Annotated in this window: 45 protein-coding genes (1 of these 45 only partly in view); 25 read left to right on the top strand and 20 right to left on the bottom strand. The window is 65.9% G+C overall.

Annotated features, from left to right (window positions below):
• Both AC6CH3_RS13725 and nhaA read left to right on the top strand, forming a co-directional pair.
• Positions 1–214, top strand: a 214-nt coding sequence (locus AC6CH3_RS13725) for a hypothetical protein (RefSeq protein ID WP_498132963.1), incomplete at its 5' end; no start/stop codon positions are given.
• A gap of 204 nt (positions 215–418) precedes the next feature.
• On the top strand, positions 419–1,765 hold the full coding sequence (gene nhaA, locus AC6CH3_RS13720) for a Na+/H+ antiporter NhaA (protein WP_498132962.1): 1,347 nt from the start codon (positions 419–421) through the stop codon (positions 1,763–1,765).
• A 19-nt stretch (positions 1,766–1,784) separates the two neighbouring features.
• Here the strand turns inward: nhaA and ykgO are convergent, their stop codons facing one another.
• From ykgO to AC6CH3_RS13695, 5 genes are all read right to left on the bottom strand, one after another.
• Complete coding sequence (gene ykgO, locus AC6CH3_RS13715; protein WP_011693081.1) at positions 1,785–1,907, bottom strand: type B 50S ribosomal protein L36; 123 nt, start codon at positions 1,905–1,907, stop codon at positions 1,785–1,787.
• Positions 1,908–1,924: 17 nt separating this feature from the next.
• Positions 1,925–3,031, bottom strand: a complete 1,107-nt coding sequence (locus AC6CH3_RS13710; RefSeq protein WP_498132961.1) for a GTP-binding protein — start codon at positions 3,029–3,031, stop codon at positions 1,925–1,927.
• Between the two features lie 48 nt (positions 3,032–3,079).
• Positions 3,080–4,120: a hemolysin family protein gene (locus AC6CH3_RS13705; RefSeq protein ID WP_498132960.1), complete on the bottom strand. Its 1,041-nt coding sequence runs from the start codon at positions 4,118–4,120 to the stop codon at positions 3,080–3,082.
• On the bottom strand, positions 4,113–5,474 hold the full coding sequence (locus AC6CH3_RS13700) for a hemolysin family protein (RefSeq protein ID WP_498132959.1): 1,362 nt from the start codon (positions 5,472–5,474) through the stop codon (positions 4,113–4,115). Before AC6CH3_RS13700 ends, AC6CH3_RS13705 begins: the two co-directional genes overlap by 8 nt.
• Positions 5,475–5,616: 142 nt before the next feature.
• A complete protein-coding gene (locus AC6CH3_RS13695) occupies positions 5,617–6,096 on the bottom strand; it encodes a hypothetical protein (RefSeq protein ID WP_498132958.1) in 480 nt (159 codons plus the stop codon).
• A 218-nt stretch (positions 6,097–6,314) separates the two neighbouring features.
• Between AC6CH3_RS13695 and AC6CH3_RS13690 the strand changes: the two genes are divergently transcribed.
• Positions 6,315–7,151: a histidine phosphatase family protein gene (locus AC6CH3_RS13690; protein WP_498132957.1), complete on the top strand. Its 837-nt coding sequence runs from the start codon at positions 6,315–6,317 to the stop codon at positions 7,149–7,151.
• Positions 7,129–8,145 (top strand): NAD(P)H-hydrate dehydratase, encoded by a 1,017-nt coding sequence (locus AC6CH3_RS13685; protein ID WP_498132973.1) that lies wholly within the window; start codon positions 7,129–7,131, stop codon positions 8,143–8,145. Before AC6CH3_RS13690 ends, AC6CH3_RS13685 begins: the two co-directional genes overlap by 23 nt.
• Before the next feature lie 165 nt (positions 8,146–8,310).
• Here the strand turns inward: AC6CH3_RS13685 and AC6CH3_RS13680 are convergent, their stop codons facing one another.
• Positions 8,311–8,733, bottom strand: a complete 423-nt coding sequence (locus AC6CH3_RS13680) for an Hsp20/alpha crystallin family protein (protein WP_498132956.1) — start codon at positions 8,731–8,733, stop codon at positions 8,311–8,313.
• A gap of 269 nt (positions 8,734–9,002) precedes the next feature.
• On the opposite strand from AC6CH3_RS13680, the gene AC6CH3_RS13675 reads away from it, so the two are divergent.
• The 4 genes from AC6CH3_RS13675 to ctaD all read left to right on the top strand — a co-directional run bounded on the left by AC6CH3_RS13675 (position 9,003) and on the right by ctaD (position 12,414).
• Complete coding sequence (locus tag AC6CH3_RS13675) at positions 9,003–9,422, top strand: hypothetical protein (protein WP_498132955.1); 420 nt, start codon at positions 9,003–9,005, stop codon at positions 9,420–9,422.
• A gap of 167 nt (positions 9,423–9,589) precedes the next feature.
• The gene (locus tag AC6CH3_RS13670; RefSeq protein WP_498132954.1) at positions 9,590–9,925 is read left to right on the top strand and encodes a LuxR family transcriptional regulator; all 336 of its coding nucleotides are present in this window, start codon (positions 9,590–9,592) and stop codon (positions 9,923–9,925) included.
• Between the two features lie 47 nt (positions 9,926–9,972).
• On the top strand, positions 9,973–10,437 hold the full coding sequence (locus AC6CH3_RS13665) for a DUF4383 domain-containing protein (RefSeq protein ID WP_498132953.1): 465 nt from the start codon (positions 9,973–9,975) through the stop codon (positions 10,435–10,437).
• Between the two features lie 225 nt (positions 10,438–10,662).
• A complete protein-coding gene (gene ctaD, locus AC6CH3_RS13660; protein ID WP_498132952.1) occupies positions 10,663–12,414 on the top strand; it encodes an aa3-type cytochrome oxidase subunit I in 1,752 nt (583 codons plus the stop codon).
• Between the two features lie 65 nt (positions 12,415–12,479).
• Here ctaD and AC6CH3_RS13655 read toward each other — a convergent pair whose 3' ends face one another.
• The gene (locus AC6CH3_RS13655) at positions 12,480–12,818 is read right to left on the bottom strand and encodes a hypothetical protein (protein ID WP_498132951.1); all 339 of its coding nucleotides are present in this window, start codon (positions 12,816–12,818) and stop codon (positions 12,480–12,482) included.
• Positions 12,819–13,501: 683 nt separating this feature from the next.
• On the opposite strand from AC6CH3_RS13655, the gene AC6CH3_RS13650 reads away from it, so the two are divergent.
• Positions 13,502–15,742: a S9 family peptidase gene (locus AC6CH3_RS13650; protein WP_498132950.1), complete on the top strand. Its 2,241-nt coding sequence runs from the start codon at positions 13,502–13,504 to the stop codon at positions 15,740–15,742.
• A 9-nt stretch (positions 15,743–15,751) separates the two neighbouring features.
• On the opposite strand, the gene AC6CH3_RS13645 is transcribed toward AC6CH3_RS13650, so the two are convergent.
• Entirely contained in the window at positions 15,752–16,168 is a 417-nt protein-coding gene (locus AC6CH3_RS13645) for a YkvA family protein (protein ID WP_498132949.1), read from the bottom strand.
• 138 nt (positions 16,169–16,306) lie between these two features.
• On the opposite strand from AC6CH3_RS13645, the gene AC6CH3_RS13640 reads away from it, so the two are divergent.
• From AC6CH3_RS13640 to AC6CH3_RS13630, 3 genes are all read left to right on the top strand, one after another.
• Positions 16,307–17,002: a peptidoglycan-binding protein gene (locus AC6CH3_RS13640; protein WP_498132972.1), complete on the top strand. Its 696-nt coding sequence runs from the start codon at positions 16,307–16,309 to the stop codon at positions 17,000–17,002.
• A gap of 7 nt (positions 17,003–17,009) precedes the next feature.
• The gene (locus AC6CH3_RS13635) at positions 17,010–19,550 is read left to right on the top strand and encodes a zinc metalloprotease (RefSeq protein ID WP_498132948.1); all 2,541 of its coding nucleotides are present in this window, start codon (positions 17,010–17,012) and stop codon (positions 19,548–19,550) included.
• A gap of 168 nt (positions 19,551–19,718) precedes the next feature.
• Positions 19,719–20,522 (top strand): class I SAM-dependent methyltransferase, encoded by an 804-nt coding sequence (locus AC6CH3_RS13630; RefSeq protein ID WP_498132947.1) that lies wholly within the window; start codon positions 19,719–19,721, stop codon positions 20,520–20,522.
• A gap of 68 nt (positions 20,523–20,590) precedes the next feature.
• Here the strand turns inward: AC6CH3_RS13630 and AC6CH3_RS13625 are convergent, their stop codons facing one another.
• A complete protein-coding gene (locus tag AC6CH3_RS13625; RefSeq protein WP_498132946.1) occupies positions 20,591–20,965 on the bottom strand; it encodes a DUF7793 family protein in 375 nt (124 codons plus the stop codon).
• Positions 20,966–21,148: 183 nt separating this feature from the next.
• On the opposite strand from AC6CH3_RS13625, the gene AC6CH3_RS13620 reads away from it, so the two are divergent.
• Positions 21,149–22,756 carry an ATP-binding response regulator gene (locus AC6CH3_RS13620; RefSeq protein WP_498132945.1) on the top strand — a complete coding sequence of 536 codons (1,608 nt, stop codon included), beginning with the start codon at positions 21,149–21,151 and terminating at the stop codon, positions 22,754–22,756.
• A 113-nt stretch (positions 22,757–22,869) separates the two neighbouring features.
• On the opposite strand, the gene AC6CH3_RS13615 is transcribed toward AC6CH3_RS13620, so the two are convergent.
• Entirely contained in the window at positions 22,870–23,031 is a 162-nt protein-coding gene (locus AC6CH3_RS13615; RefSeq protein ID WP_498132944.1) for a hypothetical protein, read from the bottom strand.
• Between the two features lie 205 nt (positions 23,032–23,236).
• Between AC6CH3_RS13615 and AC6CH3_RS13610 the strand changes: the two genes are divergently transcribed.
• The 3 genes from AC6CH3_RS13610 to AC6CH3_RS13600 all read left to right on the top strand — a co-directional run bounded on the left by AC6CH3_RS13610 (position 23,237) and on the right by AC6CH3_RS13600 (position 26,256).
• Positions 23,237–24,286, top strand: a complete 1,050-nt coding sequence (locus AC6CH3_RS13610) for a hypothetical protein (protein WP_498132943.1) — start codon at positions 23,237–23,239, stop codon at positions 24,284–24,286.
• Positions 24,287–24,349: 63 nt separating this feature from the next.
• Positions 24,350–24,712, top strand: a complete 363-nt coding sequence (locus AC6CH3_RS13605) for a DUF7793 family protein (protein WP_498132942.1) — start codon at positions 24,350–24,352, stop codon at positions 24,710–24,712.
• A gap of 8 nt (positions 24,713–24,720) precedes the next feature.
• The gene (locus AC6CH3_RS13600) at positions 24,721–26,256 is read left to right on the top strand and encodes a putative bifunctional diguanylate cyclase/phosphodiesterase (protein WP_498132941.1); all 1,536 of its coding nucleotides are present in this window, start codon (positions 24,721–24,723) and stop codon (positions 26,254–26,256) included.
• A gap of 23 nt (positions 26,257–26,279) precedes the next feature.
• On the opposite strand, the gene AC6CH3_RS13595 is transcribed toward AC6CH3_RS13600, so the two are convergent.
• Positions 26,280–27,434 carry an acetate kinase gene (locus AC6CH3_RS13595; protein WP_498132940.1) on the bottom strand — a complete coding sequence of 385 codons (1,155 nt, stop codon included), beginning with the start codon at positions 27,432–27,434 and terminating at the stop codon, positions 26,280–26,282.
• 8 nt (positions 27,435–27,442) lie between these two features.
• Complete coding sequence (gene pta, locus AC6CH3_RS13590; RefSeq protein WP_498132939.1) at positions 27,443–29,566, bottom strand: phosphate acetyltransferase; 2,124 nt, start codon at positions 29,564–29,566, stop codon at positions 27,443–27,445.
• A 353-nt stretch (positions 29,567–29,919) separates the two neighbouring features.
• Between pta and AC6CH3_RS13585 the strand changes: the two genes are divergently transcribed.
• From AC6CH3_RS13585 to AC6CH3_RS13570, 4 genes are all read left to right on the top strand, one after another.
• Entirely contained in the window at positions 29,920–30,951 is a 1,032-nt protein-coding gene (locus AC6CH3_RS13585) for a CPBP family intramembrane glutamic endopeptidase (RefSeq protein ID WP_498132938.1), read from the top strand.
• Positions 30,952–30,987: 36 nt separating this feature from the next.
• Complete coding sequence (locus tag AC6CH3_RS13580; protein WP_498132937.1) at positions 30,988–31,545, top strand: hotdog fold thioesterase; 558 nt, start codon at positions 30,988–30,990, stop codon at positions 31,543–31,545.
• A complete protein-coding gene (paaK, locus tag AC6CH3_RS13575) occupies positions 31,542–32,912 on the top strand; it encodes a phenylacetate--CoA ligase PaaK (protein WP_498132936.1) in 1,371 nt (456 codons plus the stop codon). The genes AC6CH3_RS13580 and paaK overlap by 4 nt, the downstream gene beginning before the upstream one ends.
• Positions 32,913–33,014: 102 nt before the next feature.
• Positions 33,015–33,620, top strand: a complete 606-nt coding sequence (locus AC6CH3_RS13570) for a TetR/AcrR family transcriptional regulator (RefSeq protein ID WP_498132935.1) — start codon at positions 33,015–33,017, stop codon at positions 33,618–33,620.
• A gap of 54 nt (positions 33,621–33,674) precedes the next feature.
• Here the strand turns inward: AC6CH3_RS13570 and AC6CH3_RS13565 are convergent, their stop codons facing one another.
• The gene (locus tag AC6CH3_RS13565; protein ID WP_498132934.1) at positions 33,675–34,016 is read right to left on the bottom strand and encodes a DUF8129 domain-containing protein; all 342 of its coding nucleotides are present in this window, start codon (positions 34,014–34,016) and stop codon (positions 33,675–33,677) included.
• A 143-nt stretch (positions 34,017–34,159) separates the two neighbouring features.
• Between AC6CH3_RS13565 and AC6CH3_RS13560 the strand changes: the two genes are divergently transcribed.
• Entirely contained in the window at positions 34,160–34,996 is an 837-nt protein-coding gene (locus tag AC6CH3_RS13560; RefSeq protein WP_498132933.1) for a DUF427 domain-containing protein, read from the top strand.
• Positions 34,997–35,091: 95 nt separating this feature from the next.
• On the opposite strand, the gene AC6CH3_RS13555 is transcribed toward AC6CH3_RS13560, so the two are convergent.
• Together AC6CH3_RS13555 and paaZ are read right to left on the bottom strand one after the other, a co-directional pair.
• Complete coding sequence (locus AC6CH3_RS13555; RefSeq protein WP_498132932.1) at positions 35,092–35,499, bottom strand: VOC family protein; 408 nt, start codon at positions 35,497–35,499, stop codon at positions 35,092–35,094.
• 91 nt (positions 35,500–35,590) lie between these two features.
• Positions 35,591–37,702 (bottom strand): phenylacetic acid degradation bifunctional protein PaaZ, encoded by a 2,112-nt coding sequence (paaZ, locus tag AC6CH3_RS13550; protein WP_498132931.1) that lies wholly within the window; start codon positions 37,700–37,702, stop codon positions 35,591–35,593.
• Positions 37,703–37,886: 184 nt separating this feature from the next.
• On the opposite strand from paaZ, the gene AC6CH3_RS13545 reads away from it, so the two are divergent.
• Both AC6CH3_RS13545 and AC6CH3_RS13540 read left to right on the top strand, forming a co-directional pair.
• Positions 37,887–38,333 carry a PaaI family thioesterase gene (locus AC6CH3_RS13545; protein WP_498132930.1) on the top strand — a complete coding sequence of 149 codons (447 nt, stop codon included), beginning with the start codon at positions 37,887–37,889 and terminating at the stop codon, positions 38,331–38,333.
• Positions 38,334–38,417: 84 nt separating this feature from the next.
• Positions 38,418–39,167: an ABC transporter permease gene (locus tag AC6CH3_RS13540; RefSeq protein ID WP_498132929.1), complete on the top strand. Its 750-nt coding sequence runs from the start codon at positions 38,418–38,420 to the stop codon at positions 39,165–39,167.
• A 14-nt stretch (positions 39,168–39,181) separates the two neighbouring features.
• Here AC6CH3_RS13540 and AC6CH3_RS13535 read toward each other — a convergent pair whose 3' ends face one another.
• Positions 39,182–41,290 carry a S1 family peptidase gene (locus AC6CH3_RS13535; RefSeq protein ID WP_498132928.1) on the bottom strand — a complete coding sequence of 703 codons (2,109 nt, stop codon included), beginning with the start codon at positions 41,288–41,290 and terminating at the stop codon, positions 39,182–39,184.
• Positions 41,287–42,021: a tyrosine-protein phosphatase gene (locus AC6CH3_RS13530; protein ID WP_498132927.1), complete on the bottom strand. Its 735-nt coding sequence runs from the start codon at positions 42,019–42,021 to the stop codon at positions 41,287–41,289. Before AC6CH3_RS13530 ends, AC6CH3_RS13535 begins: the two co-directional genes overlap by 4 nt.
• A 233-nt stretch (positions 42,022–42,254) precedes the next feature.
• On the opposite strand from AC6CH3_RS13530, the gene AC6CH3_RS13525 reads away from it, so the two are divergent.
• Together AC6CH3_RS13525 and AC6CH3_RS13520 are read left to right on the top strand one after the other, a co-directional pair.
• Positions 42,255–43,127: an SGNH/GDSL hydrolase family protein gene (locus AC6CH3_RS13525; protein WP_498132926.1), complete on the top strand. Its 873-nt coding sequence runs from the start codon at positions 42,255–42,257 to the stop codon at positions 43,125–43,127.
• 162 nt (positions 43,128–43,289) lie between these two features.
• Complete coding sequence (locus tag AC6CH3_RS13520) at positions 43,290–43,721, top strand: SRPBCC family protein (RefSeq protein ID WP_498132925.1); 432 nt, start codon at positions 43,290–43,292, stop codon at positions 43,719–43,721.
• A gap of 11 nt (positions 43,722–43,732) precedes the next feature.
• On the opposite strand, the gene AC6CH3_RS13515 is transcribed toward AC6CH3_RS13520, so the two are convergent.
• The 3 genes in view from AC6CH3_RS13515 to AC6CH3_RS13505 are tightly spaced (each overlapping or abutting the next) and all read right to left on the bottom strand, a layout consistent with a single transcriptional unit that may run on beyond the window.
• Positions 43,733–44,620, bottom strand: coding sequence for a 3-hydroxyacyl-CoA dehydrogenase family protein (locus AC6CH3_RS13515; protein WP_498132924.1), 888 nt, complete (start codon positions 44,618–44,620; stop codon positions 43,733–43,735).
• Positions 44,617–45,435 carry an enoyl-CoA hydratase/isomerase family protein gene (locus tag AC6CH3_RS13510; RefSeq protein WP_498132923.1) on the bottom strand — a complete coding sequence of 273 codons (819 nt, stop codon included), beginning with the start codon at positions 45,433–45,435 and terminating at the stop codon, positions 44,617–44,619. Before AC6CH3_RS13510 ends, AC6CH3_RS13515 begins: the two co-directional genes overlap by 4 nt.
• A protein-coding gene (locus tag AC6CH3_RS13505; RefSeq protein WP_498132922.1) for a thiolase family protein crosses the window boundary here: on the bottom strand, positions 45,435–45,910 show its end. Its footprint extends 736 nt past the window's final position; 476 of the gene's 1,212 nt are visible here — the last part of the coding sequence; its start codon lies beyond the right edge, outside the window; the stop codon is at positions 45,435–45,437. The genes AC6CH3_RS13510 and AC6CH3_RS13505 overlap by 1 nt, the downstream gene beginning before the upstream one ends.

Raw genomic sequence — 45,910 nt, 5'->3', positions numbered from 1 at the left:
GATGCTGATCGGCGGGCTGGGCTTTGACAGCTCGAACCCGGCGGCCATGCCGCCGACCGGGTGGACCGAGGTGTGGGAAACTGCCGGCGGGCAGATCGCCGAGCAGGCCAGCAGTGTTCAGGCCACCGCCGGGGCCACCGGAACCGCCACCTGGAACTTCAGCTCCGCCAAGGCAGTCGCCGCCTGGCGCACCGCCCTCAAACCCGCGGGCTGAGCGTCGCCGACACTTCTCACTGCAAATAGAGACCATGAGGCGTTCGAGGTGGTCCTCTGGGTAGGCCCGGAGGACCACCTTGGGCGCCAACCCGCGGGGGGCTGGCCTGAAAATATCCCGCTTGCACCCCCTGTACACTGGTTGAAGGTGCGCCGGGAAGTCTGGTCGGCAGTGTATTTGCTGACCCGAATTTTAGGACGTTCCATGAGCCAGTCACCTCCCCCCGCTCCGCCGCGCCCCACCGTCTTCGCACGCGGCAGCTATGCCGAAGCCCTGCGCATCGGGGAGATTTTGCGCAAGGAGACCGTAGGCGGCGCGCTCCTGGTTGCCGCCGCCGTCATCGCCCTGGTGTGGGCAAACTCCCCCGCCTCCGCGAGCTATTTCGCGCTCAGGGACTTTAAGTTCGGGTACGAGCCCTGGCACCTGGAACTGAGCCTCGGCGCCTGGGCTGCGGACGGACTGCTGGCCATCTTCTTCTTCCTGGTGGGCCTGGAGCTTAAGCGTGAGTTCGTGGCCGGCGATCTGCGCCAATTCAGCAAATCGGTGGTCCCCGTGGCCGCGGCAGCCGGCGGCGTCCTGGTTCCGGCCCTCATCTACGCGCTAGTGAACATCAGCAGTCCGGAGACGATCAGGGGCTGGGCGATCCCGACCGCAACCGACATCGCCTTCGCCGTCGCCGTCCTGGCGATCATCGGCTCCCACCTGCCCAGTGCCCTGAGGATCTTCCTGCTCACCCTGGCCGTGGTGGATGACCTGCTGGCTATCAGCATCATCGCCATCTTCTATTCCTCGGACATCCAGGCCGTTCCGCTGCTGCTGGCCTTGCTTCCCCTCGGGCTGTACCTGCTGCTGGCCCAGAAATTCCGCCGGTTCTTCGGGACCCATAATGCTGCCGCCTGGCTGATCCTGCTGCCGCTCGGGATAGTCACCTGGGCACTCGTGCATGCCTCCGGCATCCACGCCACAGTGGCCGGCGTGCTCCTCGGCTTCGCCGTCCCGGTCATCCGATCGCGGGCGGGAGGCGGGCCGGCGGCCGGCCCCGGCCTGGCCGAGATCTTCGAACACCGGTTCCGCCCGATTTCAGCGGGCATTGCGGTCCCTGTTTTCGCCTTCTTCTCCGCCGGTGTGGCTGTTGGAGGCTGGGACGGCCTCGGCTCGGCATTCACCAGTCCGGTGGCCGTGGGCATCGTCCTGGCGCTGGTCCTCGGCAAACCGGTCGGCATCCTGGGCACCACTTGGCTGCTCACCAAAGCCACCAAGGCCCGGCTGGACGGCTCGTTCAAGTGGATCGATGTCTTCGGCGTCTCACTCCTCGCAGGCATAGGCTTCACTGTTTCGCTGCTCGTGGCGGAGCTGAGCTTCGGTCATGGCAGCCTCCATGATGACCACGCCAAGGTCGGCATCCTCGCTGCTTCCCTGCTGGCTGCTCTGCTGGCCACGGCAGTGCTGCTGACTCGGAACCGCCAATACCGCCGGGCCGAAGAAGAGGAAAAGATCGACTCCGACCACGACGGCATCCCGGATGTTTACCAGGCGGAGCGGAACAACTGACCGTTGCCGCCCCCGTGCATCACCCCTGGCGTGCTTTCATGCGCGGGTTCTTCTTGTTGATCACAAAGGTCCGGCCGCGGCGGCGCACTATCTGGGCGCCGGGAATCTTCTTCAGGGCACGGAGGGAGTTTCGTACTTTCATGGCATGTTCCTATCGGGTTAGAGGGATGTGCTGAGTTCAAAGGGGTCGTGGAGGGAGTCGGCGCCCTCCTGCATTTCCGAGCTGGTGAGTTCGCAGCCGGCCAGAAGTTCCGCGGCGTCGCTTTCGGTGATGCCGTCGCCGGTGATGGCCAGGACAGTGCCGCGGTCCCCCACGGCCGGATCCCAGTCCAGCATCGCGTCGGTGCTCTCCAGCTGATGGGTCGCAGGATGCAGCATTCGGTCGGCCGCCCAGGTTCCGGTGCTCTCCAGCCAGACCCGGGGACCTATGCCGCGGATGGAGATCCTGCACTGCGGCGCCGAGGCAACCCACAGCCTGCCCCGCATCCAACAGTTCGCTTCCGCCAGTCTCGGCAGTGCGTGCCGGAATCGCCCGGGATGCAGGGGCTTCCGGCTCGTGACGAGAACCGTGTTGAACGGCGCGGCCGAGGCGGCCGGGATCTGCACGGAACCCGGGGACGAGCGCGCGGCTGATTCAGTCCGGTCGTGGCGGCCCAGTGTGAAGTCGGCGGTGATTTCGGCGATCCGGGCATGTGGGGCAAGTTCGCGGGCGAGCCGGACTCCCCGGTCCCGGACCGCAGCATCCATGGCCACGAGCTCCGGGGTCACGAGCAGGACCGTGTCGCTGTAGAGCAGTTCCCCGATGAGGAACTCACCCGGCGTCCGCTCATCCCTGTGCGCCGGTGTGTACCCCGATTCGAACAGCGTGTGGCCGTCCCAGATCTGGTCTTCAAGTGCCCCGGGGTCGCAGGCGATCACCGTCGAATTGATGTGCGGCCCATCCGAATTCCTGCCCAGTTCCTCCAAGAGCGCGGCGGCAGACGCTCCGGACGGCAGGCCAAGGATCACGTGGGAATCGCCGCCCTCGAGCAGCCGCCGGAGTGTCGGCACGACGTCCAGCCGAACTGTGCAGCTCAGGCACCCGTGTTCCAGCACGGTTTCGTCGCTCTCGGCAAGGAGACCCTCGCGGAACACCCGCCGCACCACCCGGCCTCCCTCATGGAGGTCGTGAAGCACCACGGCCGCTCCGGGGTGGGCCGCTGCCACGGTTTCACACGCCTGCTGCCGGCAGAACACGTCGAGGGCACTGATGATTGTAAGAAGCATGCGGCCAGCCTACATGAGAATCATTCTCAAAAGAAATGCCAACCGGACTCAGGCGCTCGTCGCGTCCTGCACCTCGCCAACAAGTTCCTCAATGATGTCCTCAAGGAACAGCACCCCGGTGGTGTTGCCGTGGGCGTCGAACACTCGGGCAACATGAGCACCCGTGCGGCGCATGGTGGCCAGGGCGTCCTCGAGTTCGCTGCCGCCGAACGCGGATGCCAGACGGCGGATTCGCTTGGCGGGAACTGCCTGGTTGAACTTCGCCGGAGCGGTGAGGTCCATGACATCTTTCAGGTGCAGGTAGCCGGCGGGCTCGCCGTCGTCATTGGTGAGGATGTAGCGGGAGTAACCGTGTTTGGCCACTGCCTGCTGGATGTCCGCCGGGGTGGACGAGGCCGGCAGGAGCACCATCTCGCGGATGGGGACCTCGACATCGGCCACAGTCTTTTCCGTGAACTCGAAGGCAGCGGTGAGGGCGCCGCTGGCGTCCGTCAGGACTCCTTCCCTCGTAGACTGCTCCACGATGTTGGCAACCTCATCCAGCGTGTAGGCACTGGTGGCCTCGTTCTTGGGTTCCACCCTGAACAGCCGAAGGATCGAGTTCGCAATCCCATTGAGCGTCCAGATAACCGGCTTGAAGATCCGGGCAACCATCACCAGTGGCGGAGCGAGAAGGAGTGCCGCGCGGGTGGGGACAGAAAACGAGATGTTCTTTGGAACCATCTCGCCCAGGACCACGTGCAGGAACGTCACGAGCAGGAGTGCCGTGACGAAGGCGATGATGCCGATCGCCTCACCAGACAGCGAGGTCAGGCCGAGTGGGATTTCCAGCAGGTGGTGGATGGCCGGTTCGGAGACGTTCAGGATCACCAGCGAACAGACGGTGATGCCGAGTTGGCTGGTGGCCAGCATCAACGTGGCATGCTCCATTGCCCACAGCGTGGTCTTTGCGGCTTTGCTGCCGGCCTCTGCCTTCGGCTCGATCTGTGAGCGGCGGGCGGAGATGACGGCGAATTCGGCGCCGACAAAGAAGGCGTTGACCACCAGGAGGGCGGCGAGCCAGATGATGCCGGGAAGGTATTCACTCATGGGTCAGCTCCTGTGTGAAGCTGTCAACAATTTGGTCGTGGCGGCTCTTGGCCGGTCCCTGAGCGGCGTCTGGAGTGAACTTCAGTCGCTCGACGTGGGTGCCCACCACGCGCTCAACCCTGAGCGTCCCGCCGTCGATGGCGACTTCGTCTCCCAGTTCCGGAATGCGATCCAGCTGATCCGTGACGAATCCGGCCACGGTGTCATACTCTTCACCGTCCGGAACGGCGATGTCCGTCCGGTCCAGGAGCTCGTCCGGGCGGAGGGCTGCATCGAAGGTGACGGAGCGGCCGGTCCGGACGACGCCCACGCGCGCCCGGTCGTGCTCGTCCTCCAACTCACCGACAATCTCTTCAACGAGGTCTTCGAGTGTGACGATGCCGGCCGTGCCGCCGTGCTCGTCCGAGACGATGGCCACCTGCAGGCCCTGCTTCCGGAGCAGCACCAACAGGGAATCGACGCCCATGGATTCCGGTACCCTGAGCGGTTCGATCATGAGATCGGAGGCGGTGACGCGGCCACGATCTTCCAACGGCGCAGCGAAAGCCTGCTTGACGTGCAGCACGCCGAATACGTCGTCCCGGTCCCGGCCGATCACCGGAAACCGCGAGTAGCCGGTAGACGTGGCAAGGTTGACGATCTGCTCGGCCGTGTCATCGGCATTGACGGCAGTCATCCGCACGCGGGGTGTCATGACGTCCGCCGCGCTGTGGTTCGAGAACCGCAGGGTCCGGTGCAGCAGAGCCGCGTGGTCCAGGTCAAGGGCACCTTCCAGGGCCGAGCGGCGCACGAGTGAACTGAGTTCCTCCGCGCTGCGGGCTCCGGAAAGTTCCTCCTTGGGTTCAATACCGACGGATCTGATGATCGAATTTGCCGTGTTGTTGAAGAGCAGGATGACGGGCTTGAAGACCGCCGTGAACAGGGCTTGGAACGGCACGACCACCTTCGCCGTCGCCAACGGGAGGGCCAACGCGAAGTTCTTGGGTACAAGCTCGCCGATCACCATGGAAAAGACCGTGGCGATGAAGATGCCGGCCACCGCGCCAATCCCGGGCACCACGGCTTGAGGGAGGCCCGCGGCGAGCAACGGCCCGCTCAGCAGCCTGCTGATGGCCGGTTCAAACGTGTAGCCGGTGAGGAGGGTGGTCAGGGTGATGCCGAGCTGAGCGCCGGAGAGGTGCGTCGAGGTGATTTTCAGGGCCTTGATGGTGGGCGTGAGGCGCTTCTCGCCACGGGCCTGGCGGGCCTCGAGGTCGTTGCGGTCCAGGTTGACCAGCGCGAATTCCGAGGCAACGAACAACCCGGTGCCGACCGTGAGGATCAGGCCAATCCCGATCATGATCCATTCATACATTCGGGCGCCCCTCTCCGGTGATGACCGGTGATCCGGTCAGGACGTCGAGGGGCCAGGGCATATGTGAAGGAGGGTCGTCCATAGTGCATTCCAGTCTAGCTGACCCAAACCGCCCTTCGCTCTGGGTGAAAGACCGTGCTGCCTAGCGGTACCAGCCCACCGCCCGGTCGTAACGGCATTCAAGCGCACCCGAGCCTGGGGCAGAGCCTCCCCCAGTCGGAAAGTAGATGGCGCCGAAGTCCGCGCCCGCGGCTTCAATCCGCCCCTGCGCCCAGATCTGGGCAGCCTCGAGATCTGTCTCCGGGACGGGCTCCCGGGTGGTGTGGTCCCCGCCGAAATGGATATCCAGCTGATACTCTCCTGGCTGCGACACACCGGGGTGATGGGCCGGATCATTCTCATCGCGCCGGCTGATCGCCACCTCGGCGGAGGCATGGAGGATGGATGGCTTGCTGGCGGCGCCGCCGCGTTCCTGCTGCTTCATCCGCATGCCCGACACCACGCTCTCCACGGTGTCTTCCTCTGTCACTACGTAAGCGGAGCCGCTGACGTCGTCCTCTGAGCCGCCGACACTTTTCAGGTGTTGCCCGAACTGTTCGGAGCTGGATTGCTTGGAGTTCATGCGCCCTCCTTGAGGGTTTTCGCGGCGATTGCCGACGCTTCCCACCCTAGACCTACTACGGGCCGCCACCACCGTGTTGGAGGAATTGAAATTGTCGGAGTTCTGCACCGGCTGCGGCCGCCGCCTTGGCTTGGACGGGGTTATTTTGCTGACAGTGCGGGTACGGCGCTAGTAACGTGGAGCAATCGCAGGCCTAGGCCGGACCGGGAGTGGACATCATGGGCGTTGATGGACAAAGCAGCAGCGAACAACACAGCAATGGACAGCGCCATGACAGCCGGCGCACCGACGGAACCGTGCCGGCAGGCTGGACCGCGGGAGCGGTAGAGCTCATTTTGGTCCGGCACGGTGAGAGCGAGGGCAACGTGGCCGCCACGGCCGCCCAGGAGTCCGGAGCGGACGTGATCGACGTCCCCGCCCGTGACGCCGACGTCGAACTGTCGGCTACTGGGCGGGAGCAGGTGCAGGCGCTGGGCCGCGCGCTGGCGCCGGTCCCCGAAGAGCTGCGTCCCGACGTCGTCATCTCCTCCCCGTACATGCGCGCATATCAGACCGCTGCAATCGCCGCAGAAACGGCCGGCTGGTCGGTGGCCATCCGCACGGACGAGCGGCTTCGGGACCGCGAGCTCGGCATCCTGGACATGCTCACCAGCCTCGGCGTGGAGAACAGGCTCCCCGAAGAGGCAGAACGACGGCGGTGGCTGGGCAAGTTCTATTACCGCCCGCCGGGCGGGGAATCCTGGGCGGACGTGGCGCTGCGGCTGCGCTCCGTGCTCGGCGAGCTGAACGCACTGGGCAGCGGCCACCGGGTGATGCTGGTGTGCCACGACGCCGTGGTGCTGCTGTTCCGCTACGTCCTGGAGGGCATGTCCGAGAGGGAACTGCTGGACATCGCCGCGGGCACGACGGTCCTCAACGCATCGGTCACCCGGTACGTGCGGCCGGACGGGACCGGGCCGTGGACACTCGAGAGCTTCAACGTGGCGGAGCACCTCGAACAGCAGGGTGTGCAGGTGACCGAGCATGCAGGGGATGCCGGTGTCCACCCGCGGTGAGCCGGCGTCCGCTGGGGCCGACGCTTCAGAGGATGCGGCTCCGGCGCTGATCACGCCGTCGCTGCTGCGCGACTGGCCCCTCCCTGCTGCCGGCGCGGACAAGTACTCGCGCGGCGCCGTGCTGGTGATCGGCGGTGCACGGCGGACTCCCGGCGCCGCCCTGCTGGCAGGAACCGCTGCGCTTCGTGCCGGCGCAGGCAGGCTGACCCTCGCCGTGGCGGAATCCGTGGCTGTGCAGCTGGCCGTCACGCTTCCGGAGGCCGGGGTGATCGGCCTCCGCGAAACCGCCGGCGGCTCCCCCGGCTCCGACGGCCTCCAGGCTCTGTTCGAGGACTTCGATTCCGCGGACGCCGTGCTGATCGGCCCGGGCCTGGACGACATCGACGGCACGGAGGCGCTGCTGCGCGAACTGCTCCGGCACGATCTGCTCCGGCACGATGCCGGGCGGACCGCCGGGAACGCCGATGCCGGCGCCAAAACCGCAGGCGTCGACTCTGCAATCATTCTCGACGCCTACGCCCTGGGCTGCCTCCCCAAGCTGCTCGACGACCTGGGGCCATGGGCCGGCCGCCTGATCCTCACGCCGAACCCCACGGAGGCAGCAATCCTCCTGGACCGGGAGACGGACCTGAAGGCCGACGACGACGGGCTGGCCGCCGCCGTCGTCGAAATTGCCGAGAAGTACCGGGCAGTGGTGAGCTGCCAGGGCCTGATCGCCCGCCCGCGCGGCGGCGACGCCCCCGAAGCTGCCAACCGCTGGAAGATCACCACCGGATTCGGGGGCCTGGGCACCTCCGGCAGCGGGGACATCCTGGCCGGTGCCATCGCCGGGTTGCGGGCACGTGGCACCACCGAGGCGCAGGCCACGTGCTGGGGAACGCATCTTCACGCCGCGGCCGGGGACAAGCTCGCCAGCAGGCTGGGGAGCCTGGGTTTCCTGGCTCGGGAGCTGGCCGATGAACTGCCGCCGCTGATGATGGAGCTGAACACATAGCCGGTGAAATTGGTGTGGCCCCGGGCCGAGGCCCGGGGCCACACCCCACGGGAGAAATCCGGATACTTCTGCCTGTGCGCTATCTAGCGCGGTGGCGTGCTCCCGGGCTAACCGCCCCATTAGGCAGATAACACGTTCGCCGGACCCTCCCTGTCCTGTGCGGGGCTATGCGGCAATCTCGTGCTTTGACCCCTTGGTTTCAATCTGGATCTTACGCGGCTGGGCCTTCTCTGCGACAGGGATGCGCAGCGTCAGCACTCCGGCGTCGTAGCTTGCCTTGATGCTTTCGACATCCAGGGTGTCCCCCAGGATCAGCTGCCGGCTGAACACGCCGCGCGGACGCTCGGAGGCTATCATCTCGGTGTCTTTGCCTGCGGGGTCGGGGCGTTCGGCCTTCACCGTCAGGACGTTCCGTTCAATGTCCAGATCCACGGAGTCGGCGTCCACACCGGGCAGATCGAAGGCCACAACAAATTCCTTGTCCTCCTGCCACGCGTCCATCGGCATCGCCGCCGGGCGCGCCACCGTACCTAGGACCTGCTGGGCGAGCCTGTCCAGCTCGCGGAACGGATCGGTTCGCATCAACATGGCTTCCCTCCTCAGGGCGAGTCGGTCTGTTAACTTCCACCCATCCGATCTATATCGTCTGGTATAGATTTTTTATAACACCAGAGACAGGACTCCGCAAGGGGTTTTATAGCCTTTCCGCAGACGCCGGCCCCGGCAGGGCGCGGGCATCCGGCAATCCGGAATCCGGAGGCCAACTCTTGCTTACGCGACAGGCCAGGGTTATTTTAAGCGTAGCTTCAGCTCAAGCAGACAGGGCGCAGAGGCCCCCCGCAAAGAGGAGCGCGTCAATGTCGACCATCTCCAACGCCCACCGACCAGGAGGGATGCAGCGGCCGTCCGAGAACAGGCCCTGGTGCTCGGAATGCCGCACGGACGAACATCTCATCGTCGAGTCCATCGAACCCTTGCATCCTCCACAGGCGGACATGGTTGACGTGTCGTACACCTGCATCGAATGCGACTACTTTTATGCCCACCCGGCGAACGTGCATGACGTGGCCGCCGTCCTCAACCGCCACGGGCAGGTGATGGGGGTCCTCCAATTCGGCGGCGAGTATTTCCACTGCGGCACGCCCATGTCGGTCAGCCATGGCACCAGCAGCATCCCCGGCACGGAGCTCCCGCGGCGCCACACCATCCACGACGTCCACCTGCCGACGCGCCTGCTGCGGTGCGGGTGCGGCTTTCAAATGGAAGTTCCCGACTGAGGCGGCACCGTCCAAATCGGAGCGCCCCCTACCGGACCTGCTGTTTGCGGGGCGTTGAGGACCGCGTGACCAGAATCTTGGCTGCAGGCAGTTTACCAAGGATGCTTAGTAGTTAATGCTAACCATGCTTACTATATTGTTGCAGCATCGACCAAGGAGATGGATTAATGCGCAGATTGATCGTTCTGACCTTTGCCGTTCTTGCCGTGATTGCTGGCTCATTATCAGTGGCCGTGCCGTCGCATGCCGCACCCTCAGCTTCCTCTTCCACGGCCTATATGCCGCTCGAAGCCGCGGACGCCCAGGCGGCTGAAACGCCTTCCCCCCCTGAGCCCTCCGCGACGCCTTCCGGAAACCCTGTCAATCCGGGGACAGGCGAGCCCGCCGAATCCGAGTCAACCCGCCTTAACTATGCCCCGTACGTCATTGGAGGCGTCGTCCTGATCACCCTCGTCGTGGCCCTGGTTTGGTGGCGGCGCCGCGGCAACAAAACGATGGTCTGAAGTCTTGGCTGCCATTCGGCGGCCAATCAAATAAGGAGAAAGGGAAAATGGCTACTACAAATCCAGCAGCCGGAGCCAGAAGCCGACTGCAGCTTGCAGCCCAGGTCGTGGGGGCAGTCTTCCTGCTCATCGGCATCTTGGGCTTCATTCCCGGGATCACGACCAACTTCGGGGGGCTGGCTATGGCCGGACACACCTCGGAGGCGATGCTCCTCGGCGTTTTCCAGGTTTCCGTCCTGCACAACATCGTGCACCTGCTCTTCGGGGCTGCCGGCCTGCTCCTGGCCCGCACCCCAGGCCAGGCAAAGAGCTTCCTGCTCTACGGCGGAATTATTTACCTGGTCCTCTGGCTGTACGGCCTGGTCATCAACCTCAACACCCCGGCCAATTTCGTGCCGTTTAACACTGCGGACAACTGGCTGCACTTCCTGCTGGGCGTTGGCATGGTTGCCCTGGCACTGCTGCTGTCCCGGGAGGGCGTTCGCGCGCCGCGCACCCGGACGGGACACTGAGGCAGCAGATATGCGGTGGCTCCTGCAACCTAGCGGGGCCACCGCACTTCTGCGCCCAGGTCTGGGCGCAGTTGCGCGGGACACTTTTGCGGGACCCGGCACTTTTGCGCGACCCCGGCACGGGCTATTCTGATCGTGTCGGTTCCGTGAACCGAAACTGGTTCCGGCCGGCACCGCAGCTCTAGAAGCGGGCCCCTGCAACGCGATGCCCAGGAGTGGCTGACGATGTCCGGATATCAGCAACCAGCCGTTTTGACCGGCACGGGCGCCACCCCCGCCGTGCCTCAACGCATGGGCCAAATGGTCGTCAAATGGATCACCACCACGGATCACAAGACCATTGGCTACTTGTACCTGATCACGTCCTTCGTGTTCTTCTGCCTCGCAGGCGTGATGGCGCTGGTCATCCGTGCCGAACTCTTCGAACCCGGCATGCAGTTGCTCGTGACCAAAGAGCAGTACAACCAGATGTTCACGATGCACGGCACCCTCATGCTGCTGATGTTCGCCACCCCGCTCTTTGCCGGGTTCGCGAACGTCATCATGCCGCTGCAGATCGGCGCCCCGGACGTTGCCTTCCCGCGGCTGAACGCCCTGGCCTACTGGTTCTTCCTCTTCGGCTCAACCATTGCCGTGGCCGGCTTCATCACCCCGCAGGGTGCCGCCTCGTTCGGCTGGTTCGCCTACGCACCCCTGAACAACACGACGTTCAGCCCCGGTGTCGGCGGTGACCTGTGGGTCTTCGGCCTGGCGCTGTCCGGTTTCGGCACCATCATCGGCGCCGTCAACTTCATCACCACCATCATCTGCATGCGGGCCCCGGGCATGACCATGTGGCGCATTCCCATCTTCACCTGGAACACTCTGGTCACGGCGGTCCTGGTGATCATGGCGTTCCCGCCCCTGGCCGCCGCGCTTTTCGGCCTCGGCGCAGACCGGAAGTTCGGCGCGCACATTTATGACCCGGAAAACGGCGGCGCCATCCTGTGGCAGCACCTGTTCTGGTTCTTCGGCCACCCCGAGGTGTACATCATCGCGCTGCCGTTCTTCGGCATCGTGTCTGAGATCTTCCCGGTCTTCAGCCGCAAACCGATCTTCGGCTACAAGGGCCTGGTCTACGCAACGATCGCCATCGCCGCCCTGTCGGTGACCGTGTGGGCGCACCACATGTACGTGACCGGTTCGGTGCTGCTGCCGTTCTTCGCATTCATGACCATGCTCATCGCGGTGCCCACCGGCGTGAAATTCTTCAACTGGATCGGCACCATGTGGGGCGGTTCGCTGACGTTTGAGACGCCAATGCTGTGGAGTCTGGGCTTCCTCGTCACGTTCCTCTTCGGCGGCCTCACCGGCATCATCCTGGCCTCCCCGCCGCTGGACTTCCACGTCTCTGACTCGTACTTCGTGGTGGCGCACTTCCACTACGTGGTGTTCGGCACCGTGGTGTTCGCGATGTTCGCCGGCTTCTACTTCTGGTGGCCGAAGTGGACGGGCAAGATGCTCAACGAGCGCCTCGGCAAGATCCACTTCTGGATGCTGTTCCTGGGCTTCCACGGCACGTTCCTGATCCAGCACTGGCTGGGCGTGCTCGGCATGCCGCGCCGCTACGCGGACTACATGATCGAGGACAACTTCACCGGGATGAACCAGTTCTCCACAATCTCCTCGTACCTCCTCGGGGCGTCACTGATCCCCTTCCTGTGGAACGTCTACATCACCGCGCGCAGCCGCGAAAGGGTGATGGTGGACGATCCCTGGGGCTTCGGCGCATCGCTGGAGTGGGCAACTTCCTGCCCGCCGCCGCGCCACAACTTCACGTCCCTGCCGCGCATCCGTTCGGAACGGCCGTCCCTGGACCTGCACCACCCGGAACTCCGGGTACGCGAACACGAAACCACGCACTCCCCGGCCGCCGACATGCTCGGGGCTGCGGACATTGGATCCCGCGACGTACGGAGTCCCAGCCCCGACGAATAGGCCGGCGGGCAGGGAGCCCCGACGAATAACGGGCCCCGACGAGTAGCTGACGAGTAGCTGCCGGGTTATGCCGCGACTGCCAGTGATGCCTGCCGTGCGGAGGATTCCAAGCCGGCGCCGGCCGGTGCCAGGACGCGGACGTTGCATTCAGACTGCTGCGGGTCGATCGATACCGGCAGGTGGTGGGATTCGGAGCACTTGCGGAGCTGCTCCAGGGCGGACGCTTCGACGTGCGCGTGGCTGACATCCACAACCAACTTGAGGCCTTCCCTCAGATGATTGGCGCGCTTCATAACGACGTAGAGAGCCTGGATGCTTCGGGCGGTTACATTTCCCTGCGCGGCGACTTGGGCTTCGCCGCATTCGAGATCGAGTCGGACCAAGACCTTGAGCTTATCGTTCAACAGAACATCTCCCCTCATGCATGGCCGCGACGCTGCGACCGGAAACCACATTAGCCCGGATGTGACTCAGGTAACAGCAAAAAGACAGAATGTTGCAGAATTGACGCAACATTTCGTATTTCCTATTTCCTGCACGGCCTGTGCGAAGCGACGACATGAAAACGGCGGCCGGGTGAGCTTGCCGAGAACTTCAAGCAAGGTCACCCGGCCGCCGGAAAGATGGCCGCCACCGTCAAGGCGCCATACGGCGGGGGTCAAGCAGGAAGGACTGCTTAGTCCCTGGTGGGGTCCGGGCGCAGCGGGGTCGGACCGGGATCCGGCACGGGAAGCGGACCCGGCGGTTCGGGGGTCGGGAACGGGCTGGGCGGCGGTGTGGGGCCGGAAGGGTCGGGCCCGTTCGGATTGGGCCGCATGGGATCGGGACCCGGTTCCGGCGGGAATGGCTCGGGTTCGTGCACTGGCGGAATTGTCATGGCTGCCCCTCGGCTGCTCGATTGTTTCCGGTTTGCGGACGCGAGTTCAGGATACGCCCCCGCCCTGCGGCGGGGACAGGGTTCGGGCGGGACGCACTTTCGCGGCCCCCGGCCCCCGGCGCACTGCCCCGAGCCGACTGCCCGGCTGTTGCTCTCCCCCGGTAGCGAACGGCCGCCCCATTTGTCAGGGCGGATCTATATATTGAGGGAATGACCCAGACTCCACTGCAGCACTCCGCAGACAACTCCGCCGCGGCCTCCCCTGCGCCCCCCGTCGCCAGGAAAGTGCCTGCAAAGCGCACCCACCACGGCGACACATTCGTGGACAACTACGAATGGCTCCGGGAGAAGGATTCCGACGAGGTCGTGGCACACCTGAAGGCAGAGAACGCATACCAGGAAGCCGTCACCGCCCACCAGGAACCGCTGCGGGATGCCATCTTCAAGGAGATCAAGGGCCGGACCCAGGAGACTGACCTGTCTGTCCCCAACCGCAAGGACGGCTGGTGGTACTTCAGCCGGTCGGTGGAAGGCAAGGAGTACGGCATCCAGTGCCGCGTCCGCGCCCAGGACACCGGGGACAGGGTGGCCGACTGGACGCCCCCGGCCGTGGAGGCCGGCGTCGAAATTCCTGGCGAGCAAGTCCTGCTGGACTGCAATGTGGAGGCCGAAGGCAAGCCCTTCTTCTCGGTGGGCGGCTCGGCCGTGACAGTGGACGGGCACCTGTACGCCTACGCCGTGGACAACTCGGGCGACGAACGCTTCACGCTGCACATCAAGGACCTGCGCACCGGAGACCTGCTGCCGGACGTGATCGAGAACGTCTTCTACGGCGTCTCTTTCTCCCCGGACGGCACCCGGATCTTCTACACCGTGGTGGATGATTCCTGGCGGCCGTACCAGGTCAAAGCCCACGTGCTGGGCACGCCTGTCTCCGAGGACGAGGTGATCTACCAGGAGGACGACGTCGCCATGTGGCTGGGCTTCGAGCTCTCCTCCGACCGGCGTCACCTCGTGCTCGGGATTGGCTGCTCCGAGTACAGCGAAACGCGGCTTCTGCGATTTGACGACCCCTCTGCCACGCTCACCACCGTGATCTCCCGCGACGAGCGGGTCCTATACGAGGCCGAACCGTTCCTGCTCGAGGGCCCTGACGGGCAGAAAGCTGAACGCATCGTCATCACGCACAACCGGAATGCCGTGAACTCGATGGTTTCACTGGTGGACCCGGCCGAACTCGCAAAGCCGCTGGCCGAGCAGCAGTGGACCACCGCCGTCGAGCATTCCGACGACGTCCGCGTCAACGGCGCGGGGGTCACCTCCACGCATCTGGTGGTCTCGGTCCGGAAGGACACGATCGAGCGCGTGCAGGTGATTTCCTTGGCGGGGCTCGGTACGCCTTCCCAGGAGGCCCCCGTCGAACCCGCGTTTGACGAGGAGCTGTACACGGCCGGAGTTGGCGGCTCCGATTACGAGGCCCCGGTGATCCGGCTGGGCTACACCTCCTACTTCACGCCGTCGCGGGTCTATGATTTTGTGCTTCCCACTCCGGAGCAGCCAGCCGGCGAACTGCTGCTCCGCAAGGAAAGCCCGGTGCTCGGCGGCTACGACGGGAACGACTATTTGGCCACGCGGGAGTGGGCCGAGGCCGAGGACGGGACCAGGATTCCCCTCTCCGTGCTGCGGCACAAGTCTGTTGCCCGGAACTCCACCGCGGCCGGTCTGGTCTACGGCTACGGCTCCTACGAGTTGAGCATGGATCCGGGCTTTGGCATCGCCCGGCTGTCGCTGCTGGACCGCGGGATCGTCTTCGTCATCGCGCACATCCGCGGCGGCGGCGAACTCGGCCGGCACTGGTACGAGAACGGGAAGAAGCTCAGCAAGAAGAACACGTTCACGGACTTCATCGCCGCCACCGACTGGCTGGCGGCGTCGGGCTGGGTTGCGCCCAACCGGATCGCTGCCCTTGGCGGCTCGGCCGGCGGGCTGCTCATGGGTGCCGTGGCCAACCTCGCTCCGGAGAAGTACGCCGCCATCGTGGCCGAAGTGCCGTTCGTGGATGCGCTGAACACCATTCTTGACCCGGAACTGCCGCTGTCGGCGCTGGAATGGGAAGAATGGGGCAACCCCATCACCGACCCCGCGGTGTACCAGTACATGAAGTCGTACACCCCCTATGAGAATGTCCGCGAGGCCGCCTATCCGAAGATCGCCGCTGTGACGTCCTTCAACGACACCAGGGTGCTCTACGTGGAACCGGCCAAGTGGGTGCAGGAGCTGCGCAACAAAACCACCGGATTCGAGCCGATTGTCATGAAGATCGAAATGGACGGCGGCCACGGGGGTGCCTCCGGCCGGTACGTGCAGTGGCGCGAACGGGCCTGGGATTACGCGTTCATCGCCGACTCCCTCGGCGCCAGGGAGCTCCTTCCGGGCGCCGGGCTCAAGTAGGCCTCACGGCTACGCTGCGGCAACCCCGGCCAGGCGCTGGACCAGAGCCAGGCCGGCCGGGCTGCCTGGCCAGTGGCGTTCCAGCGGCTCCTTGCCGGCTCCGCGGATGACGGAGCGCAGCACCCACGCCACGATGATGACATCGTCGGCGTAGCCGATCACAGGCAGGAAGTCCGGGACCAGATCGATCGGCATCAAAAGGTACACCAGCAGCAGAACCAGCCGCACCCGGAGTCCCCGCCGCAGGGCCCGATCCGAGGTCAGTCGGCGCAGCAGGGTGAGCAGGTCCGGCAGCAGCCGTATGGCTTCCTTCATTCCCACCGTCTCCGGGTGGCGACGGGCGTAATAGGTCAGCAGGACCAGCAACACTGCGTAGACCAGGGCGATCCCGCCGATGACGGCAACCACCGGCTCCCACCAGTTCATTCTGCGCGCACCTCCTGCGTCTTCCCGGCGATAGTCATCATGCTTAGTATTGTGCAGTGGCATCTTCGGTGCACCTGTCCGCTGGGGGCAGGGAAACCGGTGCCGGAACTGGAGCATAGCGTGAGCAATGAACAGGACATGACGCCGCTTTCCGATGACGAGCTCAACGCCCAGGCAGGCACTGCCCTGCCCGATAAGGAAGTCGCGTCAGTACTCGACCTCAACGCCGACCTCGACCTCGGCATCAGCGCGGCTGCGCCGATCGACCTCGCTGTGGCGGCCAACGCAAACGTTGCCGCCCCGATTGATGCCGCAGCGTCAGCAAACATCCTCTCATTCGGCTCCGAGTCGCAGGCTCTCGCCGATCAGGGCGTCATCATCAACCAGGGAATTACGGCCGACGCCACCGCCGAATCGACCCAGGACAGCACCATCACCCAGGGCAGCGGGACGGCAGATGACGGCACGGCCATCGACGGCGGCGAGGTGCTCGAGGGAACACTGCCGGATGGCACGCTCCCCGATGGCACACTGCCTGACGGAACACTGCCTGACGTCGGTGCCGTACCCGTGGATCCGGCAGCGGCCCTGGACGGCGACCTCTTGAACGTGAATGTGGACCTCGCCGCCGACGCCGACATCGCCGCGCCGATCAACGGCGCCGTGGCAGCCAATGCCAACGTGGCCGCCCCGATCGATGCCGCTGTGGCAGCCAACATCGGATCCATCGACAGCGACGCCTTCGCAGTGGCACAGCAGGACGCCATCATCAACCAGAACATTGACGGTTCAGCAACTGCCACGGCCGACCAGCAGTCCGACCTAGAACAGTAAATCCTCGATGAGTATTGCGCCCGGCGGGCCGTCCAATCCGGACGGCCCGCCGGTTCCCTCCCTTGCCGCCGTCGGTACCCATCAGCGCGAGGTTCCCGTCCGCGCAGAGGGCGTCGAGCTGATCGGCGAGGCCAAAGGCTCCGGCTACCGGGAACCGCCGTTCCTGGTCCGCCGCTCCGATGGCCAGGCCATCCAGCTGACCAGTCTGTTGTTCCTCGTGCTGGAGGCCATCGACGGCAAGCGGGACACCACGGAAATCGCAGAACACACGAGTCTCCGCTTCGGGAAATTGGTCAGCGCCGACAATGTTCAAACGCTGATCGAGGGCCAGCTGCTGCCGCTGGGGCTGCTCCGGCTTGCCGACGGTTCCCAGCCTGTCGTCCGGAAGGCTGACCCGCTGTTGGGGATGCGCTTCCGCTACACGGTCACCGACCCGGAACGGACGCGGAAGCTGACGTCGCCGTTCGCTGTGCTCTTCCATCCGGTGATCGTGGCGGCAGTGACAGCAGCCTTCGTGGCCTCGTGCTGGTGGGTTCTCACGGTCAAGGGGCTGGCGTCCGCCACTCATGACGCCTTCGCCAACCCCGGCCTGCTGCTGCTCATTTTCGCCATTACTGTCCTTTCGGCCGGCTTTCACGAGTTCGGCCACGCAGCCGCCGCCCGCCGCGGAGGGGCCACGCCGGGAGCGATGGGAGCGGGCATTTACCTCATCTGGCCGGCCTTCTACACCGACGTCACGGACTCATACCGGCTGGGACGCGGGGCCCGGCTGCGGATCGACCTCGGCGGCCTGTACTTCAACGCGATCGTCGCCGTTGCCATCATGGGGCTTTGGTGGGCCACGGGCTACGACGCGCTGCTGCTGGTGGTGCTCACGCAGATCCTGCAGATGGTCCGCCAGCTCCTGCCCCTGCTCCGCTTCGATGGCTACCACATCCTCGCCGACGCGACCGGCGTACCGGACCTGTTCCAACGCATCAAGCCCACGCTCCTGGGCCTCCTGCCTTGGAACTGGCGCAAGCCAGAGCCGGAAGCACAGGCCCTGAGGCCGTGGGCCAGAGCTGTCATCACAGCCTGGGTCCTGGTCACCGTGCCGCTGCTCCTGGCCAGCCTGGTGCTGATGGTCCTTGCCCTGCCTCGGCTGCTGGGCACGGCATGGGTCAGCCTTCAGCATCAAGGCGCCATGCTCGCCGGCAGCTTCACAGGCGGCAACTTTGCCGATGCCGCAGTACGATTCCTGGCGATTATCGCCGTCGTTCTGCCTTTGCTGGGCATCGGCTACATGCTGGTGCGGCTGGTGCGCCAGCTGGGCGCTGGCCTCTGGACGAAGACCCGCGGCAGGCCGCTGCAGCGGGGCACGGCCCTTGCCGCCGTCGCCGCCGTCCTTGCCGGGCTCACCTGGGCGTGGTGGCCCGCACCTGACACGTACCGGCCGGTGCAGCCTTACGAACGCGGAACGCTGTTCGATGCGACGGCCGCCATCTACCCTGCATTGACAGGAGGTTGGTCCGGGGCACCCCTGCAGGAGGGGCGCGAGGGTAAAACAGTGGCGCTGTGGCCCGAAGGCGCCGAACTGCCCACCCGCGACAAACCTCAGCTCAGCATGGTGCTGGTGCCCCGGCAGGACGCGCCGGCTCCTTCCGACGCCGGTGACCAAACGGGCCCGCGTGGGGCAGGTGACCAGGCAACTCAACCCGCAGCCCGGGACGGGCAGGGCGCGGCGCCGTCGTGGGTTTTCCCCTTCGACAAGCCTCCGGCACCTGAGGAGGACGGCAACCAGGCCCTCGCGGTGAATACGGCCGACGGCTCGGTGACGTACGACGTCGCCTTTGCCCTTGTCTGGGCCGAGGACGGACCGGTGGATACGCGCAACGAGGCTTACGCCTTCGCCAGCTGCGCGGACTGCGCTGCGGTGGCCGTTGGCTTCCAGGTGGTGCTGATCATCGGCCAGGCTGACGTTGTGGTGCCGGAGAACCTCTCGGCCGCCGCGAACTACAACTGCGTCCGGTGCCTCACCTATGCCCTGGCCAGCCAGCTGGTCCTGACGCTGGACGGTCCCCTGAGTGCCGACGGCATGGCGCGGCTCGCCGAACTGTGGGAGGAGATCGCCGGGTTTGGCCGCTCACTCCAGGGCGTCCCCCTGTCCGAGATTCAGGGGCGGCTCGAGGCGTACAAGCAGCAGATCATGGACGTCATCCGGAGCGACCCGAGTGCATCGCCCGGCACGAACCCTGCACCGGCAACAGGCACAAGCCCGGATCCGACGACCGGAAGCGGGCAAACGCAGCCGCCGCCGTCCGGAGCGTCCACAGCAACTCCAGCGCCTGTTCCCGGGGCGTCTGGGCCCGGCGCTCCTCCTGCCCCGGCGCCATCCGGAATAGCCCCCGCTCCGATGTCCACGGCTCCCGCACAGCCTCCTGCACCGGCCCCGTCGTCGGGTCCTGCAGGGCCGCCGGATCCTACCGGGGCGGAGGCACCGGCTGACCCCGCGCCGGCCACGCCGACCCCGGACGGAACGGCCCCCGTCACCGAGGAGCCGGTCCCCTAGCCCGGATCGAAGCAGCCCAGATCGGTCCCCTAGCCCAAATCGATGCAGCCCAGATCGGTGCAGCGGCGGGTCCGTCCGCCGTCCGTTTGCCGGAAATGGCCGCCTGCAGGGGTCCCAGGCGGCCATTTCCGTCACATGGCTCCGGCAAAATAGCCCTATATTTGGACCGTGCTCTCATCCCTGAAGAAATACTTGCTGGTCCCCCGACTCGTGAAGCTGTCCGCCGAGGCGCCGAAGGATCCGCATGCGGCCTGGGACCAGTACTGGGCCAACGTCACCAGCACCGGCGCCCAAGGAGACGTCTTGTGGGACTCCGGCGACGACCACGAACTGCTCGGCCACCTGGAACACCTGAAACGGCAGATGCACCCGGAGCTTCCCATCGTGGACATCGGCTGCGGCGACGGGGCGTTCAGCCGTCGGCTGGCGGCCCACTTCCCCCACGTTCTGGGCGTGGACGTGGCCGACAGCGCCATTTCCCGTGCCCGCGCAGAATCCGAGGGAATGGAGGGCATCTCCTTCCTGACAGCGGACATGACAGCGCCGGGAGCCGCACGCTTCGCCGCCGCGGCTCTGGACGCCGCCGGCATACCGGGGGACGCCAACATCTTCATCCGCGGTGTCCTCCACGTGCTGAAACCCCGCGCCCGGGCTGCCCTCGCCGAGCAGCTGCACCAGCTGGTGGGCAAGCACGGCCGCGTCTTCCTTGCCGAAACAGACTTCCGGGGCAACGCCGTCGAGTACGTCAGCCATCTTGGTGCCACGCGCCACGGCATACCGGCGCCCCTCGCGGCTGCGATCCGCGGCCTGCCGATGCCCGGACGCTTCGGGCCGGCCCAGCGCGTACGGGCTTTCCCCGAGGCCCGCTGGGATGTGGTGGAGGACGGGCCAACCGTCATCGAAACCCGCCCGCTGACCTCCACCGAGCCGGAACGGATCCCGGGATACTTCTCCGTGCTCCAGGCCCGCTGACCGCGGCACCCTGAACAGCCGGCTGGAACAGCCGGCCGGAGCAGCCGATGGGGAATGGCCGCTGCCCGTTACGTGACTTTGAGCCAGGCCAGGGCGTCACGCTCCGAGGTGAAGAACTTCGTGGGGCACGGAACCTTGTTGATGCCCAGAAAAAAGTTGGCGAGCACCCGATCCACGGGCGAGGAGCCGAGCAGCGCGATCCTCGACGCCTGGCAGGGGCGCCCGAACACGGTACGCGCTCCGCGGCTCACCTCCGCGGTTGTGGCCATGTCCACGAGCATGGGGTGGCGGTTTACGCCGCAGAGGGCATTCACCTCCTCCATGGCGGATTCCGCATCCGCTTCGGTGATTCTGGAACCACGAGCCCAGGTCAGCCGAAGGAGGCCTTCGGCGTCCAGGATCAGATCAAACAGCGTGTTCCGGCCGCTGACATCGGCATTCATTATTGAGACCCCCACGGTGTTGACGAGACAGTTATCAAGCTACCGTCCGCCCCGGCCGCGGCCAATGGCGGTCCGAGGCTGATAATGTGAGTCGAAAATCACGGTAGCCGCACGACGACGCGCAACACGGGGGGCATAGTGGTAAAGGCACCGGGGGAGAGTGTTTCCGGACCGCGGGTAGCTGTGGTCGCAATTCCTGATGCGGACCTGCTGGCCGCCACGGGAAGCGTCCTCACTGCTGCCGGCTTTACTGTCCATTCAGCGGCCGACGGCGGGACGCTCGCCATGGAGCTGGCCCGGACGGATGCCGCCATCGTGGTGCTTGATCCCCGCCTGACGGATGAATTTTCCTGGGAGGGCACGCCGGTGCTGCTCCTCGTAGACCTCACGGACGACTTCGACCTGTCCCAGCTGGAGCCTTGGGGCGCTGCTGATTACATTGCCCGAAACGCCAGCGCGCAGGAACTGGTCCACCGCGTGGAAACCCTGATCGCGCGGGCACAGAAACGCCGCCGAATCAGGGGGGAGGCCGAGGCCCTGCGCGAAAGCCTGCGCAACGTCTCCGCGGCCATCCGCGGCACCAACAGCCCGCAGCAAATGGCCGGGCACCTGGTCCGGGGCTTTGGCGAGTCGCTCGGCGCGGACCACGTTTGGTTCACCAGTTTCCAGGATCCCCGAGTCCCCCGGATCACCTCGCAGTGGTGCAGGCAGGGCCTGCCACAGCTTCCGGACTCGCTCGGCTCCTACGAGGATGCTGCCCGGGACCTGGCCAAGTGCCTGTGGTCCGAGGCCGAGGTCCTCGCGGTGGCCGACCACCAGGCGGAACCCGCACCGCCCCGCACCGAAGGGCTGCAGGAATGGTTCGGGCCCGCCAATGCGCGCTCGTCCGTCCTGGTCCCTGTCGGCGACAACGACTCGGCGCTCGGCATCATTTGGATCGCGCAGCTGGACACACCACGCGAGTGGACTCGCGCCGAAATCGCCCTTGTCCAGCACGTTGCAGGAAATCTGGCGCACAGCCTGATCCAGGGCCATCTCATCAGCGCACAGGTGCAGGTCCTGCAGCAGCTCCGGGAACTGGATAAGGCCAAAACCGACTTCCTCGCCACCGTTAACCATGAGCTCCGCACCCCGCTGACCTCCATCACCGCCTACCTCGACATGATCCGCGACGGCGCCGGCGGTCCGGTACCGCCGGGCATTGAATCCATGATGGAGGTCATCTCAAGGAACTCGGACCGGCTGCGGCGGCTCATCGAGGATCTGCTCACCGTGTCGCAGCAGGATGGTTCCGGGCGCCTGCACCTCAAGCACGTGGAGCTGGGCCAGGTTCTGAGAATCGTGGTTGCCGCACTGCGCCCGCTGGCTGAAGCGCGCAACGTGGTGATCATGGGCGCCGATTCCCACGAGGACGTGAAGATCCGGGCGGACGAAACGCAACTCGAACAGGTCTTCACCAATATCGTGGCGAACGCCATCAAGTTCACGCCCGACGGCGGGAGGATCAGTATCAGTGTCATGCTGGCTCCCGCCGGGGACGGAAGCCCGTCGGCCGTCGTTCGGGTCGCGGACACCGGCGTCGGAATTCCCGAGCAGGAAATTGCCAAGGTCTTTACGCGCTTCTATAGGGCGTCAAACGCTTCCTCTGCGGCGGTGCCCGGCAGCGGCCTCGGTTTGGCAATAGCCTACGATATTGTGCGGCGCCACAATGGCTCCCTTGAGATGAAGTCATCACTTGGTTCGGGAACCACAGTGTCGGTTTATCTGCCGGTCGCCGGACCTGAACAGTAGCGACTCTTCGGGGAGCGGCGGACTCCAAACAGCCATACAGGATGCAAAATAAAACTGCCCCGGGAGCATAAAGCCCGGGGCAGTTTTAGTGCGTCTTTACGTAGAGACCGGAATTAGTTGGGCCACGAGCCGATGGTGGAGTAGCTGACGGTGGTGGTCTGGGATGAGGACGTGGTGGTGTCCTTGTCCTTCTTCGGCGCGGCATTGGCAGGAGCAGCGAAACCTGCTACCGCCAGGATGCCGGCCATCAAGAGTGTTGCGGCAAATTTCTTCATTCCGCTGATCCTTTCCTATAGTGAGGTGCATACGGTTACGGCGTCAGTATACGGTTCTTTCCTCAAGTTTCTGCAAGGTTTTTACAAGGATTATCTGCTAGTGAAAATCCAAGCTCTTTATAAAAAGAAAAGCCCGTAACAAGTCCGTGTAACCTGTGGCCGTAATGACGCAACGTCCAGTCCATGGATAATTGAAATCATGCCGATGTCTCAAGATTTGTCGCCGTTCGTGATTGCCGAGCTGGAGGCCCGTGAAAGCTGGAAACGGCGCGACTACGTTGCCGGTTACACGCAAGCAGGCCATGCCTCGGAACTCGCCATTGCAGCGGGTGACGAACACCGGTGGTGGAAGATGGTGCTGCTGCAGGCTGAATGCCTCCGGGACCAGGGCTCCTTTGAGGAATGTGAACTGCTGGCACACAAGCTGGCCGCTCATCCGGTTTCCGCTTCCGTCCCGGATCTGGGCGCCCGCGCCCACATCCTGCTCGCCCAATCGTTGCAGGCGTTGGGCAAACTTCCCGAAGCTGTCGAGTCGGCCTCGGTGGCCGCCGGCCTGGTGGCCGGCGACTTCGAGAATGTCTACCTTCACATCCAGGCGCAGCAGGCCCTCATTGCCGCCCTCGCCGAAAGCGGTCGGTTGGCGGAGGCGTGGCGGGAGTGCCTGGTGCTGGAGTCGCTGCTCACCGACATCGTTGACGAGGACACGGCTGGCAAGGCCTACTGGGTGGTCGGCAACGTCGCCTTCCTCACGCAGCGGGCCGCCGAAGGCAGCGAGTACCACGATATGGCCGCAGAAAGGCTCTCCCCGTCGCGGGATGTGGACCTGTGGGCGCGCTTCAACCGCGCCTCGGCTGACATGCGGCTGAAGGCCCAGCTCAGTGACGGTGCCACACTCCGCTGCATCGAACGCGCAGAACTGGCTACTGAGGTGGTGGGCGGCAGCGAGCGCGACCTCCTGGAGATGGCGCTGGTCCGCGGTCACTGGTACTACGTCACCGGGGACCTTGACGCTGCGGTACAAATCCTGGCACCCGTCCGCAGCAAGTTCCACATCCTCGCCAGCCACACAGCCGCAGAGGCTGCCTTCATCCTGGGCAAAGCCATGATGGAGCAGGGAAACGACACTGAATCACTGCAGATTCTTGAAGAGGCGGCTACGCTGTTCGATACGGCTGCCGCAACGGAGCGGAGCGCCACGGTGCGGGACTACCTCGTCTCCATCAAGCGTCAGCAGCGGTTCCTTCAGGGGGGATAAGTGTCAGAAGCAACGACGGATCCCGTCGCACGTTCGAGAACGCCGGACACATCAAAGCATCCAATGGCCCCCGGCATTGCCTGCACGGTACTGCCGAACCTGGCCGTCCTGGCGGTGCTGCCTAAGGGCGCGGAGCTCACTGCGGCCACCATCGCTCAACTGCGCCAGCAGATCAGTGAACGTGTCGGAGACCGGAGGTCCGCCGTCGTACTTCATCTCACCGGCATAGCATCAGTGACCCGCACGGCGCGGGCCACCTTCGCGGCTATTGACGGTGTGTCCGCCTGGGCTCTTGTCGGCGAAAGCCCCGTGGACCGGCTGCTTGGGCATTTTCTCCTCGGCGCAGAATTCCCCTCAGCCCGGGCGGAATACTTCACCTCGGACCGTGAAGCCCTCGACTGGTTGGCCGGTCCGGACGCGGCTTAGTGACGAAAATGTTTGATGACCGCGATCCCCGGCTCGGGCGGCTCCTCGACGGCATAGTGCGGCTCGCGGCGGGTGAGCTGCATTCCCGCATTGAGATTTCAGAGGCGAGGGACGAGCTCGACGCCGTGATCATGGGCACCAACCTGCTCGCTGAAGACCTTCAGATGATCTACGAGGAACTGGAGCAGCGCGTGGAAACACGCACCCGGATGCTCAGGGCCGCCCACCTGGAGCTGCAACGGATGGCGCTCACCGATCCCCTGACCGGCCTCTACAACCGCTCTGCGCTGGTCAGTGCTGTAAACGAGGCCCAGGCGCAAGCGGAGGACGACGGGCTGCCGCCGGCACTGCTGCTGCTGGACCTTGACGCCTTCAAGAGCATTAATGATTCGCTTGGCCATTCAATCGGCGACCACGTACTGACCGAAGTAGGGAATCGGATCCGAAGCTCGGTCCGTGAGGGCGACATGGTAGCCCGGCTGGGAGGCGACGAATTTGCCGTTCTGCTCCCTGCGAGCTCGCCCGCCCAGGCCAAGGTGGTGGGAACCCGGATCCTTGAGGCCCTCAGCGGAACCATCGACGTGGATGGCAAGACCATCCGGTGCGGCGCCAGCGTGGGCCTTCGCATCGCGGACCGCGGCGAGACGTCCGAGGACCTTCTCATGGAAGCCGACATCGCGATGTACGCTTCGAAGGCGGACGGCCGCAGCAAACTGCGGGTGTTCGAACCGGCCATGCTCCATGCACGGCAGCTTCGGAACCAGTTGGTGGGGGAACTCCGCCAGGCCATCACCGGGTCGCAGCTGGTGCTGTTCTACCAGCCCGTCATTGAACTTGCCAGCGGCAGGATCGAAGGCGTGGAAGCGCTGGTCCGCTGGCAACATCCCACCCGCGGCCTCATCATGCCGGACGAGTTCATCCCCATCGCCGAGGAAACGGGCCTCATCTCCGAGCTGGGCAAATGGGTCCTCAAGGCCTCCGTGGAGCAGCTGCGGCGCTGGCGGATGGCCCCCGAAACCAGCAGGCACGATTTCTCCATGCGGATCAACATCTCTGCGGCCGATCTTCAGCGCCTTGAGTTCATCGAGGATGTCCGCGACGCCTTGAGCGCCAACGACATGGACCCCGCGCTGCTCGTCCTGGAGCTGACCGAGGGTGCCATCATCCAAGGCAACGAACTGGACCGCTACACGCTGGCCAGCCTGCGCAAACTCGGAGTGGGCCTCGAGATCGACGACTTCGGCACCGGATATTCCTCGATCAGCTACCTGCGGCGGCTGCCTGTGGACCGGGTCAAGGTGGACCGCACGCTCCTTTCCGCCCTGGGCAGCGACCCTGCGCAGCCTGCCCTGATAGCGGCCATCCTGCAGCTGATTCGGGCGTGCGGACTCGAGGCCGTGTGGGAGGGCGTGGAAAACGCGGAGCAGGCCGAGCACCTGCGGAGCACGGGGGGCATCAGCGGACAGGGCTACTACTTCAGCCGGCCCCTGCCCGAGGCTGAGTTCACGAAGCGCCTGGCGACGCAGGACGTCTGGCCCGGCTGAACCAGCGGACGGGCCAGACGTGCTCAGCCAGCGACAACCGCCGCTGTGGCCTCCGCGATCGCGCGCTCCTCGTCCGTGGGCACCACCAGCACCGGGATGAGCGAGGCCGCGGTGGAAATCACCCTGGGTTCCTTGGACCGCTCGCCGTTCAGGCCGGCGTCGAGCTCAATCCCCAGCGCACCAAGCCGCTCCCCCACCAGCGCGCGGAACTGATGCGAGTTCTCGCCGATCCCCGCGGTGAACACCAGCGCCTTCGCCCCGCCCACAGCCACGTGGTAGCCGCCGATGTACTTGGCGAGCCGGTAGGAGGTCACGGCGAGCGCCGTGGCCGCCCGGGCATCGCCGGCCTCGGATGCCTCCACCACGGAGCGCATGTCGTTGTTGCCGGCCAGGCCCTTGAGCCCGGATTCGCGGTTCAGCATGGTGTCGAGGTCCTCGGCGTTCCAGCCGGTGCGTGCCAGGAACACGAGGATGGACGGGTCAAGGTCGCCGGAGCGGGTGCCCATCACGAGGCCTTCGAGCGGAGTAAAGCCCATCGACGTGTCCACGGACTTCCCGCCCCGGATCGCCGTGACCGAGGCGCCGTTCCCCAGGTGGGCGATCACGCCGTCGAACTCTTCCACCGGAATGTCCAGCAGCCCGGCAGCCTGATGGGTGACGTATTCGTGCGAGGTGCCGTGGAAACCGTAGCGGCGGATGCCGTGGTTCGTGTAGAGCTCGTCCGGGACGGCGTAGCGCCAGGCGTGCTCGGGCAGGCTGCGGTGGAAGGCCGTATCGAACACCGCCACCTGCGGCATGTCGGGCCACTTCTTCGAAATCGCGCGGATGCCCAGCACGTTGGCGGGGTTGTGCAGCGGCGCCAGCGGGTTGAGCCGCTCAATGGCCCGGGTGATCTCGTTGTCGATCAGCACGGGCTCGCCGAAGCGTTCCCCGCCGTGCACCACACGGTGTCCCACCGCATCCAGCTCCCGGCCGCCGAGCACCTCATGAATCGCCGCGTCCACCAGTTCGAGCGCCTCGGCATGGTCGGCGGGACCGACCACCTCGCCGTCGCCCTGGCCGCCGGTGGACATGCCGATCCTCTCGATCAGCCCTTCGGTGAGGATGCTGTGGGACGCCACATCACGCACCTGGTACTTGAGCGAGGACGAGCCGGAGTTGATGACGAGCACGAGCATGGGGCCTCCTAAGCCTTGGCTTCTGCGGATGGGACGGGTGCCGCTGCCGGGGCCTGCTGTTCCGGCATCTGGGCCTGGATCGCGGTAATGGCCACGGTATTGACGATGTCCTCCACGGTGCAGCCGCGGGAGAGGTCGTTGACCGGCTTCCGCAGCCCCTGCAGGACGGGCCCGACGGCGACAGCCCCGGAGCTCTGCTGCACCGCCTTGTACGTGTTGTTGCCGGTGTTCAGGTCCGGGAAGATGAACACGGTTGCCTGCCCGGCGACGGACGAACCCGGCATCTTGGACGCGGCGATCGACGCGTCCACCGCGGCGTCGTACTGGATGGGACCTTCGACGGCGAGGTCCGGGCGGCGGTTCCGGACCAGGTCGGTGGCCTGCCGCACCTCCTCCACGGCCTCGCCGGAGCCCGAGCCTCCGGTGGAATAGGACAGCATGGCCACGCGCGGCTCGACGCCGAACTGGGCCGCAGTCTCCGCGGAGGCCAGCGCGATATCCGCGAGCTGCTCCACGTTGGGATCCGGGTTCACCGCGCAGTCACCGTACACCAGCACCCGGTCCGGCATGAGCATGAGGAAAACCGAGGAGACGATCTTCACGCCCTCCCGGGTCTTCACGAACTCCAGCGCCGGGCGGATCGTGTGGGCAGTGGTGTGCGCGGCGCCGGAGACCATGCCGTCCACCACGCCCAGCTGGACCATCATGGTGCCGAAGTAGCTTTCGTCCTGCATGACCTCCAGCGCCCGTGCCAGGTCCACGCCCTTGTGCGCCCGCAGCTCCGCGTACCTGGCGGCAAAGTCCCGGCGCAGCTCCGACGTGGCGGGGTCCACGATGTTGATGCCGGAGAGATCAATGCCCCGGCTTGCCGCAAGCTCCCTAATGTCCGCCTCACGGCCCAGCAGGGTGAGGTCGCAGACGTCCCGGCGGTGCAGGATTTCAGCGGCCCGCAGGATGCGCGGGTCCGTGCCCTCCGGGAGGACAATGTGGCGGCGCTGGGACCTGGCCCGTTCAATGAGGTCATGCAGGAACCGCAGCGGGGTCATGCGTTCGGGCCGGGGCAGGTGCAGGCGCTCGAGGATCTCGGCCTCGTCCACTTGCCGGGACCAGAGTCCCAGGGCCGACGCCACCTTCCGGCGGTGCCCGCTCCAGATCTCGCTCCGCACTTCCGAGACCCGGCGGGCGGTGGTGTACGTGTCATCGGTGGTGGCGAATACCGGGAACGGGGCCGAGGCCAGCAGGGGGTAGATGTTGGCGTCCGGGGCCAGCCCGCCGGTGAGGATCAGCCCCGACGGCACCGGGAATTCCGGCGAGAACGACGACGCCAGGCAGGCCACCATCACGTCCGCCCGGTCACCCGGCACGATCACCAGGGCGCCGTCGTCGAGCACGTTCAGGAAGTTGCCCACGCTCATGGCCGCGACCTTGACGTCCCGGACGTCGCGTTCCATGTCGGCCCGGCCGGCGATCTGCCCGATCCCGAGGGCGGCGCATACCTCGCCCGTGGTGGGGCGCGCGATGTCCTCCAGCTCCGGGAAAATGTAGACTGGGCGGCCGGACGCCCCGGGCTTCACCGCGGCGGCAATCGCGTCCACGTCCGCGGGATCCGCGCGGTTCACCATCATGGCCAGCAGGGAGCATTTCTCAGCGCTCAGCTCCTTGCGGGCGACGTCGACGGCGGCGGCCGCCTCTGCGACGCTGCGCCCCTTGGCGCCCACCACGGCCACCACGGGCACGGCCAGGTTGTTGGCGAGGCGGGCGTTGAGGTCGAACTCGACGGCGGCGTCGTGGCCGGTCAGGTCCGTCCCCTCCACTATGATCACATCGCAGTGCCGGCCCATCTCAGCGAAGATCTCCACGCAACGGCCGTCGATGTCCTCGCGCCTGCCCTCGGCCAGGAGGCCGCGCACTTCGGCGAACGTCAGGCCCCCGCGGCAGCGCCGGTCGTCGAGGTCGAAGCGGGATTTCATCAGCGCCACCATGGGATCCCCGCCGGCGTCGTCGCCGTGGACCACCGGCTTGAAGAATCCGATCCGGTCCGCGTGCCGGTGCAGCGTGTCCGCCAGGCCCAGCGCTACGAGCGATTTCCCCGAACCCGGGGTGGTCGCACTGACATAAATCCCTTTGGCCATCATCAAGTCCTCTGGTTGGAAGGTCCTGCGTCCTGCGTTGGACGTGCTCCATGGGAAGTACCCCGGGATGGACCGCTGAACCACCGGAGCCCGCCGCCCCTCCATACTTTCACTTGTTCGAGGTCTTTCGGGAGCAGACAATGGTGTTGATCCCCACGTCGGCGGCTCAGCGCTCCTTCGGGGTCGAGGCGGGCGAGCGCCTCGATACCCTGTCCCCTGCAGGCGACTCGGAATGACGGTTTTGCTCATGCATTCTCCTGCTTTTCCTGCCGCTTCCCGCGCCGCGCCGGCGTCCCCCATCAAGAAGCACCCCGCGGAGCGGTTGTGGAACCGCCCGCCGGAGGAGGCCTGACGTGGCCCACCATCCACGCGCCGACAAGCACCATCCCACGCGGATCGGTGTGCAGGGCTGGCGCGGCCGGCGCGCCCAGAGCACGCCGAGCGCCCAAGGCATGCCGAGCAGCCGGGGCACGTCGAGCAGCCGGGGCGGACTCGGCCGCCGGGTACGGCGGGCCATCCCAGCTGCGCACAGCCGGCACTCCTGGCCGGCACAACGGCGGCTCAAGCTGTTCTTTGCGTTGGCGTTCCTCATCTCATGGCTGGCCTGGCCGCTGACCCTGTTGAATCCGCAGAGCTCCCCACTGATTCCGTTCGGACCGGCGGCGGCCGCCGCACTGATCGCTATTCTCTCGGGCGGAAAGAGCGGCCTTTACCAGCTGCTGCGCCAGCTGGCACGTTGGCGCGTCCCGGTGCGGTGGTATGCCGTGGCCCTCGGGCTGCCCTGGCTCCTCGTGATGGCAGCCGCAGGCCTGACCGTGGCCGGCGGCGCCCCTGTGCCGGATCTCGCGCCGAATCCCGGCTGGTTCATACTGCTCGGCACCTTCGCGTCGACCCTCGTGATCGTGGGTTTGTTCGAGGAGCTTGGCTGGCGCGGCTACGCCCTGCCCCTGATGCAGCGGAACCACACCGCCCTCGGAGCAGCCCTCCTCCTGGGCGTCGTATGGGCGATGTGGCATTTGCCGGAACTGGTGGCGGACCCCGCCGGGCAGCGGCCGCCGGTTCCGTTCATGCTCATGATCATCGCCCAATCCGTACTGCTGGCCTGGATTTACAACAGCACCGGTTACTCGGCCGTCAGCCACCTTGTTCCAGAGGGACGCTCCGCCAGCAGTACCGGGAGCGTGCCACTTTGCATGATCTTCCACGCGACGTTCAACACCTCCGGAGCGTTGATTTTTCCAGCCCTCGCCGGCCCCCATTACCTCACGCTGTGGTGGACCCTGGCGCTGCTCCATGTACTGGCCGCGCTCGTGGTCATCGCCTACGCGGGGCCCTTCCAGCTGGTCCGCACTCTTGACATGAAGGCACTCCATGGGATTACCTAATGAACATTCGGTAAATAAAGCTGGAGGCAATGACGCATGGCTGAAACCACAGTTTCGGGACTCACCCACCCGATCCTCGAAAACGACTACGCCTCTGAGTGGATGGGGATCGAGGTCCTGGCCCTCGGCGAAGGGCAGGCCACCATCCGCATGACCCTCAGGCAGGAGATGCTCAACGGCTTCGGAATGGCGCACGGCGGAATGATCTTCGCCTTCGCTGACACCGCCTTCGCCCTCGCCTGCAACCCAGCCACCCCGGCTGCCGGCCAGGCCACACCGGTTGAAGGCGCGGCCACACCGCCCGCCGGCGCGGAAACCCCAGGCGCAGGGGCGGCAGACACCAACGGCGCCGCAGCCGACAGCATCACTGTTGCCTCCGGCGTCGACATCAACTTCCTCAAGCCGGCTTTCCAGGGCCAGGTGATTACCGCCGTCGCCGAACGCCGTTCCAGCACCGGACGCAGCGGCCTGTACGACATCCAGATCTTCGCCGCCGACCCCGGCTCCGAGCTCAATTCCGGCAAGCCCGGCGAGCTCATTGCCGAGTTCCGCGGCCGCAGCCGCACCATCCCCAAGACTAGGACCAAATCATGACCCTCCACGCCCCAGAACCCACCGTCGCCTCCGGAGCCGCAGCCCCCTCCACCACCGAGGCGCCCCTGGACCCGGAGGAGACCATGTCCCGGGACCAGGTCGAGGCACTGCAGCTCAGCCGCCTTCAGCACACCGTGGCGTACGCCTACGACCGCGTGCCGCTGTACAAGCGCAAGTTCGACGAGGCCGGCATCCACCCCTCAGACCTCCGCGAGCTCTCCGACCTCGGCAGCTTCCCCTTCACCACCAAGGAAGACCTGCGGCAGGAGTACCCGTTCGGCATGTTCGCCGTACCGCAGAGCGAAGTGGCCCGCGTGCACGCAAGTTCTGGAACCACAGGCCGGCCCACCGTCGTCGGCTACACCAAGCAGGACCTGGCTGACTGGGCCAAGCTCGTGGCCCGCTGCCTCCGTGCCTCCGGCGTCCGCCCCGGCATGAAGGTCCACAACGCCTACGGCTACGGCCTCTTCACCGGCGGCCTCGGCGCGCATGCCGGCGCCGAAGCCCTGGGCTGCACCGTCATCCCGATGTCCGGCGGCCAGACCGAGCGCCAGATCCAGATGATCCAGGACTTCGAGCCGGACGCCATCCTGGCCACGCCCACATACCTGCTGACCATCGCCGACGCCATGGCGCACATGGGCATCGACCCGACCTCCACGTCACTGAAGTATGCCGTGCTCGGCGCCGAGCCATGGACCGAGGAGATGCGCCACGAGCTCGAAGTCACCATGAACATCAAGGCCTGCGACATCTACGGCCTGTCCGAGGTGATGGGCCCGGGTGTCGCCGGTGAGTGCGTGGAGACGCAGGACGGCAGCCACATCTGGGAGGACCACTTCCGCCCCGAGATCATCGACCCCTTCAACCCCGCGCCCGGCAAGGAAAACGTCCTGGGCGACGGTGAGCACGGCGAGCTGGTCTTCACCTCGCTCACCAAGGAAGCCCTGCCGATCATCCGGTACCGCACCAAGGACCTCACGCGCCTGCTCCCCGGCAGCGCCCGCCCCGCGCACCGCAGGATGGGCCGCATCACGGGCCGCAGCGACGACATGATCATCCTCCGCGGCGTGAATCTGTTCCCGTCCCAGATCGAGGAAATCGCGCTGCGCATCCCCGAGCTCAGCCCGCACTTCCAGCTCGTGCTCACACGGCCCGAAGGCCAGCGCATGGACCAGCTGACCGTGAAGATCGAGCGCCGCGAGAACGTCACCTCCGGGGCCAGCACGACGGCGGCCCGCACCCTGCGCGAGCAGATCAAGATCCACGTGGGTTCTTCCTGCACGGTGGATGTGGTGGAGCCCGGGTCGCTCGAGCGTTCCAGCGGCAAGCTGCGCCGGATCTACGATCTGCGCCCGAAGGGATAGAGAGCCCGGCACCCATCCGCGGCGGGCTGCCCCAGGGTGGCCCGCCGCTTTTGTTGGCACCCTTGGCCCTGATTACCGAACGTTCATGAGAAAATAGCCAGTATGCCCAGCACAGCAGCACCCACGAAGCGCGGCCGTCCCGGATACGACCAGCAGTCCGTGCTGCTGATCGCCGTCGATGTCTTCAACCGGCACGGCTACGATGCCACATCCATGGGCATTCTTGCTGAGAACCTCGGCATCTCAAAGTCCGCAATCTACCACCACGTGCCGTCCAAGGGCGATCTGCTGAAGCTCGCCCTTGACCACGCGCTCGGAGGCCTCGAGGCCATTCTCGAGGAGCCGGGGGCGACATCCGGCGCCGCGGACGCGCGGCTGGAGTTCGTGCTGCGCCAGACCATCGCCGTGCTGGTGGACCGGCTGCCGTTCGTCACGCTGCTGCTGCGGCTGCGCGGCAACACGGACATCGAACGCAACGCCATGGAACGCCGTCGTGCCTTCGACCATAAGGTGGCGGCCCTGATTTCGGCGGCCCGTGATGAGGGGTCACTGCGGCAGGACATCGACCCCCGCACCGTGACCCGGCTCCTGTTCGGCACCATCAACTCGATCGTGGAGTGGTACAAGCCGGGCGGCTCGCTCTCGCCCGAAAAACTGGCCGACGACCTCATCACGATGGCATTCGACGGCCTCCACGCGAAGGCATAGGCAAAAGCCGGCTCCAGCCGTCTGTGGATGTTCGAGCCGTTTAGACGCGCTCGCTTAGGTCCGGGGCTGGGTAGGATTCGTAGGAACACCATGTGAGGGCGGATTAACCGGCGGCCCTGCAGTGGCCGGACTAACGGCCGATCCTCCTTGTCCCTGGCTAACCTCGGGCATCTCCTGCGGTAGGGTTCCGCTAGGTTCGGCCCCGCCGCGCAGCGCTTCAAGCCTGGCTTCAAGGACTTGTACTACAGGCAGCCTATTTCCGTGGGCTTGCTCGAACGCAAGCAAAGCTTCAACGCCCTCAGAGTCCAAGGGCTGGATTCGAGACGGCAGGGTGCCCAACGGGATGTGATCGAAGTCGGGAAGCGGCAAATCGTTCTGTTCTGGGGAATCGGTCATCTTTCCTCCATGTTTGTGGGTCTGACCAAGGTAACAGCGACGGTAAGTGTTGAAAAGCGGCCCACACTAGCCCCTTCTGTGCACTCGTTTGGCCAGTGGCAGGGGCGCTTGACGCCGGCCAACCCTGAGCCCACGCTGATCCCATGGCCACGAAACTGTCCGAGCTTCTCTTCGGCGCATTTCCGGATCTTCGCTACCAGCCCACGTCCAAACGGATCCGCGCGGACGTGAACGGAAGCCCCGTCGTCAATACCCATGAGGCACTCCTGGTCTGGGAGCCCAAGCGGGTCACCCCGGTCTACGCCGTTCCGGAAAGGGACCTGCTGGCACGGCTTGAGCCGCCCGCATCCGAGGGCGGCGGCAGCGGCCCGGACGAGCATCCCGTCCGCCTGACGGCTGATGCGCCGCCGGTGCTGGACCCGCGGACAGGCTTCCGGCGCCACACCGCTCCCGGCGAGGAACTGGACGTCCACGCCTCCGCCGTCACCCTCCCGCATGCAGCCTTCCGCCCCTCCGATCCTGACCTTGCGGGCTATGCCGTGCTGGATTTCCGGGCCTTCCACTGGCAGGAGGACGAGGAGGAAATCATCAGCCACCCCCGCGACCCGTTCCACCGGGTCGACATCCGGGCGACACTGCAGCGCGTGGAGGTAATGCTCGACGGCGTGAAACTCGCCGACACTGTGGGCGCCCAACTGCTCTACGAGACCATGCTGCCCATCCGCTACTACATCCCGCCGGCGGACGTCCGCCTGGATCTGCTGGACGCGAGCCCGCGCCGGACCATCTGCCCGTACAAGGGTGAGGCAAAGTACTGGAGCTTCCCCGGCTCGGAACGCGGGAAGGACATCGCCTGGGCCTATGATTCCCGGTACCTGGATGCCCAGCAGATCCACGGGCTGGTCTGTTTCTTCAACGAGCGCGCGGACATCGCCGTGGACGGTGAACTCCAGCCGCACCCCGTCACGCCCTGGTCCTGAACCGAACCCTCCCTCACCTCCCGCCGCCATAAACCAAGCCCTCCCTCACATGGTGAGGAAGGGCCAGGAAACTGCCGCGGGAGCAGTGCAATCGGTCAGAGCTGGTATTCAGCCTGCCGCCCCAGGCTTTCATGGATGCACAGGATGTTATTTTCCGTATCCATGAACCAGGCGCACTTCTCGGCGTCGGTTGTACAGATGTGGTTCTCGGTCTTGAGATCCGGGCGGTCATAGTCCTGGAACCGGACGCCCTTGGACTCCATGTCCTGGACCGTCCGCTCGATGTCGGTGACCTCGAAACTCAACGTGGTGTGATCGGAATGCTTGCCATCCCTCACCGGCATCAGCTGCAGCATGGGGCCGCCTGCACTGCCGAACAATTCGCTTCCGTCGTCTGCCACGCCACGATGAGGGAGTCCAAGTGTTTCCGCGTAAAAACGACGGGCGCGCTCTTTGTCATCCACGGGCAGGACAGTTGTGGCTGTATTTAGTACTAGGGTCATTTTGCCACCTCCTACGGAGGACATTTTATGCCCGGGCGCCGCCGAAAGATCCTGCAAATTGCTGCGCCTGCGGCACGTGAGGGATGACGGGTTACTTCTCCACGAGGGTGAGGACGTCGTAGGTGGCCACGATCTCGTCGTTCTGGTTGGTCAGGACGGCGTCCCAGGCCACCTCGCCGTACTCGTCCGTCTCGCGGGGGGTGATCTTCTTGGCCGTGAGCGTCACGCGGATCGAATCCCCTGCCGCCACCGGAGTGATGAAGCGCAGGTTCTCGAGGCCGTAGTTGGCCAGCACAGGACCCGGAGCGGCCTCCACGAACAGTCCCGCGGCCCAGCTGAGCAGCAGGTAGCCGTGTGCCACGATGCCCGGGAAGAACGGGTTGGCTCCGGCCGCTTCCTGGTTGGTGTGGGCATAGAACGTGTCCCCGGTGGAGTTGGCGAAGGCCGTGATGTCCTCCAGCGAAACCTCGCGCAGCCCGGACCGGACGGCGTCGCCGATCCGCAGCGTCTCGAGCGACTTGCGGAACGGGTGCGCGCCCTCGGTCTCCACCGTGAAGTTGCGGTCCGCACCAGCGTGCCAGACCCCGGTCACGGCGGTCAGCATATTGGGCGAACCCTGAATGGCGGTGCGCTGCATGTGATGCATGACCGAGCGGATGCCGCCCAGCTCCTCGCCGCCGCCGGCGCGTCCGGGTCCGCCGTGGACCAGGTGCGGCACCGGCGAGCCGTGGCCGGTGGAGCTGCGGGCGTCCTCGCGGTTGAGCATCAGCACGCGGCCGTGGTGGGCGGCGATCCCCGTGACCAGCTCCCGGGCAACGGCGGGATCGTTCGTGCAGACCGAGGCGACGAGCGAGCCGCCGCCACGGGCGGCGAGGCGGACGGCGTCGGGAAGATCCTTGTACCCGATCACCGACGAAACCGGACCGAAGGCCTCCACCGAGTGGACCTGCTCCGCCTCGGCGTCGGCCCAGCTGAGCAGCACCGGCGACATGAAGGCGCCGCCCTCCACCACGCCCTTGGCTCCGTCAGCGCTGGTGACCGACGGCGAATCGAGCGTTCCGTACGCGAGCTCACCGCCGGCGTCGAGCATGGCCTGCACGGCGGCACGGACGTCGGCGAGCTGCTCAACAGAGGCGAGCGCGCCCATCGTGACGCCCTCGGCGCGGGGGTCGCCGAGGACCACGCGCTGCTCCACGCGGGCCCGGACGGCGGAAACCACCGCCGGCACCAGCTCCTCCGGCACGATGGCGCGGCGGATAGAGGTGCACTTCTGGCCTGCCTTGACGGTCATTTCCGTGACAACGGACTTGATGAAGGCGTCGAACTCCGGCGTGCCCTCCACGGCATCAGGGCCGAGGATTGCCGCGTTCAGGGAGTCGGTCTCGGACGTGAAGCGGACGCCGCCCTGCACCACGTTCGGGTGCGACTTCAGCGACTGCGCGGTGGACGCGGAGCCGGTGAAGGCCACGAGGTCACGGTAGTCCAGCACGTCCAGCAGCCCGCGGACTGACCCGGAAATGAGCTGCAGCGAGCCCTTGGGCAGGATGTTGGATTCGATGATCGCCTTCACCACGGCGGCGGCAACGTAGCCGGTTGGGGTGGCGGGCTTAACAATCGTGGGGACACCGGCGATGAATGCCGGGGCAAGCTTTTCGAGCATGCCCCAGACCGGGAAGTTGAAGGCGTTGATCTGTACCGCCACGCCAGGGATGCGAGTGTAGATGTGCTCCCCCACGAACGAGCCGTCCTTGGACAGCACCTCCATGGGCCCGTCCACCACCACCTGCGAGTTCGGGAGTTCGCGCCGACCTTTGGAACCGAAGGTGAACAGGACGCCGATGCCGCCGTCGATGTCGATCATCGAGTCGATCTTCGTGGCGCCGGTCTGCGCGGAAAACGTGTAAAAGTGCTCGCGGCGGGCATTCAGGTACTGCGCCAGCTCCTTGAGCTTGAGGGCCCGCTGGTGGAATGTCAGCTTGCCCAGTTCCGTCTGGCCCGTGGTGCGTCCATAATCCACGACGGCGGCCAGGTCGAGTCCTTCGGTGCTCACCTTTGCCAGGATTTCCCCCGTGCTCGCATCGCGCACGGGGACAGCGGAGGCTGCCGAGCCGGCGTCGGGCGTCCACCAGGAATCCTGCACAAAACTGGGAACGGTCTCGACTGTGTCCAGGGTGGCCTGGGGAGCGGTAGCGGTTGTGGTCATCGTTGACGGGTCCTTCCAACGCGGAACAAAGAATCCGGGCAATCCGGCAATCCGGCCAGCACATTACTGACCGTCCGTTCGGTAATATGTCTACAGTACATGAATGTGCCGAGGTGCACACTAGAAGCATTGCGCTCCGGCCGGACGTCCCGGCGGGATCCGCCACCGTTCTGAGGAGAGCAATATGACGCCCGAGCCCCGCGACGCAGACCTGCAGACCGCCGAACAGAAAACGCAGGACCTCTGGAAGATCACTCTTGGCGAACTCGACGAAAAGATGGGCGTGAGGATCCTGGAGGAATCCGTGGACCGTGTGGTCGCCACGATGCCGGTGGAGGGAAACCGCCAGTCATTCGGCCTGCTGCACGGGGGCGCTTCACTTGCCGTCGGTGAGGCTGTGGGATCCTGGGCCGCAGTGATCCATGCAAGCACCCTGGGCAAGACGGCGGTCGGCGTGGACGTCTCGGCCACGCACCACAGGTCAGCCCGCAGCGGCCAGATCACCATTACGGCGACGCCCATCCACCTCGGCGGGACACTCACCACCCACGAGGTGCTGATCACCAACGACGCCGGCCAGCGGCTCTGCACCTTGCGGATCACCAACCTGCTGCTGGCCCCCAGGAACTGACCCTTCACGGCTCCGTCCTTCGCTGCCCCATCGTTCCCCGTCGCATTGGCCCCCGCAGCTATAGCCGGCGGCTAGGCTAATCAGGTGACTGAACTGGCCACCCTGATCCCGACACTGTTGGCCGTTGGACTCCTGATGGCTGTTTCGGCGGGCGTCCTCGCGGGCTTCCGCGTCCCGCAGGCCTTTGCGCCGGCGCTTGCCATTCTCCTCGGCGCCGCACAGCTTGCCGCGGTGAGCCTGATCCTGGGAGCAGTGATCACCAGCGGCGCCTGGGTGGCGATGGCTCTGGGCGTCATGTTCCTCGTGGCCACCGCGACCGCCACCCGCCGGCTCGGCTGGAGCTGGGCCCACCTGGCAATGGTCTCCTCCTCGATGGCGGCCGGCATCGTCGTGTCGCTCGCCGTCGTCTTCGCCACGGGGTCCATTGAACTCACCAGCCGCTACGCCCTGGCCATTGGCGGCATTGTCATCGGCAACACGATGACCATAGCCGCCCTCGCCGGCCGGCGGTTCAACGAGGCTGTGATTGACCGGTGGGACCTCGTCGAGGGCTGGCTCGCACTGGGCGCCACTCCGCGCCAGGCCACCCGCGACCTGGCGCGCAGGGCGGGCCACGCCGCCCTCATACCCTCAACTGACCAGACCAAGACGACCGGCCTGGTTACACTGCCCGGAGCTTTTGTGGGGGCCATCTTCGGCGGATTGTCACCCCTGGAGGCAGGGCGTTTCCAGATTGTGGTGCTTGCCTCGATCATCGCGGCCGGATCGGTGACGGCGGTGGTGCTGGTGCACATGCTGGCCCCCGTCCGACGCCGGCCTGCCCCGCTGACCTAGGCTTTCGGCCTTCCCTAACGTTTGGCGCGGCGTCTGGCAGCCACCAGCAGCCAACTGCCAAGAATCAGCGCCGCCCCGGCAATGCCGGCAGCCGGCAGCAGCCCCGAAGCCCCCGTGGCCGCCAGCCCGACGGCCGCCGTCGGCGCTTCCCGGGAAGTGATGCCCCCGGCCGGTTTCACGGCCACGACCGACGGTTCGGGCGCTGGTGTAAGGACCGCCGGTGTCACCGGCCGGGCAGGTGCCGGCCGCGGCGCGGTGGGCTTGGAGCCCTCCGGCCCGGCCGGGGCGGCAGGGCTGGACGGCCCGGGCGCCGGTGCCGCCGGTTTCGGCGCGGTGCGGAACGTGCTGATGCCCGAGCGGCTGAAGCCGTTGAGCGTCTGCGCCGAAAACTGGGTTGTGGAGACGGGCGCGGTGATGGACCAGTTGCCGTCGGGGTCAACGGGCACGTCCACCGGTTCCTGACCGGGGACGGTGACCCGGACGCTGGAGCCGGCCGGAACGTCTGCCGCGGGAGCCGCGGGAATCCGGCCGGAGATGCGCTGCCCGGCAGCGATCGGCCCCGCGGGCAGGGAGCCTGACAGCACGGGCTGGTTGAGGAACAGCCTGAGCTGGATGCCGGGAACCACCGTGAGCGAATCCTGCAGTGTGGCGGCCACGGCGAAGTTCTGGGCCGAGGTCCGGGGGTTGCCGGCCGAATGCGTCCCCACCGCATAGTTACCGCTGATCCAGGGACCACCGGAATCGCCTCCCCGGGACTGCACCGACGTCGACAGGAAGCCGTTGAAGGACCGAAGATCGTCAGGTTCGCCGGAGGGGCCGCGGACCACATAGATCCCCACCTCGTCAATGGTGCCGCAGGACCAGCCTTCCGTCCGTCCGGAGCGGCAGACCGCCTGGCCCACTATCGGCCTCGCGGTGCCGATGACGGGCACTGAGGCAGCCCCCAGGTTTGCGGGGTCTTCCCATTTGGTCGCGGCAGGGAGGAGGTTCAGGTCGGCGCGGATTGATTCGATGACGGCGATGTCCTTCCCGGGCTCCCCCGGGTTTTCGACATCGCCCGTGATCCGGGAGTTCCCCGGGCCGCCGAACTGGCTGAAGCCGAACGTCCCCAGCTCTCCGGTAACGCCGCTGTCCGCCACGGAGCCGGCCGCAGGTTCACCCGCCGGAAGCGTGACCTCGGCAAGCCTGGCGGCGCCGTCATCCGCGCAGTGCCCTGCCGTGAGCACCAGGGGCTCTCCCGCCGGACTGAAGGCGCTGAACCCCGCGGAGCAGACCACCCCGCCTCCGTCGATCCTGTATCCCTGACCGCCGAGGAAGTCCTCCTCGCTGACCAGCGGTGCGCCCTTCTCCAGCACGACGTTGGCGTACCGGGCCACGAATTCTGACGGCGACATGCTTTGCTCGCCGCCGGGCTCTGCCGCCTCTTCCGCGGGGTGCCCGCCGGCCTGCCCTGCATTCTCGGGTGAGTTGTCCCCGCCCGTGCGGATGATGAACGTCCCGTCGGCCACGGCCACGGACTGAAGACCCGTCGGCCCGACATGACGCAGGTAGGCCTGGTAAAGCTGTTCGACACTGGAAGCCTTGAGGTCCCTCTCGGAAGCGCCCTCAGCTGGCCTTGCCCCCGTTTGGGGTGTCTCGGGGGCCGGTTTGATGCCGGGTGCGACGACCACGAATTCGTTCCTGCCCGCTTCATCAGCCGCATTGATTCCGGCGACGACCTTCTGCAGCTCCGCGCCGGAGCCTTCGACCAGAATACGGCCGGCGTGCAGCCTGACCGCCGTGAAGCCCGGCAGCTTCCTGAGAGCGGGCAGGGCGTCGGCCGCGCGCTTTCCCTGCGCACCCGCGGCGTTAAACTCCGCCAGGGTCATACCCAGGTCCCTTGCCACGGCCTCTGCGAGATCGCCCTCTGCGGGACCCGCGCTGCCGGGTCCGCCGCCTCCGGGACCAACAACGCCGGGCTTGCTGACCCCGCTGGTGACCGCCGGCGTCGGGCTTTCCACTGCGGCGAAAGCCGGCACTGAAACGGCGGTGGACCCAAAGACCGCCATCGCCGCCACACCCAGGGCAACAGCCTGCCGGCCGAACCCGCGGCCGGCTGCGGCGCCGGCGCCGGACAAGGTCACAGGCTGACCCTGGCGCCGAGGACGGACAGAATTGCTTCCAGCTCCGGCACCGTGACACCGTGCCGCAGGAGGTACTCCCGGGTGTCGAGCGACCGGACGAACTCCAGGACGCCGGCCCCGCGGCTTTCCAGGAGCGGCAAAAGTTCCTCTTCGTCCAAGTACCGCTCGTGCGGATGCGGCGTGGAGCGCATTCGGTGGCGCTCGTTGATTCCGCGCATGGCCGCCTGGTAGGACGTCACAATGTCGTCGTCGGTGGCGCCCGCCAGGTCCTGGAGCATCGCCGCCACCATGCCGCTGCGGTCACGCCCAGCCGAGCAGTGGATCACGACACCGTTGGGCGACGCGGCCGCCACGGCCTTGAACACGGCTGTCAGCCTCTCCGGAAAGAACCGTGCATTGGCGGCGTAGCAGGCCGGATCGTTGAGGTAGGGAACGCAGAGTGCCTTGAACTCGAGATGGTCCGGGTCCTCTGTGGGCGCATGCACCACGTCGAAGGCAGCGAGGGCTTCACCGACTTCGGGGTCGGTGGCCCGGGGCAGGCGTTCGGCGGCATTGCGGAGGTCGATGACGGTGCGGACGCCGTCGTCGTACGCCTCCTGCCAGCCGGCAGCCGTGAGCCATTCCCGGCGGCCCATCCGGTAGACCGAACCGGCCACGCGCCAGGCGTTTACTGCACCGTCCCAGCTGACCGGTGCCTGCTTGCTCGCGTTCACGGAGATAGCTAACCACATCTTCCCCACCAGCCGCAGGGGGTCAGGAGCAAGTACTGTCCCACGACGCGGGAAAAACGGGTACCGCGAGGTCGGGCAGATACGTCCCGGCCGGGCATACGCTAGGGCAATGAGCGCCGCACCGCGCCGAAACTATTGATGCCCGCCACGCGGCGGGCATTTGTCATCGCTTGTCGATTTCCTGCAGCATTCGCTGCGCCTGTGCCTGGTTTCCTTGAATGAGGGGCTTCATCGTGACAACCAAACAACTGATCCGACGCCGTACCGCCCGCTTCACCGGCATCCTCGCCGCGTTGGCCCTATCGGCGGGCCTGACCGCTGCTCCGGCATCCGCCGACGCATCTGAGACCTATGTGGCACTCGGCGATTCCTTCGCCGCAGGCCAAGGCGCCAGCCCGTATGTCGATGCGTGCTTACGAAGCGAGCAAGGCTATCCGGCCATTTTGGACACCGAACGGTCCATTTCATTGCTGGCAAGTACGGCATGTACCGGCGCCACCACGCGTATCGTGAGGGACAGCCAATTGGCCTCCTTGAACAAGAAAGTCGACCTGGTGACGGTCACTGCGGGCGGCAACGACCTGGACGCCATCGGGGCATTGTTGACGTGTACGCAGGATACGGCTGAGGCATGCACGAATGCATTGGGGCAAAAGGCCTACATCCTCCAGCAGGCCCTGAACGACCCTGCTGAGAGCCCATTCTTCCAAGGCCTCCTGGCAATGCTGCGCGAAATCCAGGCCAAGGCGCCCCACGCGGACATCTATGTGACCGGATACCCGATGCTCTTCGAATCCGGCGGTGATCAGGTGCTCGAGACCGTCAACGGACTGACGCACCAACTCAACCTGGTCATTGCCAGTGCAGTCACAAGGGCCGCATCGGAAACGACCCGCGGCCGCTCTCCCGCCCGTATCCACTATGTGGATGTCTCTCCTGCATTTGCCGGACACGGGATCGGGTCAGCGCAGCCCTGGATTGTTGGCCTGCCGCCCGGCTGCGTGTCCTCGGATACCTGCGGCACGGAGATGGACATCTTCCATCCGACAGCAACCGGCTATTCCCAGGGCTACGCAGCGTCCATCAAGGCGGCGCTGGACCGGTAACTGCCGGACTGGCCCGCTTTTGAGACCTGCTCCCACGCTGCTGGTCCGGTTTTCCGCGTCTTAGAACGGAAAACCGGGCCAGTTCGCCGAGCAGCGCCGAATGGGCCGAACCCGTGCCCGCAGGCAGGTGTGCTGTTCGTGTTGTCTCGCTAGGCTGATGCCATGATCAAGGTCGCGGGTACAGTCAGCGCTCCCCTGCCGGCAAGAACGGCCTTCGCCTATCTGTCGGCGTTTGAGCACACGAGCGAATGGGACCCCGGTACCGCGGTAATGGACAAGCTCACGGCAGGGCCTGTCGCCGTGGGGCACCGCTATCACGCGGAGACGCTCTTCCGCGGCAAGCGCCAGTCCCTTGAGTACGAAGTCATCGAACTGTTCGACAACCACATCAAGCTGCGCGGCGAAAACGACAACGTGGTGTCGTTTGACTCCATCGACGTCAAATCCACCGGTCCCGGCTGTGACGTCCTCTACACCGCCGAGTTCAGCATCAAGGGGCCGTTCAAACTGCTGCAGCCCTTCCTGAAACCGGCATTCATGTCATTGCGCGATCCCGCGTTGGAGGGGCTGAGGCAAAAGCTCAACTCCCTCTGACTGGAACCTTCTCAGTCGGCCCAGTCGAAGAATCCCTTGCCCGTCTTCCGTCCCAGCTCGCCGCGTGCCACCTTGTCCTTCAGGATCTGCGGCGGCGCGAATCGCTCCCCCAGCGTGGACTGAAGGTATTCGGCGATGCCCAGCCGCACGTCCAGTCCCACGATGTCCGTGGTCCGCAGCGGCCCCGTGGGGTGCTTGTAGCCGAGCACCATGGCATTGTCGATGTCCTCCGCAGACGCGACGCCTTCCTCCACCATGCGCATCGCTTCGAGTGCGATCGCCACGCCCAGCCGTGAGGAAGCGAACCCGGGCGCGTCATTGACGACGACGGCGGTCTTGCCCAAGGCCCGGACCCACCTTTTGGCTGCTTCGGCCAGGTCCTGGGACGTCTGTTCGCCGAGCACCACCTCAATGAGCGTGGAGGCGGGCACAGGGTTGAAGAAGTGCAGGCCCAGGAAGTTCTGCGGGCGCTTCAGCTCGCGGGCCAGTCCGTTGACCGACAGGGACGACGTGTTGGAGGCGAGGTAGGAGGTGTCCGCGAGGCGCTCCTCGATGCCCCGCAGGGAGGTGACCTTGAGTTCCCAGTCCTCCGGAACGGCCTCAACGACCAGCTGGCGGTCCGCGAAGTCGTTGTAGTCCGCTGTTACGGAGAGCCGGGACTTCATGTCCTCCAGGCTGCCGTCCGCGGCGCCGCGTTCAATGCTCTTGGCGGCGGCGGCCTCGACCCGTCCGCGGGCGGCTGCCGCGGATTCTTCATCACGCTCCACCACCAGGACGTTTGCGCCGTTGATGAGGAAGGCGTGGGCGATGCCCGCGCCCATCCGTCCGCCGCCGAGGACTCCGACGAGGTCGGGAAAACTCGTGGCAGGAAGGTTGGCGGGCGGTGTCTGGTTGCTCATGGCTGTTTCTTCTTCTCTGTTTCCTTGGCTGTCTGCTTATCCAGTTTTTTGTCCAGAAACGCCTGCATCCTGTCGAATTTTGCCTGCGATTCGAAGAGGATGCCCTGGGCCAGCTGGTCGATTATCGGGTGGGCCTCGGCCGGAGCATGGAACACGGACTTCGTGATCCGGACGGCCAGCGGGTCCTGCCGGGCGATGCGGTCGGCGAGACTGTGGGCTCCGTCCATCAGCACCGGAGCCTCATGGATCTCCGTAATCAGGTTGACCCCCAGCGCCTCTTCTGCGCGCAGGACGCGGCCCGCCAGGAGAATCTCTTTGGCCACCGGCTCCCCTACCAGTTCCTTGAGCCGCCAGCTGGCTCCCGCCGCAGCCAGAATTCCGAGGCCGGTTTCGGGATTGCCGATCCGGACGCTGGGCGTGCCGATCCTGAAGTCGGCGGCGTAGGCGAGTTCCGCGCCACCGCCCAGGCAGTACCCGTCCAGCGCCGCTATGACGGGCATGGGGAGCTTGGCAATGCGGACGAAAATGGTTGAGTTGATGCCCTGCAGGGCGTCGTCACGGCGCCGCTCGCGGAGCTGGGCAATGTCCGCGCCGGAGGCAAACACTCCCTCGGTGCCCGCGATGATGAGAACCTTGGGTTCTTTTTCCAATGCGGAACAGACAGCATGCAGTTCATCCACCATCTCCTGGTCGATCGCGTTGCGGACTTCGGGGCGGTTGAGCAGCACCACCACCCGGTCCTCGCGCTCTTCGACAAGCAGGGTGCTGAACTCCAGGGTGCTCAAGTGTCCGTTCGCGCCGTCCGGGGCGGCCACTACACGCGCTCCAGCAGCATGGCCGTGCCCTGGCCGACGCCGATGCACATGGTGGCCAGGCCGATCCGCGCATCCTCGCGTTCCATCCGGCCCAGCAGTGTAATGGCGATTCTTGACCCGCTGGAACCCAGCGGGTGCCCCAGCGCAATGGCACCGCCGTCGTTGTTGACGATGTCCGGATCCAGGCCCAGGCGCCGCATGCTCGCCAGCGACTGGGTGGCAAACGCTTCGTTAAGCTCGACGGCGCCAAGGTCACCGACGCTGAGCCCGCTCCGCTTGAGCACCTTCTGGGTGGCCGGAACCGGGCCGATGCCCATGATTTCGGGCTCACAGCCGGCCGAGGCGCCGTCGATGATGCGGGCGCGGGGCGTCAGGCCCAGCCTCTCGATGGCGGCTTCCGAGGCCACGATGATCGCCGAGGCGCCATCGTTGAGCGTGGACGAGTTGCCGGCGGTCACCACGGAGCCACCGGGGA

The sequence above is a fragment of the Arthrobacter sp. GQ119 genome (assembly GCF_059759125.1).
This window is presented reverse-complemented; position numbering and strand designations above follow the sequence as displayed.

Excerpts from the sequence above, each read along its gene's own strand:
- paaZ (WP_498132931.1), bottom strand. The coding sequence starts at position 37,702 with ATGACCACAACCGCTACCGCTCCCCAGGCCACCCTGGACACAGTCGAG.
- ctaD (WP_498132952.1), top strand. The coding sequence starts at position 10,663 with ATGTCCGGATATCAGCAACCAGCCGTTTTGACCGGCACGGGCGCCACC.
- AC6CH3_RS13680 (WP_498132956.1), bottom strand. The coding sequence starts at position 8,733 with ATGTTGATGCGAACCGATCCGTTCCGCGAGCTGGACAGGCTCGCCCAG.
- AC6CH3_RS13640 (WP_498132972.1), top strand. The coding sequence starts at position 16,307 with ATGACGCCGCTTTCCGATGACGAGCTCAACGCCCAGGCAGGCACTGCC.
- nhaA (WP_498132962.1), top strand. The coding sequence starts at position 419 with ATGAGCCAGTCACCTCCCCCCGCTCCGCCGCGCCCCACCGTCTTCGCA.
- AC6CH3_RS13665 (WP_498132953.1), top strand. The coding sequence starts at position 9,973 with ATGGCTACTACAAATCCAGCAGCCGGAGCCAGAAGCCGACTGCAGCTT.
- AC6CH3_RS13565 (WP_498132934.1), bottom strand. The coding sequence starts at position 34,016 with ATGACCGATTCCCCAGAACAGAACGATTTGCCGCTTCCCGACTTCGAT.
- AC6CH3_RS13685 (WP_498132973.1), top strand. The coding sequence starts at position 7,129 with ATGCCGGTGTCCACCCGCGGTGAGCCGGCGTCCGCTGGGGCCGACGCT.
- AC6CH3_RS13520 (WP_498132925.1), top strand. The coding sequence starts at position 43,290 with ATGATCAAGGTCGCGGGTACAGTCAGCGCTCCCCTGCCGGCAAGAACG.
- AC6CH3_RS13580 (WP_498132937.1), top strand. The coding sequence starts at position 30,988 with ATGGCTGAAACCACAGTTTCGGGACTCACCCACCCGATCCTCGAAAAC.
- AC6CH3_RS13570 (WP_498132935.1), top strand. The coding sequence starts at position 33,015 with ATGCCCAGCACAGCAGCACCCACGAAGCGCGGCCGTCCCGGATACGAC.
- AC6CH3_RS13710 (WP_498132961.1), bottom strand. The coding sequence starts at position 3,031 with ATGCTTCTTACAATCATCAGTGCCCTCGACGTGTTCTGCCGGCAGCAG.
- AC6CH3_RS13615 (WP_498132944.1), bottom strand. The coding sequence starts at position 23,031 with ATGAAGAAATTTGCCGCAACACTCTTGATGGCCGGCATCCTGGCGGTA.
- AC6CH3_RS13560 (WP_498132933.1), top strand. The coding sequence starts at position 34,160 with ATGGCCACGAAACTGTCCGAGCTTCTCTTCGGCGCATTTCCGGATCTT.
- AC6CH3_RS13555 (WP_498132932.1), bottom strand. The coding sequence starts at position 35,499 with ATGACCCTAGTACTAAATACAGCCACAACTGTCCTGCCCGTGGATGAC.
- AC6CH3_RS13600 (WP_498132941.1), top strand. The coding sequence starts at position 24,721 with ATGTTTGATGACCGCGATCCCCGGCTCGGGCGGCTCCTCGACGGCATA.
- AC6CH3_RS13645 (WP_498132949.1), bottom strand. The coding sequence starts at position 16,168 with ATGAACTGGTGGGAGCCGGTGGTTGCCGTCATCGGCGGGATCGCCCTG.
- ykgO (WP_011693081.1), bottom strand. The coding sequence starts at position 1,907 with ATGAAAGTACGAAACTCCCTCCGTGCCCTGAAGAAGATTCCCGGCGCC.
- AC6CH3_RS13705 (WP_498132960.1), bottom strand. The coding sequence starts at position 4,120 with ATGAGTGAATACCTTCCCGGCATCATCTGGCTCGCCGCCCTCCTGGTG.
- AC6CH3_RS13700 (WP_498132959.1), bottom strand. The coding sequence starts at position 5,474 with ATGTATGAATGGATCATGATCGGGATTGGCCTGATCCTCACGGTCGGC.
- AC6CH3_RS13515 (WP_498132924.1), bottom strand. The coding sequence starts at position 44,620 with ATGAGCAACCAGACACCGCCCGCCAACCTTCCTGCCACGAGTTTTCCC.
- AC6CH3_RS13635 (WP_498132948.1), top strand. The coding sequence starts at position 17,010 with ATGAGTATTGCGCCCGGCGGGCCGTCCAATCCGGACGGCCCGCCGGTT.
- AC6CH3_RS13690 (WP_498132957.1), top strand. The coding sequence starts at position 6,315 with ATGGGCGTTGATGGACAAAGCAGCAGCGAACAACACAGCAATGGACAG.
- AC6CH3_RS13625 (WP_498132946.1), bottom strand. The coding sequence starts at position 20,965 with ATGAATGCCGATGTCAGCGGCCGGAACACGCTGTTTGATCTGATCCTG.
- AC6CH3_RS13670 (WP_498132954.1), top strand. The coding sequence starts at position 9,590 with ATGCGCAGATTGATCGTTCTGACCTTTGCCGTTCTTGCCGTGATTGCT.
- AC6CH3_RS13545 (WP_498132930.1), top strand. The coding sequence starts at position 37,887 with ATGACGCCCGAGCCCCGCGACGCAGACCTGCAGACCGCCGAACAGAAA.
- AC6CH3_RS13595 (WP_498132940.1), bottom strand. The coding sequence starts at position 27,434 with ATGCTCGTGCTCGTCATCAACTCCGGCTCGTCCTCGCTCAAGTACCAG.
- AC6CH3_RS13695 (WP_498132958.1), bottom strand. The coding sequence starts at position 6,096 with ATGAACTCCAAGCAATCCAGCTCCGAACAGTTCGGGCAACACCTGAAA.
- AC6CH3_RS13675 (WP_498132955.1), top strand. The coding sequence starts at position 9,003 with ATGTCGACCATCTCCAACGCCCACCGACCAGGAGGGATGCAGCGGCCG.
- AC6CH3_RS13605 (WP_498132942.1), top strand. The coding sequence starts at position 24,350 with ATGGCCCCCGGCATTGCCTGCACGGTACTGCCGAACCTGGCCGTCCTG.
- AC6CH3_RS13650 (WP_498132950.1), top strand. The coding sequence starts at position 13,502 with ATGACCCAGACTCCACTGCAGCACTCCGCAGACAACTCCGCCGCGGCC.
- AC6CH3_RS13530 (WP_498132927.1), bottom strand. The coding sequence starts at position 42,021 with ATGTGGTTAGCTATCTCCGTGAACGCGAGCAAGCAGGCACCGGTCAGC.
- AC6CH3_RS13610 (WP_498132943.1), top strand. The coding sequence starts at position 23,237 with ATGTCTCAAGATTTGTCGCCGTTCGTGATTGCCGAGCTGGAGGCCCGT.
- paaK (WP_498132936.1), top strand. The coding sequence starts at position 31,542 with ATGACCCTCCACGCCCCAGAACCCACCGTCGCCTCCGGAGCCGCAGCC.
- pta (WP_498132939.1), bottom strand. The coding sequence starts at position 29,566 with ATGGCCAAAGGGATTTATGTCAGTGCGACCACCCCGGGTTCGGGGAAA.